Origin of the sequence: Pseudomonas sp. 43mfcvi1.1, assembly GCF_900115935.1 — a bacterium.
Taxonomy (GTDB): domain Bacteria; phylum Pseudomonadota; class Gammaproteobacteria; order Pseudomonadales; family Pseudomonadaceae; genus Aquipseudomonas; species Aquipseudomonas bijieensis.
Genome location: NZ_UETT01000007.1, coordinates 173015 through 230685, shown reverse-complemented (window position 1 = coordinate 230685; position 57671 = coordinate 173015). Strand labels below are relative to the sequence as shown.

Sequence of the window (57671 nt, the reverse complement as noted above, 5' to 3'; positions counted from 1 at the left end):
CTGGAGCTGCCGGCGCCGACTCGACGCGCGGCAGATGATCGGCAACCGCCCAGATCTCCAGCATGGCTTGGTATTCGAAAGCATGCAGGGGATCGGCATCGTGCCACTGCTTGAACGCTTGCCGTTCGGCATCGGTGCAATCGACGGCATGCAAACGCATGCACCAATGGGCAGCGGCATCGGTGATGGCGTCGTATTCGGCTTCCGAGAGGGTATGTTCGGTCATTGACTCTTCCTGGTTTGCCGCATTCTAACCTTCGGCATGAGCTGCCGAGAACAGCCGTCATGGCATTTACGCATCAATGAGCCCGTTTTTTACTCAAACATTCGTCGTAGCCTAGCGTCGCATACATTGCGTGAAAAAAAGATCAACAACTCAAACGCTTCACGGCACGGTAATCTGCCGGGACGGGCTTGGGTCGAGTTGGCGTCCCATTTCACAAATCAAGAGCGTGATCGAGTCGGCGTTACGAAGTATGACGTCGATGCGCTTGTCCGGCAAAATCGGATCGAGAAAATCATCACGAGCGTTATCCATGGTTCTGGCGCCGGTTATCCTGAGGATTTCCCGGGTGGTTTCCTTGTACCCAGGCAACAGTTCCATCTTCTTGTCGGTGTTATCCGTGCTGTCCCATTGCGTAAACAGTTTTGACTTGGGTGTGGTCAATGACAGTCCGTTGAGTTGCAGGTCCTTTTGCTTGTCGTATTGCGACTTTCCTGAATAAGTCGCTGTTGAAATCAAGTCCAGAAAGGGCAGCGAGGCATCCAGGTAGATGAAATCGAACGTATTGAACAACTGGTGGGAAACTTCGTGGATGAAGGTCGCCCCCTGGGCATGGGCATCGACATTAAAGGACGACGGTACGACGGCCTTGTACCAATCCAGGCCCATGTCGAAGAAAAACTGCGTGATGTAGATTCTTCCGACGGCCGCGGGCTCAAGTACGAAGGCGGTCGCTCTATCTTCCAGGTGCTTGAGGTGGCCGACCACGATGCGCTCGGCATTTTGCAACTCCCAGGACGGATCGGCCAATGCCCGGCATATGGGCGAGATCGCCGCCTCTATCTTGCTGATAAGACGGGCGTCGATGCTGTCGACCCCAAAAAACAGTTTGAGGAAACTATCCAGCCGAGAGCCCGTAAGCGGTCGTCGCTTGAATTGCTCAAAGTTGTGAAGGGCATTGAATGAATAGAACCTCGCGGTCTCCAGTGCCTGGACAATCATATTGGCGCGGTAAGGATACTTCCTGCGTATCTCAGACATTCCCCGCGCTTCAATATTCAGTGAGCCCTTGGCTTTGAAGTCGCTGTAGGTGACGGCCATTTTCGACCCTGCTTTGCCGAAGCGTATGGTCTGGCGTTGTGGATCGAGTTCCCATGTCCGGCCGTCAGACGATTTTTTCAGCAGCGGCCCCTCTCCGTGCTCATGCACGATTCGCCAGGTTTGGTTGGCTCTCGCCACCTGGAAGACTTTGCCGGCGAAGGGGACATAACGCCTGCCATTTTCCAGTGCCTTGTAGATTTTCTCGATCGGGTCTATTTGCAAGTTCGCCAGGCTGATACCCATGGCCTCAAAAACGTTCAGGTCGGTCCGAATCTGGGCGGTGGAAGCGATGTTCTTCCAGTCGCGCTCCAGTGTCGCGCCTTGCGAGACCGGTTCTATGGGATCGAGAAGACCGAATGTATCCTCACGATTCAGCATGCCCAGCGACACCATTTCTGCGGCACCGGCGATAAAATCGTGCAAGCCTGTTTTCCAGTCATGCTGCTGCAAGGCTTCGGCTGAGGTCTTGAAGTCCTGATAGCTTTCCCAGAGGGTTTCGATAAAAGTCAGTTTGCCCGCCAATTGCCCGCCCACCAGCTTGACGCCGGAGGTGAACAGGTGCAGGACTGTTCTCCAATCAAGCTGACGGTTTTCAATTGTCTGTGTGGTCAGCATGTCCGATAACAATGCCGCATTGTCGTTGAACAATGTGTCGAGCAGATTGGTCTGGATAGGATTGGAGGCCAGGGTCATTTCCGATCGCTGCCCGAGCGTGGCGGCGAGCAGGTTTCTGAAAATGGCCTGCTGGTTCTCGGGAAGCCGGCGAATCAGCAGGCCCTGAAGCGATCCTGAGGTATTGAGTGCGGCTATAACGCTTTTTTCGTCCTTGAACTCGCTGAAGCAATGACCCTCATGGTAAGGCGAGTACAGGACCTGGGGGCCTGCTGCATCGAGGCTCGATCCGATCAAGTAAAGCCCCAGCGCCTTGACCGGCACCGCGCCGCCGGTCTTGATCAATTCCAGGGGGCGAATAACCGCGCTGGCACCCTCAACCGCTTTGCGGGCGATGGCATCAGGCATGTCCATCACCTGACGGATCAGGTCGAAAGCCAGGGGGGAAAGGTGTTGTTGTAGATGACGAGCGTGAGCGTGTTGCAGCAACTGCCAGGGTAATTGTTGGCGGAAGGCTGTTTTTCTTTGCTGGACATCCGCGGTGGTGCCGGACAGTTTTTGCGCTACATGTTTTTTATAGTCGGTAGAGATATTCAATGAGGACAACATTTGCCGGACAGCGGTTTCGTTCAGGCCGTCCGGCAGCTTCTGCGTGGACGTCGAAGACACTTTGAAGCCTTTGCGGGTCACTTCGATGTGCTGCAAGGCAAAGTCGGTCAGCGAACTGGCCGGCCCGACAATGGCAAGGTTCGGCGTGATCTGGATGGTATCGGGGTCAAGGTTCTTTGCAGCGAAGCGTGCGTCCAACAGCATTTTGAGTTTATTACGTGCATAGGTTCGCAGCGGCTCGATACCGTCCAGGTAGTCCTTGCCGTCGGCCACGCTGTTTTTATATTGCTCAAGCAATTCAATGTGCAGGCGTTGGTCTTCAAGCACCGCTGCGCCGAGCCAGGCGGGAAGTTTCTGTTGCCGTCTGTTGGCCTGGGCGATGTGTGTGGCGCGCTTGAGGTTGGTGGGCGCGCCTTTGTTCAACATTGCCTGAAGGCTTTTTAGTAATGCATTGCCGGTCAGTTGCCAGCTTCCGGCTTTCAACGTGCTCAGATACCCTTGCTCGGCCTCGAAGTGTTTGATGAACGAACTCATTCGATTCACCAGCACGTTATCTTCGATCAGTTCGTACGCCTGGAGCTGATAACGCCCATGTGGCTTGCGTTGGTCGGGCGTGAGGTTGGTGAGCAAACCAAAGCGCTTTCGGGAGTCGAGCAGGTGCCGATTCAGTTGCTGGGTGGCCACTTCGACGGACGAAAAGGCCTGCAAGCCATCGGCGGGTGTCCAGAGGATTGCCATGCCCGAATAGGGTGTATCGAGTCCTCCGCGTTCAGTTAATAGAAAGCAGTTGGCGAGGGGCATATAAGCCGTTCGATCTCCTACGCTGCAGACCAGCGTCAACGAATAGACATCCGGTCGAAACCCCCTGACCCCGATACGTTGTGAGCGGTCCGGATATTCTGAGTCGTAGGCAAAGACTGTTCTGATCAAGTCATTCGCAATCGCCGGCAGGCTCGCGTTGAGTTCCCTGAGTTCGGCTTCGGCGCGTATGCCTAAGGAAAAAACATTGATCAGTTCAGGCAGTAACTGCCTGAGCCCGTTGTGCAGCGAAACGCCATGGGATGCTGGCAACCGAATAAAGAGGCCATTGAAAGCCTTTTCAACATCGGTATAGCTCTTGACCTTTCTTTCCAGTTGATCGGCCATGAAGTTGGACGGGCGCAGACTTCCATGAAAGGCGGGATGAGTCCCCCAATGTCCGGCGGTTGGCTGGCTCAGCAGGCTTTTGTTGATGAAGCTGCGTATATCCAAGGCTTTGTCGATGAGCGGGTGAATGTCGACATCGCCCTGGCGAGACATTTCCAGCGCGTAATGAAGATTATCCTTCTGCTTTTTGATGATTGCGTTCGCCAGGGATTCGGACACGGGCAAGTCCAGTGGTTCGCCCGAGACCTGTGGCTCGTCAAAACGCAGGAAGCGGTTGCGCTCTTCCAGGCCCAGGAGGCTATAGAGTGCTTCCTTTTTTGCGGTGGTTGCGGGGTTACCGAACAACGCTTCCTTGAACCCCAGGTAGTTGTCTATCTTCTGAAAACCATGAATGGGGGTATAGAGGTAGTTTCCTTTGGCGCTGATCATCAGAGAGCCTGCAAGCTCTACATAGTGCGGCTCGTATTCCCAGAGGCGAATCGTTTCGATGAACAACAGCGCCTCGTCCCGGCGGGAAGGCCGGAACAGTCGCAGCAACTCGCGACTTTGTTCATCCGTCAGTTGCCTTTTTTCCCGTTCCACCAGGATCGCAGCCCAGAGCCCATCGTGGATGACTTGGGAAAGCAGTTTGCGCCGAGACATATAGACGCGCGCTGTTGTGTTTTCCCAGAAGGCATCGAGGCAGCCCTGAAGTGTCGGAATCAGTTTCCTGGCCGTGTCCTTTATGATGTTTTCCCATTGCAGCGGGGTGTAGGACGATGGGAGTGTGCCCGGGTGGGTCAGATCGATGTCATGCCCGGGCGGCCAGCCTTGGTTATGGAAGTAGCCCAGGATGGCGTCGCTCAGTGGAATGCTTTCGGTCACCTGGATTGCCTTTGGACCTGCCAGGTGCCCGCCCTTGCTGAATGCCACGCGGATCTGTCGATGATCCAGGTCCGGCAGTGCCTCGCTCAATATCTGGTCAAGCATCGATCGTAACGAGGGCAGTCTGATCAGCTCGTTCACCATGGCCAGGGCATTGAGGCTCTGGGCGTCCTCGATGGATTTGAGTTGAGCCTGGAACACATCCTCTTCGATGAGTTGCCGGGTCTGTCTGATGTTGGTCGTGCTGATCAATTCGCTGCGCTGGGAAATCGACAGGAGGCGAAACAGGTCGTCGCGTTGCACAGCGTCCTGGCGTATCCGATCGATCTTTTGTTCGAGGGATGCCAGGTTGTCGAGTTTTTCGATTCCACCACTGGGTGTGTAGAGGAACGCCGGTTGGGTGCTCGATGCGCTGCGGTCTGTCGAGGTGCTGAGGGCAAGGCAGCCGGCCAGTGCGATGGGCGGTTTGTTCTCGGCTTGCAACAGAATCGTTTCGGCGAACATCGGTGGCGTCTGCGCCGTGCGCCGGATGTGGTTGGGCAGGGCGATATGGTGTAACCAGTCGAGGTCTGCCTGGGTCAGCCCGTGGGTGGCGGTCAATTGGTCCAGGCGATGGGCGTTCAATACCTCGGGAAATAAAAGTGGTGTGGTTTCAGTGAGCATCGTTGCTTCTCGATCAAGGCGCCTCAAGGCGGCGCGAACGTGGAGGAAGCCGCCAGACTAGGCAACGATGAATGGGCAAAGGTGGTACATAGTTACCGCACGCTGGGTTTGAGGCCTCTCAGGCTGGAATATCGATGCAAGCGGACCTACCGCTATCGCGAGCAGGCTCGCCCCCACTGGAGAGCTGTGGCGGCTTTTGCGAGCAGGCTTTGCTCGCACCGCGAAGCGGTGTTTAATCACCCGGCGAGTCCTTTACGCTGTTGCTACCTCCAACAATCATTCTGGAGCTTCAGATGTCTGCGCCATCCGATCATGCCGCTTCTTGCACCTTGTCCTACGATGCTCTGGTGAACCTGCTGGAGAAGATTTTCCTGCGTCATGGCACGTCGACCGACGTTGCGCGGTGCCTGGCTGAAAACTGTGCCGGGGCCGAGCGCGACGGAGCCCATAGCCATGGGGTGTTTCGCATTCCCGGTTATGTCTCGACGCTCAACAGCGGTTGGGTCAACGGTCAGGCTGTGCCGACGGTCGAAGATGTCGCATCAGGGTTTGTCGCAGTGGACGCCGGTAACGGGTTTGCCCAGCCAGCCCTGGCCGCCGCGCGTCCATTGCTGGTGGTGAAGGCTCGCAGCGCCGGTATCGCTGTCCTGGCCATTCGCAACTCCCATCACTTCGCCGCGCTCTGGCCGGATGTCGAGCCGTTTGCCTATGAAGGCCTGGTGGCGTTGAGTGTGGTCAACAGCATGACGTGCGTGGTGCCCCATGGCGCCGACCGTCCATTGTTCGGCACCAATCCCATTGCCTTCGCCGCACCGCGGGCCGACGGCGAGCCGATTGTCTTCGACCTCGCCACCAGCGCCATCGCCCACGGCGACGTACAGATTGCCGCACGCAAGGGCGAGTTGTTGCCGCCGGGCATGGGCGTGGACAGCCTCGGCCAGCCGACCCGCGACCCCAAGGCGATTCTCGAAGGTGGTGCGCTCCTGCCATTTGGCGGGCACAAGGGCTCGGCGTTGTCGATGATGGTCGAGTTGCTGGCCGCCGCCCTGACTGGCGGTAATTTTTCCTTCGAATTCGACTGGCACAACCATCCGGGCGCCAAGACGCCGTGGACCGGCCAGTTGTTGATCGTGATCGACCCGAGCAAGACCGCCGGGCAGGATTTCGCCGAGCGCAGCCAGGAATTGGTCAGGCAGATGCATGGCGTCGGGTTGCGCCGGTTGCCGGGGGATCGTCGCCATCGCGAGCGCAGCAAATCCAATGAACATGGGATTACCTTGGACGAGCAGGCCTTGGCGCAGTTGCGCGAGTTGGCGGGGAGTTGAACAACCTGAGAGCGACCCCATCGACCGGGGCCGGTGCCTTGCCGTGACACGCTGCGCCAAGCCTTTTACTATGACGGCTTCTTTTCTCTGGAATCGCCTGGATGAGTAAGCCCGGCCAAACGGTGCTGGTTGCGCTGCGCAAGATGATCGCCTCGGGCGAGCTGGCCGCTGGTGAGCGCTTGATGGAAGTCCCCACGGCTGAGCTGTTCGGTGTTTCGCGCATGCCGGTGCGCATGGCGTTCCGCACCCTGGAGCAGGAAGGGTTGCTGGTGCGCTTCGGCGGACGAGGTTTCCAGGTACGTTCGGTCAGCGCCGAGCAGATCGCCGGGGCCGTGGAGGTGCGTGGCGTGCTGGAGGGCCTGGCGGCACGGCAGACGGCCGAGCACGGTTTGTCTGAAGAGGCCCGCGCGATACTCGAGCAATGCCTGCTGCAGGGCGATGAACTGTTCGCCAAGGGCTATGTGACCGAGGACGACCTGGAGGTCTATCACGACCTCAACATGCGCTTTCACCAGGTGATCGTCGAAGGCAGCCACAACCCGGCGATTGCCGATGCCCTGGCCCGCAACGATCATCTGCCATTCGCTTCAGTCACGGCCCTGGCGGTGGATCGCCAGAACATGGCCGGCGAGTTTCGCCGCTTCAACTATGCCCATATGCAACACCATTCGGTGTTCGACGCCCTGATCAACCGCCAGAGCGGCCGTGCCGAGGCCATCATGCGCGAGCATGCCAATGCGACCCTGCGCTACGCCGAAGTGTTCGGCTCGACGCTGGCTGACGAGCGGATGAAGGTGATTCTGCGTTCGGAGTGAACAACCCCAATTGTGGATGACTGCTGGATTTGTGACCCACCACAGACCCCCTGTGGGAGCGAGCCTGCTCGCGAAAGCGGTGGGTCAGTCACCCTCGATGCTGCAGAACCGACGCCATCGCGAGCAGGCTCGCTCCCACAATGCCGGTGTTAGAGGTCCAGTACCAAGACTGGTGTCCTGGACCTGGAACAACACGGTGTGAACTGGTCGTTGCCGGCCTGTTCCGCCTCGGTCAGAAACATGTCCCGATGTTCCGGTACACCTTCCAGCACACGCGTCAGGCAGGTGCCGCATACACCTTGCTCGCAGGAAATCGGAATTTCGATGCCATGGCTCTCCAGTACCTGCACCACACTGCGGTCCGCCGGCACCTCGAACACTTGGCCGCTGCGGGCCAGCTTGACCGAAAAGCTGCCATCGGCGCGGGTATCGGTGGGGGCGGCGGCGAAGTATTCGCGGTGCAGGCAGGCTTCTTGCCAGCCCTGGCTCTTGGCTGTGTCGAGGATGTGCTGCATGAAACCACCGGGCCCGCACACGTAGAGGTGCAGGTCATCGCCGGGCGCGGCCAGGACCCTGGCGGCGTCCAGCTGGGTTTGCGGTTCTTCATCGAAATGCAGGAATACCCGGTCGGCGTAAGGGGATTGTCGCAGGCGCTCGACAAAGGCCGCGCGGTCCCGGGCGCGGGCGCAGTAATGCAGCTCGAACGTCGCACCGCTCTGGGCCAGGTGCTCGGCCATGCACAGGATCGGCGTAATACCGATGCCACCAGCGAACAACAAGCTGCGCCGGGCTTGCGGGGCGAGGGCGAACAGGTTGCGCGGTTCGCTGATGTGCAAGCGCATGCCTGGCTGGATCAGCTCATGCAGGCTGCGCGAACCACCGCGGGACGCCGGATCCTTGAGCACGCCGATGAGGTAGCGATGCCGTTCCTCGGGATGATTGCACAGCGAGTACTGGCGAATCAGCCCGCCGGGCAAATGCACGTCGATATGGGCGCCGGCGGTGAAGGCCGGCAACGGCTCGCCATCGACACGCGTCAGCTCGTAGCTGCAGATGTCGAGGGCTTCGTTGTGTCGCGCCGCGACCTGGACTTCGATCATGGCCGCTGCTCCGCCACTTGCGGTTGATGGCTGCTGGCGATCAAACCGGCCTGTGCTTCCCGTTCCCGTGCGATCCAGCGCTCCAGCACCCGACGGGACTGCACACCACCGGCATCGATGTTGAGCTTGAGCAAATTGCGTTGCGGATGATCCAGCAGGTTGCGCTGTTGGCGCTCGAGCATTTCCAGGTCTTCGCTGAAAATCTTGCCTTGGCCTTCGCGAATGGACGCGGTAAGGGCTTCATCCTGCGGTTGGAAATGTCGCGCCATGCCCCAGAAATACCAGATCGAGGTCTCGGTTTCCGGCGTGATGAAATCCACCACGATGCTCGATGCCTTGAATTGCGGCGCGGCGTGATAACCGCCGTTGCCAGCATGGGCGACACCCACTTCGATCAGTACATGGCTGGGCGGGGTGAAGCGGCAGATCTGCCAGCGGTCCACCGGCACATCGTCGGCCAGGTTGTTGCCGCGCAAGGCCATGCGCCAGAACGGCGGGGCCATGATGTTTTCCATGTGCCGGGCGGTAACCACTTCGTCACCTTCGACCGTGGTCACCGGCGGCGCCTCGTCGATTTCCTTCTGGCCGATGCTTGAGGCATGGACGTAGGTTTCGTGGGTCAGGTCCATCAGGTTGTCGATCATCAGGCGATAGTCGCACTGGATGTGGAACAGGCCTCCGCCATAGGCCCATTCATCGCTTTCGGCCCATTCCAGATGATGGATCAGCGCCGGGTCGGCCAGCGCCTGGTCACCAGGCCAGACCCAGATGAACCCATGCCGCTCCTGGACCGCAAAAGTCTTGTTGCAAGGGAACCCTCGTACCCGCTGCCCTGGCATCTCGACGGTCTTGCCGTCGCTGCCCATCACCAGACCGTGATAGCCGCACACCAGGTTGCCGTTGTCGACATAACCCAAGGAGAGCGGGGCGCCGCGATGAGGGCAGAAATCTTCCACGGCCGCGACCTTGCCCTCATGCCCGCGGTAAAAAACCATCTTCTCACCACAGATCTGGCGACCCAGGGGTTTGTCGGCGATTTCATCGGGGGTGCAGGCAACGTACCAGGCATTTTTGGGGTACATGACGGATCTCCAGGCGGATGTTGTTCTTGTCTGTGGATCCATTAACTCTCTTAACTAATTTGCTTGTCAATTGTTTTGCTGGATTTGTGGATGATTGGTTATTTAGTGGATCCATTGATGCTGAATCGACGATTGCATCAAAACCGATAGGGCGCCGGCACCTGCGCTTCGATAAACCGCTGCATGTGCTCCAGAAAACTGGCTTGCAGCCTGGAAACCGGCCCCTGGATGGGCAGGAGCATGCTGAAGTCCATTTCTATCGCCGGTTCGAAGGCCCGGAAGACGATGCCCTGGCCCCGGTACTCGACGGCACTGATGGCATCCACCAGCGCCACGCCGAGGCCTTGTTCGACGAACGCGCACATGGGCAACGAGAGCTGGGTTTCCAGGCGCAGCTCACGGTCTACGCCATGGGCGGCGAAGATGGCGTCGATGTGTTGGCGTGAGGCAATCGACTGCGGGTAGGAAATGAACGGTTCGCCCTGCAGATCCTCTGGACGGATGGTGGCCTGGTCCTGCAAGCGATGGCCGGCCGGTAGGGCGCAGAGCATACGCGTTGCCAGCAATTTTTCGGCGCGGGGGCTGGGGTAAGTGTTGGGCAGCACGATCAGGCCCAGGTCGCAGCGCTGGCCCACCACCAGGTCCACCACTTCCCGGGACGAATGCACCACCAGTGATATCTGTACTTGATCGTGTTCAGCCATGAACGCGGCAATCGCCCGGGGCACGAATGACAAGCCCATGGCCGGTGCGCAGGCAATGTGCAGGGAGCCGCGCTTGAGCGTGCGGATGTCCTGGGCGGTCCGCGCGATGCGTTCCACGCCTAACAACGAGCGCTGCACTTCCTGATACAGGGTCATGGCCTCGGCGGTGGGTTGCAGCCGCCCCTTGACCCGGTCGAACAGGCTGAAACCGATGTCCTCTTCCAGGCTGGCGATCAGCCGGGTCGCCGCGGGTTGCGAGATGTGCAGCATTTCGGCGGCGCGGGTCACGGTCTGGCCCAGGATCACGGCGCGAAAAGCTTCCAGTTGACGGAGGTTCATAGTGCGCTTCCAGTCCATAACAAAAAGACATGAGATTGCCAAAATAAAGCATTTTTCAAGAGATTGTCATCGCTCTAGGATCGTCCACAACCGCTTTAACCAGCCACAGGGCCGGCACTTTACTAAGTGTAAGGCATCAAAAGCAGCGATAAGAAAGCCATGCAAAAAACTGATGTCATTGTCGTGGGGGGCGGCCTGGTGGGGATGTCCATCGCCTATGGGCTGGCCTTGCTCGGGCGCCGGGTGAGTGTGCTCGATGAAGGCGACGATGCCATTCGCGCGGCCCGAGGCAACTTTGGTCTGCTTTGGGTCCAGGGCAAGGGCTACCGCATGAGCCCATATGCGCAGTGGACGCGGGAATCGGTGGCGCTCTGGCCTCGGTTCGCCAAGGCGTTGCAAGCCGATACCGGCATCGACGTCCATTTGCGCCAACAGGGTGGGTTCCAGTTGTGCCTGAGCGATGGAGAAATGGCCGAGGAAAGCCGTCGGCTGGGTTGGCTGCGTGACGCCTTTGCCGGCGACTACCCCTTTGAATTGCTGGACGCTGCGCAACTACGCACCCGCTTGCCCGGTATTGGGCCAGACGTGGTGGGCGGCTGCTTTTCGCCCATGGACGGCCACGTCAACCCGCTCAAGCTGCTGCGCTCGCTCTACGCCGCCTGCCAGGCGCGCGGGGTCAAACTCATTAACGGCCATCACGTCGATGCTATCGACGCGGGTGCCACGGGCTTCGAACTGCGGGCTGGAGACCAGCGCTGGTCTGCTCGCCAGGTGGTGCTGGCCGCCGGCCTCGGCAATCGGGCGTTGGGGGCCAGGGTGGGGCTGGACGTGCCGGTGCAGCCGAACCGGGGGCAGATCCTGGTCACCGAGCGGCTTGAGCCATTTCTACAGTACCCCACCACCTATGTCCGCCAGACCGATGAGGGCACGCTGCAACTGGGCGATTCCCACGAGTCAGCGGGCTTCGATGACGGCACCGGCAGCCAGGTCATGGCCGCTATTGCCCGGCGCGCGGTGCAGTGTTTTCCACGGTTGGGCCAGGTGCGCCTGGTGCGGGCCTGGGGGGCGCTGCGGGTGATGAGTGCCGATGGCTTTCCGATCTACGAAACGCCCCAGGGCTGCCCGGGGTTGTCGATTGTCAGCTGCCACAGCGGCGTGACGCTGGCCGCTGCCCATGCCTTGCGCCTGGCGCCGTGGATCGCCGGCGAATTCGATGACCCGGCGGTGAAGCCATTCGGGCTGCAACGTTTCAACCCGCAAGCAGAGGTGCGCCATGTCGGCTGACAGCCTGTTCCGGCCGCTGATCTTGGGAGATCACAGCGTGCAAATCGAATTCGAAGGCACGCCGCTCACGGTGCCCGCCGAGGTATCCCTGGCTGCGGCCCTGTTCGCCTGCGGCATTCGCCACACCCGCGAGAGCGCCATCAACGGTCGTGCCGGTGCGCCTTATTGCATGATGGGTGTGTGTTTCGAATGCCTGGTGGAGGTGGACGGACAAGCCAATACCCAGGCGTGCCTGGTGCCGGTACGTTGCGGCATGCGCGTGCGTCGCCAACGCGGAGCCGCTTGCCTGGCACCGTGGGAGGAGGGCGGCGATGAATAACGCAGTCATCGACCTGATCATCATCGGTGCTGGCCCGGCGGGAATGAGCGCTGCGCTCGAAGCCAGGGCTCATGGCCTGTCAGTGGTCGTGCTGGATGAACAGGCCAGCCCGGGCGGGCAGATTTATCGCCAGGTGCTCCAGGCTGACGTACGCAGCCGCGCCGTGTTGGGTGACGACTATGTTGCCGGGGCGAAATTGGCCGCCGACTTTTTGCAATGCGGTGCCCGCTATCTGCCTGGCGCGGCCATCTGGCAGGTGACGCCGCAGCGTCAGGTGCACTACTTGGTCGAGGGGCGCGCTGAAGTCTTGCAGGGGCGCCACCTGTTGATAGCCACCGGGGCCTTCGAGCGGCCGATGCCGATTCCCGGCTGGACCCTGCCGGGCGTCATGACCGCCGGAGCCGGGCAGATCTTGCTCAAAAGCGCGGCCATGGTGCCGGCCACGCCAGTGGTGCTGGCCGGCTGTGGTCCATTGCTCTACCTGCTGGCGGTGCAATACCTGCGCGCCGGGATCGCGCCAGAGGCCTTGGTGGATACCAGCCAGCGAAGCGATCTGCTGCGGGCCTGGCGGGCAATTCCCGGTGCGCTGCGCGGTTGGCGCGACCTGCTCAAAGGGCTGAGGCTGCTGGCGGAGCTCAAGCGTGCCGGCGTCCGGCATTTTCGCAGCGCTTGCAACTTGCGGGTTGAAGGCACGGACCGGGCCTGCGCCTTGAGCTTCGACAGCCAAGGCCGCTCACAGCGCATTCACGCCGATTTGATCCTGCTGCATCAGGGGGTGGTGCCGAACACCCAGATCAGTTGGTCGTTGCGTCTGGAACATGACTGGAATGAACAACAATTGTGCTGGATTGTGCGCCGCAATCAATGGGGTGAAAGCAGCGTGCCGGGCATTTTCATCGCCGGTGACGGTGGCGCCATCGGCGGGGCCCGGGTGGCGCAACTGGAGGGGCGCCTGGCCGCGTTGGCAATCGCTGGCCAGTCCGCGCAAGCGTCTTCCCTGCAACGGGCGTTAGGCCGCGCCCGCGCCATACGGCCGCTACTCGACATCCTGTATCGCCCCGGCATGCAAAATCGCATTCCCGCCGACGACGTCACGGTGTGCCGCTGCGAAGAAGTCAGTGCTGGCGACATCCGCCGTCATGTCGACCAGGGTTGCCTGGGCCCCAACCAGACCAAGGCCTTCGGTCGTTGCGGCATGGGCCCGTGCCAGGGGCGCCAGTGCGGTCTGAGCGTCACTGAAATCATCGCCGAACACCGCCAAGTGTCGCCCGCCGAGGTGGGCTATTACCGCATCCGTTCACCCCTCAAACCTATCACGCTCGCCCAATTGGCCGGCGAGCGTCTCTCCGTCGAGGAACCCACATGAGTATTCAACGCATCGAAAGCAACCCACGCCTGAGCCGCAGCGTCGTGCACAACGGCGTGGCCTGGCTCAGCGGCGTCGTCGCCACCGACTGCAGCCAGAACATCCAGGGCCAGACCCGTCAGGTGCTGCAACGGGTCGATGAACTGCTCGCCGCGTCGGGCAGCGACAAGCACAGGCTGCTCAGCGTGCAGATCTGGATGAAAGACATGGGGCGGGATTTCGCCGCCATGAACGCGCAGTGGAGCGAGTGGGTCGATGCCACGCAGACGCCAGCGCGAGCCACGGCCCAAGTAGCCTTCGATGACCCGCAGATTTTGCTGGAGCTGATTGTCACGGCGGCGGTCTGAGGCCGTCGGCCGGATCACCGTTGTGCTGTCACCGGGCAGGCGACCGCCAGAGTCATCGCCCGGGCTTGTTCACATTGCTGCTGCCATAACGGATGACTTCTATGGAGCGTCCGGAATCAATAACATCGCATCTGGAGCAACTGAATGAACGTTAAACGCATCGCCCTGAAACTGGGTCTCGTCTCGCTGCTGGCTTTCGGCGCGAACCTGCAAGCCGCCGAGTCATCGCTGCGCATCGGCATCGAGGCAGCTTACCCACCCTTCGCCTCGAAAACCCCGGACAACACCATCGTCGGCTTCGACTACGACATCGGCCAGGCGTTATGCGCCGAAATGAAGGTCCGTTGCATCTGGCAGGAACAGGAGTTCGACGGCTTGATTCCGGCGCTCAAGGTGAAAAAGGTCGACGCGGTGATTTCCTCCATGTCCATCACCCCCGAGCGGTTGAAGTCGGTGGACTTCAGCGACCGTTACTACCGGATCCCGGCGCGCCTGGTGTTTCGCAAGGGCAGCGGTATCAACGATATCCCGGCCCAGCTCAAAGGCAAGCGGATCGGGGTGCAGCGGGCGACCAACTTCGATCGTTATGTCACTGATCACTTTGCCCCGGCGGGCGCCGAGGTAGTGCGCTATGGTTCGCAGAACGAAATATTCCTCGACCTGTTGGGTGGGCGCCTGGACGCGACCATGGCCAGTTCGGTGGTGATCGACGAGAGCCTGCTCAAGCGTCCGGAGGGCAAGGACTTCGAATTTGTCGGGCCCAATTTCACCGAGGAACAATACTTCGGTACGGGCATCGGCATTGCGGTACGCAAGAACGATGCGTTGGCGAGCCGTTTCAATCAGGCGCTGGCGACCATTCGCGCCAACGGCACGTACGACAGGATTCGCCAGAAGTACTTTGATTTCGATATCTACGGCGAGTAAATCTCGGGGTGTTTTCGGCCCGCAGGCATTGGCTTGCGGGCTGTCTTACCGGCTTGTTGCGGCACAACACGGAGTGATCCATGAAAACCAAAGCGGTACTCACTGAACAGGACGTTGAGCAATTGCTGGTGACGGCCAAGAAACTGGCGCACCAGCGTCAATGGGCGGTGTCGATCTGCGTGGTGGACGACGGTGGTCATCCCCTCGGGCTGTCGCGCCTGGACGATGCCTCGCCGTTATCGGCCTATATCGCCACCGAAAAAGCGCGCACCGCCGCCATGGGCCGGCGCGACAGCAAGGTCTTCGAAGACATGATCAACGGTGGCCGCTACGCTTTCCTCAGCGCCCCGCACCTGCAAGGCATGCTCGAAGGCGGCGTGACCATCCGCCACGACGGCCAGTGCATCGGCGCTATCGGTGTATCCGGCGTCAAGGCCGAGCAGGATGCCGAACTGGCTCGTTTGGCGGTGGAGGCGGTGATTACTCCGGATGCCTGAGGCTTCGGTCGAGTCGCGAAGGCGGCCTGACAGCCGGCCTGGTTCTTGGTGGGACCGCGTTTCTCCTGTGGGAGCGAGCCTGCTCGCGATGGCGGTGGGTCAGTCAACAAATGTATTTACAGCCCCCGAACGCTTTCTCGAGCAAGCCCGTCTCCACCAAGGTTTGCACAAATCTTCCAGACACGCGCCTCATCAGCAGTTAATCTGCCAAGAGCACATTCACTGAACGGGACAGGGCATGACCGCGCGCAACTGGATCGATCTCAAGCAGGACGCCACGTCCGGCATCGAGACCGTGCGCGCGCATTTCGAGGGGCATGCCTACGATCCCCATTGGCATGACGCCTATCTGGTGGGCGTGACCGAACAGGGCGTGCAGCAGTTTCATTGCCGTCGCCAGCAGCACAACAGCACGCCGGGCAAAGTGTTCCTGCTTGAGCCCGGCGAGCTCCACGACGGCAATGCCCCTCACGCTCAAGGGTTTACCTACCGCACGTTGTACCTGGAGCCCCACTGGCTGGAGCGCGAGTTGCGCTCCTTGTTCGATGTGGCGCCGGACAATGCCCAGTTGGGGTTTGCTGCCACCCTGACTGACGATGCGCGGCTGGCGAATGCCACGGCCTTGGCCTTCCAGAGCTTGCATGAGCAGGAGATTCGCATCGTGCGCCAGACGGCCCTCGATACCCTGTTGGCCAACCTGACCCAACACCTGCAATGGCGCGCACGGATCAACCCCGACCCGCGCCTGCCATTGGTGGCGCAACAGGCCCGGGATTATCTGCATAGTCATCTGAGTGAAGACATCGGCCTGGATGACCTGGCGCGGGTCACCGGCGTGGATCGTTTCCGCCTGACCCGGGCGTTCAAGGCGGCTTTCGGCCTGGCGCCCCATGCCTATCTGATCCAGTTGCGCCTGGCCCGCGCCCGACGCCTGCTGGCCTGTGGCGAGAGCGCCGTGGCGGTGGCGGCCATGCTCGGTTTTGCCGACCAGAGCCACTTGGGCCGCTGGTTCCAGCGCGCCTACCGTTTGAGTCCGGCGGACTACCGCAAGCGCTGCTCAATTGTTCCAGACTGACCACGCCTTCGTGGGGATGATCAAGGCATCGATCATCCACCGAGACGTTGCTCCATGGACCAGTTACTGCCGTTTGCCTTGTTCGCCTTTGTCGCCTCCATCACCCCGGGCCCGACCAATATCCTGGTACTGAGCCACAGCTCGCGCTTCGGCCTGGCAACCACCGTGCCGATCATCCTCGGTGCCTGCGCCGCGGCGGCTTTGCTGGTGTTGCTGGTGGGCACGGGATTGGGCGATTTACTGGCGCGCCACGCTACGGTGCAGACCGCGCTTTCATGGGCGGGCATTGCCTGGTTGAGCTGGATGGCCTGGCAGATTTTCAGCGCACCGGCCCAGGCCATCGACCCGGATCGGCCGGTCGAAGGCCCGCGTCTGGGCCTGGCAGGGGCCGCCGGATTGCAGTTGGTGAACCCCAAGACCTGGATGATGGCGTTGGCCGTGGTCAGCGTTTTTGCCGGCGCCGAGGCCGACCGTACGGTGCGGGTACTCTGGCTGTCCCTGGCGTTTTTCGCCATTTCGATTCCATGCATGACCGTCTGGGCTTATCTGGGGCTTGGTGCGGCCCGGTTCTGTCGTTCCGCCGTAGCGATGGGGCGGTTCAACCGGGTCATGGCGGTGATGCTGCTGGTGTCGGCGTGGTTGACGTTGGTGATGTAGCTGCGACGTACCTTTATCACCCCGGGTACCGCAATCCCTTGCAACGGTTGGACGGTATCAAAACACAGTTGATTTGGAGAGCATCGGCCACGCCAGAACTCAAAGTGCGTTAGCGCTCGAACGAACAAACGACCCCAAGGAAGGAGGTCCAGCATGTCCACTCAAGATACCCACATCGATTTTATCCAGGCCAGGTTGCCCGTCTGGTTGAAGCGGGCCACACGGGCCCAGCAGAGACGTTTCAAAGTGCTCAGCCGGCAATTGCAGCGCGACAGTGATGCGCTCAATGCACTGCTCACCGACCTGCCGGGGCCCTATGCGTTCACCCTCGATCGGCTCAAGACCCAGCCGCAAGTACAGGATTGGAACCAGGTGATTGGCACCGGCACTGTGGCGGATGCGGTACGCCGGGCCAAGGTCAGGCGAAGTTCCTTCATCACCGACCCCTCGCTGTCGGTGATCGAGGCGGCCATGCGCAATTACCCTCCCGCCGACGCGGTTGTCGGCAGCGATTTCGATAACAAGGGCGAACTTTTCATCCAGGGCCAGCGAGGGGAGTTCTCTCTAGGGGACGCCTCGTCGGACACCGCGACACTGGCCACGACCCCGGCCAGTTTCGCCAGCCTCTGTCGCCGCATGGATGTGGGCGGAGCCTATCGACAGTTGCTCGAACACAAAATGCCTCGTATTGCCAATGAGGTGCCCGCGATTGCAAAGGCCTACATGGCGTACGCACGCAGCCAGCTCGCCTATGACGCCTACGAAGCCAGGCTGGATGGGCGCCTGGATGAAACCGGTGAACGCTTGCTGGCCCACGTGGGCGTTCATCTTGAAGAGCGGCCCGTCGCTTCCCTTGCCTGCGAGGTCAAGGTGCTGGAGTTGCTCTCGGCGCCCTTGTTCGGTGTGCGGGTGTACTGGGGGCTGAAGGGCGACGTCCATGGCGTTCGCCCGATCGTCTTGCACATGCCCCATGACACCGTGGCGCCGCTCAAGCAGTTCCCAAGCCTGCAGGCGCTGTCGGCGGAGCTCACCGAACGGGTGCGCAAACGCCGCTATCGCCAGGGCCTGATGCATTACCTCCCGTTGCGTCTGCAGACCAGCCTGGGCACGGCGCTGCACGATCAAGTGGAGTGGACGGTGACGGACAACCTCAATCTCTTCCAGGAAATTTATGCGCGCATCACCGGTTGGCGCGAGGGTGAGCGGGGCGAGGATGGCAGCCACCGGCGCATCCGGATACCCACGCCCAAGGTGGCCTGGGGCCTGAAGGACCTGCGTGAGGACCATTGGCACGCCTGCTATCACGAGTGGCGCGGCCACGCCCTGGCCAACGCCTCGGCGCTGATGGTCCCGACGCGGGACCAGGACTGGCGCGCGCTGCTGGCTCGCATCGACTATTGGGAGAGTCTTATCGAGCGTTCGCTGATGGTCGCCGCGACCTTCTTCCCGTTTTGCGCGCCTATCGGCATGACCGCCGCGGCGGTCGGTGGCGTGCGCCTGGTGTACGAAATCTTCGAAGGCATCCAGGCATTCAATGAAGGCCACGCGCAAGAAGGGATCGAGCATATCTTCAACGTGCTGTTCGGGGTCGCTCAAGGCGCTTACCTGGGATTCGTCGGTGGGGCCATTGAACCCATGCCGGTGAGTGACGGCACTACGCGCCTGTGGAATGGCGACATCAGTGCCTTCGAAGCGCAACGCTTGCCCCCCGTGGAGGCCGAGCAGGACGCCTGGGGTGTCTGGCGCACGACAGACGAGGCGTGGGTGCGTATCGAGGACCGCTATTTCGAAGTGCAGGGCAGCAAGGACGCTTTGAACCTGCGCCTGCCGGCCGGGCACCGAGGTGTGAGGCCGCCGCTGGAGTGGAGCCGTGCCCGCGGCTGGCAGTGGGCCCATCGCAATCCGTTGCAGCGAGATAGCCTGGCGTTGTTGCGTGCCTTTGCCGAGACGCCCGCCGAGTTGAACGACAACGCGCTCCTGGCCTTGCAACGGCAGGTTGGCATCAGCGAGGCGCACCTGCGCTACCTGCAAGTCGAGGGCCAACCGATGCCGGCGATATTGGCCGACGCCTTGGATGAGGCACGTAACTGGCAAGGGCTGCGGCAGGCCATTGGACGCCTGCGCCGGGGCGAAGCGCCGGGGGGCACGCATTTTCGCATCGCTCAGACCCTCGTCGATCTACCGGGATGGCCCGAAGGCTTGACGTTGCGCTACCACGATGGCGTGAGGCTCTACCCGGTGGGTGACATCGCCGACACGCGCTTCTTGTTGTTGAGCAAAACGGACCTGGAGCACGACGCCTGGGCGGCCCGCATCCTGGGAAACTTGAGCATGGACGAGCAGAGTGTGCTGCTCGGGCAACGCAGTTTCGGCCTGCTCCCGTTGGAGCGCAGTCGCTTGTTGGCCGGACGCTGGGCCGGGTACCTGGAGCACAATGCCACGCGTGTGAGCGCGGCCATGGCTCGTCACATCGGGCGCGATCCCTTGGCCGTTGCGGTGACCCGGACTTTTCCGAGTCTGACCGAATCCATCGCCAACGAGCTGGTCCATGAGATTTCAGGTCATGATCGGTTGCGTTTGCTCGAAGGCAAGGTGAGCGAGAATCTGGGCAAACAGTGTGCCGAAGCCTTGCGCGAGCTGCGCCTGACTCGTGCCCTGCGCGCCCTGGAACGCGGCGAAAGCACCGTGGATCGTGACCGCATCGTCATCGGCCTGCTGGGCAATGCGTCCCGGTTGCAAGGCCGCGTGCATCTGCGTCTTTGGCTGCGCGAGCTGCACGACCCGATAACGCTGGGGAAGGATGGCCCCTTGAAAACCATTCGCCAGGAAGGCGAAAAATATCGCCCCTTTGACGAAACCGGCGAAGAACTGGCAGGGGCCATGAGCCTGGAGGACGCGCTGCTGAGGGCATTGTCGGACGACGCGCGCCAGGCGCTGGGCCTGAATATCTGGGAGGCGGATAAGCTTCGGACCCAATTACTTGCCCAGGCCCTGGATGATCGGCAAGGCCTGCGCCCCTATCTGTCGATGAGGCGCCAGGGCAGCGTCGGATCTCGGCCGCAATGGTTGAACGGGCACTTGGTGTATCCCCTCAGCGGTCGTGGCAGGCTACCGCTGCAAGTCTGGCGCGGCAGCCTGGAGCAGCGTCTCGAGCGGCTCTATCCCAGCCATGGAGGGCAAAGTCTCGCACAGCTACGGGCGAGCCTGACCGAACAGGCCGAGCGCCAAGGCATCAGCCTGGGCGAGTTGGTCGGCCAGTTGGAAAGCGAATGGACCACGTTGGACGATGGACTGCGCCAGTGGGTGGACCATGAAGGTTTCCACCATCCCAACGAACAGCAGCACGACCGTGAGACCCTGGTTGGGCAACGCCATGCCATCGCCAGGGAACTGCGCCGTGCCTGGCAGCGTACACCTGATCCGGGACAGGAGGGCAGCGAACTGGCACTGCGCCTGAGGTCTTTCGACGTGGGCCGGTTGCCCCCCATCAGCGCGCGTTTCGAGCATATCCGCTCGTTGGTGCTGAGCCATATGGCCCTTAGCGAGGACCCGTCGGACTTCCTGAGGCTGTTCCCCAACATCGACACGTTGCACCTGACGGGCAATCAGCTCACCACGATCCCGGTGGCGGCAGGCGAGTTACGTTTTCTAGTGGAACTGTCAATGGACAGCAATCCGCTCCATCTGAACGAGAATGTCTTCACGCCGTTGACCGGAGTTGAACCCGCTAGCCGTATATGGACCCTGGGTCTGTCAGGGATCAGTAGCGGCCCGGAGACGGGAACCAGTGCGCAGGTGATCGCTGCCATTGACAGCCTGGCCGCGCTGCCGGAACTGCGGGAAGTGGTATGGGCCGATAACCTGCATTTCACGCCCGAGCAGTTGCAGGCGCTGACCCGGTTGCCGGATTTGCGAGCGCTGGAGCTGTCGCGCTGTGGCCTGCGCCTGGATGAGGAGGGCAGTGCGTTTCTGCGTACCGCGACGCGTTTGGAAGACCTGCGCCTGAGCGAAAACAGCTGCAGGGACCTGCCCGACTTGCCGGAGCTTACGAACCTGTCCGAGCTGGAACTGGCCAGGACCGGACTCGATCGGGTGCCCGCATTGGCATTGGCGGTGCTCTCCAGGCATTCGTCCGATGGATTCGTCCTCGATCTTCGAGGCAACCGCATCACCAATATCCAGGATGACTTGCTTCCCTTGCTCAACAGCTTGCCAGATCGGGACTCACCGGACATATGGCTTGATGACAATCCATTATCCAGTGTTCAGATCCAGGCCCTTCGCGCCATATTTCCCGAGTCTTTCCAGTACACCGTCGATGACTGGCTCTATATTTCACCGAACCTGCAGAGAGCGCTGGAAGTCGCCCGCGACGATCCCGGGATGCGGAATTTCATCGACTGGTTCTCCGCCGGCATCCGCAACACCGATGCCCAGACGCCTGTCGGGTTGTCTTTCGGTGATCGCCGGCGGGCGGCCGCCGTCTTGCAACACTACATCGGCTACCAGAACACTCACGACCCACTCCCGATGCTGGTGGGCGATTTCGACCAGCAATTACGGCAACTGCGCACGCGCCTGCAAGCGCGCATCCTGGACCGGCACACGCCAGACCTTGCTGAGTTGGAAATGCACTTTTCGTTGTTCGAATCGGTGATGCGCGCCCGTCTCGCTCGACAAGGCGTGCCTTATGCCAGTTTCATGGCCGAGCATTACGCCTATTGGAACCATACCCTGACGGAGCGCTACCCCGACCTGGTGCAGCGCCAGGCGTACCTGACCCGGGAGGCGTTCATCGACTGGCTCAGCGATGCCCAGGACACCTTCAACAGCAATGACCAAACCCCGCGAGTGGGAGAAATGACCTGGCGACCGTATCTGGGGTTGATGTCCCGGGAGTGGTCCGAAGGACTGGCTTTCTGGGAAAGGCTGGATGACGACCTGGTGGACGCCTTCAGCGCACCGGTGAGTCCGTCCCGTTGGCCGCAAGTGATGCTGGACAATCTGGTGCAGCCGGACGCCCAGCTACCCAGCCCGCTGGAATCCGTCACCCAAGGCGACCGGATCGTCTGGCGCCGCGTGGGGCTCGAGGCCGTGGCGGATGTGGATTGGGCAGCAGGCCGGCCGGTGATGCTCACCGAAGACCAACTGCGGCGGACCATGGCGATCTACCGCTCGGTCAAGAGCCGGGAGGTCGAGTCGCTGGTGCGCAGGATCACCACGAACCTAGTCAGCGCGTGGTGGGCACCGGGATCGCTATAAACCAGGCGCCGTGGCCTTGAAGATCAACGCCTTCAGGCCACACTCGGGGTCGATGTCCGGAAATTCCGGCGGATTGTCCAGGCGCGCCTCGAACACCAGCCCGGGCGCTTCGCGGATCACCCCATCGATAAGGAAATCCGGGCCGGTGGCCGGATCGTTGCTGCAAGCCAGGACCGTGCCGTCGGCGGCCAGCAGTTCCGGCAGGCGGCGCAGGACCCGCTGGTAGTCCTTGGTCAACAGGAAACTGCCTTTCTGGAAGGTTGGCGGGTCGATGATCACCAGGTCGTAGGGCCCGCTGTTGATCACCTTGCCCCAGGATTTGAACAGGTCGTGGCCGAGGAAACTCACCTGGCTCAAGTCATGGCCGTTCAAGCGATGGTTGTCGCGGCCACGACTCAAGGCCGCGCGGGACATGTCCAGGTTCACCACGTGCCGGGCGCCGCCGGCGATGGCCGCCACCGAAAAGCCGCAGGTGTAGGCGAACAGGTTCAACACGCGCTTGCCCTTGGCGTTTACCCGCACCCAGTCGCGGCCGTAGCGCATGTCGAGGAACAGGCCGTTGTTCTGCTTTTTGCCCAGGTCGATCCGGTAGCGCAGGCCACCTTCAGTCAGGGTCCATTCATCGATGGGCTGGCCCACCAGCCATTGGGTGAGGCTTTGTGGCAGGTAGCGGTGCTGCATCGCTAGCGTATGGGCCTTGCTGTGCTGCCAGGCCGGCGACGTGGCGAGCGCCAGCAGCATTGCGTTCAAATCGTCCAGATGCGTGGGGTCCGGTTCCTTGAACAGCGACACCAGCACTATCCCTTGCAACCAGTCGACAGTGACCTGTTCCAGGCCCTGCCAGCAGCGCCCGCGGCCATGGAACAGGCGACGGGTTTCTTCGGGCACTGATTCCAGGGCTGTCAGCAAGTGGTCGTGAAGGGTTTGAAGGGCTACGCAATTCATTCAGGCAACGCCAGGGATTCGAAAGGCCGGCATTTTAACCTGTGGCGAGGGAGCTTGCTCCCGTTCAGTTGCGCAGCAACTGCCTGTTTCAACCTCCACTGGTAGCCAGAATACTCGCCACCTGTTGCGGCTGACAATTGAGATAGGCCGAACGCTTGAGCCAGCCCGGGTCCGGGTACCAGGAAAACATGAACTGGCCGCCCTTGAGCTTGTCGATCACCTGGCGTACCACCTGCGGGCGCACGGCCGGGCAACCCTGGCTGCGTCCGATGCGTCCCTGGCGCGCGCTCCACAACGGGTTCACGTAGTCGGCGGCATGGATCACGATCGCCCGATCACGGGCCAGGTCATTGAAGCCCGGTTCCAGGCCGTCCATGCGCAGCGAATAGCCGTGGGTGCCCTGGTAGCTTTCCTGGGTTCGAAACAGGCCCAGGCTGGATTGGTAACTGCCCAGGCGATTGGAAAACTGCGTGGCGAAGTTTTCCCCGGATTTCTGCCCATGGGCCACCAGGTCACGCAAGACCAGCTTCTTCTGGCGCAGGTCGAAGATCCACAGGCGACGGGCCGTGGAGGGCTGCGAGTAGTCGATGACCGCCAGGTGACGGGCCTGGCTGGCGCCATTGGCGACCGCGCACTGCATGGCGCTCAAGGCACTTTTGAGTGCCAGGGGATTGAGTTCCGGCGCTGCCTGGGCGAGGCTGTGATAAAGCGTTTGCGGCTTTGCCTTTTTTTCCGCCAGCGCCGGGCTGCAAATGACGCCCAGGCCCAGCATGACCAGGCAAAGTCGGCGCAAAAAGCCCTGTACAGGCGAAGCATTTCCAGCGTGGTGTTCGTTCGCGGCATCCCGTCCGGTTTCGTTTGTCTGCATGATGGCGGGTCGTACCTGTCGCAAAATTCACCGTCAACGAGACGGCCATGGATTGGAGTAAAGCAGTTGTTCAAAAAGTCCGCATGTTACCTGAGCCTTTTATTGCTCACTGCGCCATTGGTCGCGACAGCCGAAGACAGCGATCCGGCGCTCGTGCAGACCACACTGGCGCAACTGGCGGTCGCGTGCCCGGACGTCGCGGCGGGTGCCAGCTTTCCGACGGTGCTCGACTTGCAGGCGTTCTATCAGCAAAACGCAGGCCAGGAAGTCTGGTCGGACGACGAACGACGGGGGGCGTTGCAGGTCCAGTTGCAGCAACTGGCCGATGACGGCTTGGATCCGGCCCGCTATAACCTGCCGGTCGCGGGCACAGCCCAAGGTCCTCATTGCGCCGACATCGCCATCAGCCAGCGCTATCTGCAAGCCTTGCATGACCTGCGTTTCGGTTACCTGCCTCAAGACCGGCTGGAGCCGGTGTGGAAGGCCAACCCACCGCCACAGGATCACCCGGCCGTGGTGCTGGCGATCGCCGGGCTGGGCCGGCAGAATCTGGCCGATGCCTTTGAACAGGCACGGCCGAACCTGGACCTCTACCGCAACCTGCGCGGCCTCTATGCCCGACTGCGGCAACAACCTTTAGCCGAATGGCAAGCGGTGCCGGGCGGGCCGTTGCTGCAACCGGACAAACAGGACGCCCGCGTACCTGCCCTCGCTCAACGACTGTTCAACGAGGGTTACCTGAGTACGCCGCCGCAGGTGAGCGACGAGCACTACAGCCCCATACTGGTGGAGGCGATGAAGAGTTTCCAGGCCCAGCATTCGTTGCAGGCCGATGGCGTGGTGGGACCGTGGACCGTCACCGAGCTGAACATCAGCCCGGCCATGCGCCGCGAGCAGTTGCGCATCAACCTGGAGCGCATGCGCTGGCTGGCCCAGGACGTGGAAAACGACAGTGTCCTGGTCAACGTGGCCGCGGCGCAATTGACGGTCTACCAGGGCGGCGCGCCGGTCTGGCAAACCCGCACCCAGGTGGGGCGTGCGCAACGGCAGACGCCGTTGCTCAAATCCCACGTCACCCGCCTGACGCTCAACCCGACCTGGACCATTCCGCCGACCATCATGCGTGAAGACAAACTGCCCGAGATCCGCCGAGATCCGGAGTTTCTCAGCCGCCACAACCTGCGGATCCTCGATGGCGATGGCTTGCCGTTGCTGGCGGAGGACATCGACTGGGAGCACCCGGGCAACCTCATGTTGCGCCAGGACCCTGGTCCGAAGAACCCGTTGGGCAAAATGGCGATCCGTTTTCCCAATCCGTTCTCGGTGTACCTGCATGACACACCGAGCCAAGCGTTGTTCAGCAAGGGCCCGCGAGCTTTCAGTTCAGGCTGCGTGCGGATCGAGCAAGTGATGCACCTGCGCGACCTGCTGGTCAGCCCCGCCGAACGGGCACGCACCGACACGTTGCTGGCCAGCGAGGCGACCCATGAATTCAGGCTGGCCCGGCCCGTGCCGATCCTGCTGGGCTACTGGACGGCACAAGCGGACAGCCAGGGCCAGGCGGTGTACGTCCCGGATATCTACGGGCGTGACGCGACACTGTCTGCCGCCCGTGGTCGCGCGCTCTGAGCTCAGGCGCATGCCGTCGCGGGCGCGTGGGTGGTTTCGTCGAGCGTGGCGAACAAGCGCTGGCCGATAGCGTCGGCGGCCTGCAGATGCTGCTGCGGATCGGCGGTTTCCGAGTCGAACAGAAGCTGGGAACTCACCACCCGGGCGCCGCAATAACCGAAAATGCCATGGTCGATCTGCGTGGTCATCGCCTCACCGTAGCCGTGGCGCTGGAAGCTGTCGGCATCGGCACCACCGACGCCCACCAGATGGACCCGCAAGTGCTGCAGCTTCTGGATAAACGGCTTGTCCAGGCTGAAATCGAACGCCCAGCCGTTGGAAAACACCCGGTCGATCCAGCCCTTGAGCAATGCCGGCATGGACCACCAGTAAATCGGGTAGACCAATACCAGCGCGTCGGCACGGTCGATTCTGGCTTGTTCGGCCAGCACATCCGCGGGCGGCAAGGCCTCGCGGTGGTGGACGGCGTGGTCGGCAAAGCTGAAGCGCGGTTCGAAGCCTTCGGCGGCCAGGTCGGCGATCTCGAACGTATCGACGGGGTTGGCTCGGGTGATGCCTTCGGCGATTTTCCCGGCCAGGCTGTGGGTGAGGGAGCGCGGATCGTGGTGAGCCACAACGATGAGTGCATGCATGGCGAAACTCCTTCTGGTCACGAGGTCTGGAAGACCGGTATGCTTAAGTTACGCTTAGTAAGTTACGGTTGGTAAAGTTATCATGTCAAGTACCGAAGAACATCCGCAGTCTTCACCTCGTCGCCGTTTGTCCCGGCATGACCGCCAGCGACAATTGCTCGATGTCGCCTGGCGACTGGTGCGGGAGGAGGGTAGCGATGCCCTGACATTGGCCCGGCTGGCGGACCAGGCGGGGGTGACCAAGCCCATTGTCTACGACCATTTCATTACCCGGTCCGGGTTGCTGGCGGCGCTTTACCAGGATTTCGACGCCCGTCAGACCGCATTGATGGATGCGGCCCTCGACGCGAGCGAGGCCACCCTGCAAAGCCGCGCGGCGGTAATCGCTTCTTCCTACGTCGAGTGCGTGCTGTTGCAAGGCCGAGAGATTCCCGGGGTGATCGCAGCACTGACCAGTTCGCCGGAACTGGAGCGTATCAAGCGCGAGTACGAGGGCATTTTCCTCGACAAGTGCCGCGCCGTGCTGGAGCCGTTCGCCGGCACGAAAGGCATCACCCAGGCCGGCTTGCGGGCGATGCTCGGGGCGGCGGAAGCACTGTCCAATGCCGCCGCGACTGGGGAAATCAGCGCTGCCGAGGCAAAAGAAGAACTGCTGGCCAGTATCGTGGCGATGGTGGCCAGGACCGCCGATAACCCTTCAAGTTGACCCACCGCTATCGCGAGCAGGCTCGCTCCCACAGAGGATCCCGGATGCATGCGGATCCTGAGGTCACCAAAATTAACGGTGGGAGCGGGCTTGCTCGCGATAGTGCAGCCCGGTCAACACCTCGGTTCAGGATTGGTCGGGGTGTTCGAACGACTGCACTTTTATGAAGCCGCAGGCAGGGTGATCGCACCATCGCAAGGCAGTGGGTGGTGCTTGGGAAAGGGGGGCGGGCGCCGGTCGGCTTGTGGTGTTAGAACTGGCGTCTTCGCGGGCAAGCCCGCTCCCACAGGGGGGACAGCGGTGAACGCGCTGCCATGAGTAGGGGCTGGGCGAAGTTTGGCACGCTCGCTGCAAGAGGCTATCCAGGCCCACCGCGAACCCAGTCGAGTGGGCAGCTCCGTCGGTCAACGAAGATCGAATGCCAGCAGGCCGGAGGAACAACGGTAGGTCAGGGCGCAGTCGCCGGACCGCTACCGCACAGAACAGGCAAAGACGCCTGGAACCGCAAGGTTTCAGGCGTCTTTTTTTTGCTTTCAAAATCGTGATGGGCTTTTGTCGGGTGCTTTTTATGAACTCCAACGTTGCTTCTCTGAACAAGCTGCAAACGCTGATCGTGATCGGCAATGGCATGGTCGGCCATCACTGCGTCGAGCAACTGATCGAGCGCGGTGCCCTTAATCATTACCGCGTGCATGTGTTCAGCGAAGAGCCGATGCGGGCCTACGACCGCGTGCATCTGTCCGAGTATTTCTCGGGGCGCGACGCCGAGTCCCTGGCCCTTGGCGAGGCGTCGTTGTACCAGACGCCTGGCGTCACCCTGCACTTGGGCGTACCCGTACTGGAAATCGACCGTGACGCGCATCAGGTAGTGACCGCCCATGATCGCATTCACTACGACAAGCTGGTGCTCGCCACCGGTTCCTATCCGTTCGTGCCACCGATTGAAGGCGCCGAAGGCGATTCGTGCCTGGTCTATCGCACTCTGGAGGACTTGGACGCGATCCGTGCCGCCGCCAGCAATGCTCGCCGTGGCGTGGTGGTCGGTGGTGGCCTGCTGGGCCTGGAAGCGGCCAACGCCCTCAAGACCCTCGGCCTGGAAGCCCATGTGGTGGAATTCGCCCCACGGCTGATGCCGGTGCAGTTGGACACCCAGGGCGGTCTGGCCCTCAAGGCGCGCATTGAAAGCCTGGGCGTCGGCGTGCACCTGTCCAAGGGCACCCAGTCGATCACTGCCGGTGAGCAGTACCGTTATCGGATGAACTTCGGCGACGACGATTTCCTGGAAACCGACCTCATCGTGTTTTCCGCCGGCATCCGTGCCCAGGATGCCTTGGCCCGCCAGAGCGACTTGCAGATCGGCCCGCGCGGTGGCGTGGTCATCGACGATCATTGCCAAAGCAGCGACCCGCACATCTACGCCATCGGTGAATGCGCGGCCTGGAACGGCAGTATTTTCGGCCTCGTCGCCCCGGGCTACCAGATGGCCCGTAATGTCGCGGCCCGGCTGTGCGGCGAAAGCGCTGAAGCCTTCACTGGCGCCGACATGTCGACCAAGCTCAAGTTGCTTGGCGTGGACGTTGGCTCCATCGGCGATGCCCATGGCAACACGCCGGGTTCGCGCAGCTTCCAGTTCATTGACGAAACCAGCGCCAGCTACCGGCGCCTGGTGGTGGACGCCGCCGGCAAACGAGTGATCGGCGCAGTGTTGGTGGGCGACAACAGCTATTACGACACCTTGCTGCAATACATGCAGAACGGCATCGCCTTGCCCAAGGACGCTGCCAGCCTGATCCTGCCATCGTCCGAAGGCGCCCCGACCCTGGGCCCGGCGGCTTTGCCCGAAACCGCGACCATCTGCTCTTGCCACAACGTCACCAAGGGCTCGATCTGCTCGGCCATCGATGGTGGCTGTACCGATCTGGGCCGGCTCAAATGCGACACCAAGGCCGGTACCGGTTGTGGTGGTTGCGCGGCCTTGGTCAAGCAAGTGTTCGAGCATGAATTGACGGCCCGCGGTGTCAGCGTCGACAAGAGCCTGTGTGAACACTTCGCCTACACCCGCCAGGAGTTGTATGCCCTGGTGCGGGTGGAAGGCATCATCAGTTTCGAAGAGCTGCTGGCCAAGCACGGTCGCGGTCACACCGGTTGCGATCTGTGCAAACCGGCGGTGGGCTCGATCCTGGCGTCGTGCTGGAACCAGCCGATCATGGACCCGTCCCTGGTGCCGTTGCAGGACACCAACGACACGTTCATGGCAAACATGCAGAAAAACGGCACCTATTCGGTGGTACCGCGTATCGCCGGTGGGGAAATCACCGCCGACAAACTGATCGCCATCGGAGTGGTCGCCAAGAAATACGACCTCTACACCAAGATCACCGGCGGCCAGCGCATCGACCTGTTCGGTGCCCAGTTGCACCAGCTGCCGGATATCTGGGCCGAGCTGATCGAAGCCGGTTTCGAAACCGGCCATGCCTACGGCAAATCCACGCGAACGGTGAAATCCTGCGTGGGCAGCACCTGGTGCCGCTACGGCGTACAAGACAGCGTGCAAATGGCCCTGACCATCGAGGATCGCTACAAGGGCCTGCGCTCGCCGCACAAACTCAAGTTCGCGGTGTCCGGTTGCACCCGTGAGTGCGCCGAGGCCCAGAGCAAGGACGTCGGCGTGATCGCCACCGAGAAGGGCTGGAACCTCTACGTGGCCGGCAACGGCGGCATGCGCCCGCGTCACGCCGAGCTGTTCGCCACTGACCTGGATGACGCCACGCTGATCCGCTACATCGACCGCTTCCTGATGTTCTACATCCGCACCGCCGACAAGTTGCAACGCACCTCGGTCTGGCGCGAAAGCCTGGAAGGCGGCCTGGACTACCTCAAGGACGTGATCATCAACGACAGCCTGGGCCTGGGCGCCGAGCTCGAAGCGCAGATGCAATTGGTGGTCGATCGTTATGAATGCGAATGGGCCAATGCCCTCAAGGATCCGGACAAACTCAAGCGTTTCCGCACCTTCGTCAACGACGGGCGTGGTGATCCGGATGTTCATTTTGTCCGGGAGCGCGGCCAGCGCCGGCCAGTCCACGCCGGCGAACTTCACCTGATTCCCGTTACCGAGGAGGTGCTCTGATGAACCAGTCAAACGTTGTTCGTATTCCTGTCCGCGATGTCGCCCAGGAACCGTCGCAATGGCGTGCCCTGTGCAGCCGCGACGACCTGGTACCCAACTCTGGTGTGGTCGCCTGGCATGACGGCAGCCAAGTGGCATTGCTGTACCTGCCCGAGCATCAGGACAAGCCGCTGTACGCTGTCGACAACCGCGATCCCAAGTCGGGTGCGAATGTCATCGGGCGTGGTTTGTTGGGCAGCATCAAGGGTGACCTGGTGATTGCCTCGCCGATGTACAAGCAGCATTTCCGGCTGGAAGACGGCTCTTGCCTGGAGTACCCGGAGCAGCGCCTGCGGGTATGGCCGGTGCGGCTCAATGGCGATGTGGTGGAGATTGGCGAGGACTGATCCGAGCCATTGGATGAGTTGAAAACTGCAGTCAAATGTGGGGATGAACAATGAAAACCGCTGCTCAACTGGTGAGACTCAAGAGTGTGCAGAACCGACAGGTCCACAGCATCGCCCCCGAGCAGACGGTGCTCGAAGCGCTGCAAATCATGGCCGAGAAAAATGTCGGCGCGTTGCCGGTGATCGAGGACGGCCAGGTGGTGGGGGTATTCAGCGAGCGGGACTATGCGCGCAAGATGGTGCTCAAGGGGCGTTCATCGGTGGGTACGCCAGTGCGCACCATCATGAGCACTCCGGTGGTCACCGCCGACAGCCAGCAGAGCATCGACCGTTGCATGGAAGTCATGACCGACAGCCACTTGCGCCACCTGCCGGTACTGGATAACGGGCAGTTGATCGGCCTGTTGTCCATCGGTGACCTGGTGAAAGAGGCGATTGTCGAGCAGGCGGACTTGATCCGACAACTGGAGCACTACATTCGCGGGCATTGATTCCGCAAGCTCGCATTTGTGGCGAGGGGATTTATCCCCGCTGGGGCGCGCAGCGGCCCCAAAACTGTACATAGACGCCCCCCTTGGGTTGAGCTGACTGCTCTGGGGCTGCTGCGCAGCCCAGCGGGGATAAATCCCCTCGCCACAAGATCGCGCACGACGTCAGCGCTCAACCCAACGCCAACAATTGCCGGATCAGATTCGGCGTGCTGCCGGTCCAGCGCTTGAACGAGCGACGAAAGTTCGCTGTATCGTTGAAGCGCAGGTACTGCGCCACTTCCTCGTTGCTGAAGCCCTTGACCTGATACAAATACAACGCCACATGGGTGTGTACCCGGTCCACCTGTTGCTGGAAACCGGTGTGATGCTTGTGCAGCTTGCGCTTGAGGGTTGCCGGGCTCATGGCGAAGGCCTGGGCGGTCTGTTCCAGGCTTGGCGTCTGCTGTACATGGACGTGTAGGTAGTCGTAGAGGCAATCCAGAAAGCTGGAAACAAAGCCCAGTTGATCGAGTTGGTCGCGGGCTTCGATCCGCGCCACCTGGCCGGCGGTGGCCGAAACGTTGGGCCAGGGCTGGGCGAGGCAGTGGCGGGGCAGGCGCATCAAGTCCAGGGGGCGGTCGAATTGGGTGTGCTCACCCAGGTGCACCCAGTATTGCTCGACGTAACGCGGCTCGCTGTGGCGAAAGCTGCACTGCCAGGGCAAGCGTTCGCCGCTGAGCCAGGCACTCATCGCCACCATCGAGGTCATGCTCGCCTCCAGCACGAAGCGCCATTGCTCATCGGCGCCACAACTGTCCAGCCAATGGACATAGGCATAGTGCTCGTCCACCAGCAGCCGTGGGGCGGCCAATGGACTGAGCAGCGCCTGCTGGTCGATCAGGGTTTGCAGGGCCTGATGCAGATTCTGCGCGTGGCGTAACGCGTGGCTCGCGGGCCCGTAATGTCCCGGCAACAGCCGCTGGCCGAACAGGAAGCTGCTGTCGCTGGCATCCAGCAGGCGCCGGCTGTTGTCGATCAGGCCGAGGAATTGCTGCGGGCTGATGCGGCTTTGTCCGGCAAGGATATCGTCGTGGAACAGTCCGGTACCGCGCAGCAGGCGATGGCTGTCGATGTCCCGCGACAGTGCCAGGTCGATCAGCGCGGCAGGTTGATAGTGCCCCGGAATGAAGCGACTGTCGGTTTCGTACCAGCACGTCTTGAGTGTCATGGCACGGCCTCAGGCGCTTTTCGCCAACGTGGTGCGGGACTGTGCCAGCGCCAGGTTCAGGCGTTTGAGCAAGGCGTCGGCGGATTCGTCGAACGCCATCACCACCGCCGTGCTGGCGACCAGTTGCAAGCGTTCTCCGTGTTGCCGGGTCTTGTGGGCCAGGCTGCGCACCGATATTTCCAGCTCCAGGGCCAGGCGTCGGGCCTGGCTCTCGCCGGTATCAGGCAGCAGCACTACGAAACGATCGCCGGCCAGGCGGCACAGCAAGTCCTGGCGCCGCAGGTTCAATACCAGCAATTGGCTGACGGCCTGGAGCACCGCATCGCCTTCGCCGTGGCCGAAACGCTGGTTGATGGCGGTGAAGTTGTCCAGGTCCAGTGCCAGCAGCGACAGCGGTTGCTGACGGCGGCGTGTGTCTTCCAGGCTGGCGGACAGTTCGTGCTTGAGAAAGTCGGCGCCACCCAACGGCGTGAGTTTGTCGAACAAACGGTGCTCACGGAACAGACGCTCGCGCTTCTCCATCTGCCCATTGATCGCCAATTGTTCACGGTGCCAGTGATAGATACCGAGGGTCAGCAGGATCATGCCCACCGGCATGGGCCCGGATTCGAGCCAGTGATCCCAGGTGATGCTGGCGGGCAGGCGGATGAATTCATCGAGGCTGTCGATCCACCAGGAAAAGAAGATGCAGCCCAGGCCCAGGACCAGGTAATTGGTGACCCGCCCGGCCGGCCGGCTTTTGAGCACCAGCCCCAGCCAGACCAGCGCCAGCAGCGCCGAGCCACCTTCACCGAGGATGTCCAGCCAGACCCATTCGGCGATGGGTTTGAGTTCGCCGCTGGCCAAATGCAGGATCAACCCGAGGTTGGCCGCCAGCAGGAACAGGGCGAGTTTGAGGCGGTGCGGGCGGAGCACGGAGAACATGGCCGGAGTCCTTTGCCAGAAGCGGAATGCGGCCCAGCACAGCAGATGAATGTGACAGCGCGGTGACGGTGGATGAATGGATGGGGGAGGTCGAATCAGCTCATCGGTTGTCTGAACTTTTCATTCATAACATCGCCACCTATCTCATTGTGGCGAGCGGATTTTGTGGGAGCAAAGCTTGCTCGCGACGAAGACGAGGCGGTTTTTCAGGGAGTCGAGGCGCCTGCATCGCGAGCAAGCTTTGCTCCCGCAGCGGTGCGACGTTTCGCCAAATTCCTTCGCCCTTCAGATTCTCTGAGTCTGTAAAACAGGTCATTTCAGCTCATTCCGACTCGCCAGCCCGCCTAAATCAGCCTATTCCAGCCTCCACGGCCAAGCCCTGTCACAGAACCGTCATTCCCCACCCCTAGCGTGCCCTCCCAGTTGCCGGGTCATTGCCTGGCGGAAGTTCGGATTCCTGGGGGAGGACCACCATGCACCACCGCACCAGCACTGCCGGGTTCGTCGGTTTCACGTTCACCGCATTGGCGATGGCCATTGCCAGTGAGCGTTTGAGCGCCGCCGAGCAGGCGGCCACGGAACACGTCGAAGTGGTTGGCCAGGCCGCCAGCATCGACCAGGCCCTCAAGGAGCAGCGCAGCGCCGACAGCATCAAGAGCGTCGTGCATGCCGACGGCGTGGCGCAATTGCCGGATGAAAACGTCGCCGAAGCCGTGCAGCGCCTGCCCGGGGTCAGCGTCGAGCGCGACCAGGGCGAAGGTCGGTTTGTCAGCGTGCGCGGCCTGGGGCCGGACCTCAACAGCGTGACCATCAACGGTACGCTGGTGCCGGCCCCGGAAAGCGAGCGGCGGGCCGTTGCCCTGGATGTACTGCCCTCGGAGCTGGTGCAATCCTTGTCGGTGATCAAGACCCTGACACCGGACATGGACGCCAATTCCCTGGGCGGTACGGTGGACGTCAAAAGTCTCTCGGCCTTCGACCACAAGGGTCTGTTCTATACCGGCAGCAGCGAAGCCAGCTATGACAAGAACACCGGCCAGACCAGCCCGAAATTCTCCGGTGCCATCAGCGATCGCTTCAGCCTCGGCGACGGCATCGATAACTTCGGCGTGGCCGCGGCGCTGAGCTGGCAGAAGCGTGACTTCGGCTCGGACAACGTCGAAACCGGCGGTGCCTGGGATTTCGAGCAAGGCTCACGCCTCGAAGAGTTCGAACAGCGCGACTACGACATTCGTCGCGAGCGGGCCGGTGGCGGGCTGAACTTCGACTACAAGCCCGATGACTCCAGCAGCTATTACCTGCGCACGTTGTACAGCCGCTACAAGGACAGCGAAATCCGCAACTCCACCAGCATCGCCTTTGAAGACCCGCAGGCTGCCGGTGAACTGGGTGATGCCGAGGGCCAGCGCAAACTCAAGCAACGTGAAGAAACCCAGGAGATCCAATCCTACGTACTCGGCGGTGAGCGCCTGTTCGGTCTCTGGACCTTGAGTGGCCAGGGCGGCTACAGCCAATCGAGCGAAGACAGCCCCGGCCACATTGCCGGCGCCACCTTCGAAGGCATCGATGGTTTCAATGGCGGTTTCTACGACAACGACAAGCCCCGGCCGATTATCGGCTCAGGGTTCTACGATCCGGCCAACTTCAGCCTCGACAAGGTGGACTGGGAACAGCAGAAGACCACCGACACCGAGAAAAACCTGCGTCTGGACCTGGCCCGGGACTACGACTTGCGCGGCTATGCGTCCCAAGTCAAATTCGGCGGCAAAGTCAGTCGACGGAACAAGGACAACGACCTGGACGCCTGGGTCTACGAGGATTTCGACGACCTGGGTTTCACCGACGAGCAGTTGAACCTGGGGCAGTTCCAGAAAGGCAATGTGGACTACCGCCTCGGTCGCTTCGGCCCGGGCATCAGCGCCGATGCCATCAAGCAGTTGATCGGCGGCCTCAATCGCGATGACTTTTTCGACGAGCAGGAGTCGCGCGTCAACGACTTCAAGATGAGCGAGGACATCAACGCCGCGTACCTGATGAATACCGTCGACATCGATGACTGGCGTTTCATCGCCGGCATGCGCTACGAAGGCACCGAGTTCGAGGCCAAGGGCACCGGCGCCACCGACGGCGTATTCACCGATACCGAGACCCGTCGCAAGTATCACCACTGGTTGCCGGGCCTGCATGCACGCTACCAATTGGACAAGAACACCCAGGTGCGTGCGGCGTGGACCAAATCCGTGGTGCGTCCGACCTTCGGGCAATTGGCGCCGGGTTTTGTCATCGACGATGACGAGGCGACATTCGGCAACCCGGACCTCAAGCCGCTGGAATCGAGCAACCTGGACCTGGGCATCGAGCACTTCATGGGCCACGCCGGCACGGTCTCGGCCTTCGTGTTCTACAAGGACATCAAGAACTTCGTCTACAACACCGACCTGGCCGGCACGGGCGCCTGGACCGATTTCGCCGAAGCCCACAGCTACGCCAACGGCGACAGCGCCAAACTCTATGGCCTGGAGCTGGCCTACTCGCAAAAATTCGACTGGCTGCCGGCGCCTTGGAACGGCTTGCTGTTGGGGGCCAACACCACCTTCAGCCGTTCGGATGCCGAAATCGAAGGCTTCGACCAGGCCAGTGGTACCCAGCGCAAGCGCAGCATCGACCTGCCGAACCAGTCGGACACGGTCGGCAACCTGATGTTGGGTTGGGAAAACGACAAGCTGAGCCTGCGGCTGTCGGCCAACTACAAGTCAGCGTACCTGTTCGAGCTGGCGTCCATCAGCGACCGCGACCATGACCTGCACGTCGACGCCCAGACCTTCGTCGATTTCAGCGCGCGCTATTCGCTGACCAAGAACCTGCAAGTCAGCCTGGAAGCCCAGAACCTTACCGACGAGCCGTATTTCGTCTACACCGGCCATCGCTCCTACAACGGCCAGTACGAAGAGTACGGCCCGACCTACAAGCTGGGGCTGACCTTTACCCATTTCTGAATCGCGAGCCTGATCACTTGTGGCAATAGGATTTGGCTGTGGGAGCAAAGCTTGCTCGCGACGAAGACGACACGGGTCTCCCGGAAACCGAGGCGCCTGCATCGCGAGCAAGCTTTGCTCCCACAGATGAACTCCCTGGCAATAGAAGTGAGCAACAAGCCCGTTTGAGTCTGACTGAATGACAAGGATTTTCCCGTTGAAGACGATGTTTTTCTTACCCAAGCGCTACCTACTGGCGACGGCGATCAGCCTGGCATCCGCCGCCGCCCTGGCGGCCGCCCCAGCGCCCAGGCTAAAACTGCAATCCTGGTCTCAAGCCGAGCAACTGTCGATCAACGCTCTGGCATTCCTGCCCGGCCCTTCGACGACCGAGCGACTGGCCAGTGCCCGCGAGGGCTTGTTCTTGCTTGATGCCCAGGGTCGCGAACTGACGCGCCTGAAGGGCAGCTTCGAAGGTGTCGATAGCCGTGCCCAGGGCGCGAACGTGTTGGTCGCCAGCCTCGACAGCATGCGCCAGCAAGCCCTGATCGTTAGCCTCGATCCACAAAACCGTCAGTGGGATACGCCGTTGTACCTGCCCGTGCGAGATTTCCCGGTCAACGGCCTGTGCCTTTATCGCGACGGGGCGAGCAACCTGTTTGTGTTCCTGGTCGGCGAGGAGGGCAAGGGCGAGCAATGGCTGGTGGGCAATGGCGAGCGCCTGAGCGACAGCGCGCAACGGGTGCGCGGCCTGCCATTGCCGCCGGATGCCAAGACCTGCCAGGTGCAGGACAGCGTCAATCAATTGTTCGTCAACGAGGAACGGGTGGGTTGGTGGGCCTATCCGGCATCCTCTGAGGCCGAGACCGTGCGGGTGCCCGTGGCGATGCGCGCACCGTTCGGCGACCTCAGGCAAAGCGCCGGGGCCATGGCCGTGTTGCCGGGAGGCCTGTTGGGGCTGGACCCGGAAGCGGCGCAACTGCATGTGTATCAGCAGCAGGGAGAGGGTTGGAGCGCCAAAGCCAATCTGCCGTTGGCGGGCTTGAAGGAGCCGGAAAACCTCGCGGCGCGGTTGACGAAAAGTGGCATTGAAGTGCTGCTGCGCGACGATGACAACGGTCACCTATACCAAGGCGAAATCAGTTGGAAACCCACGCCAGTGCCTTTGCCGCCGGTCCTGCCGAGTGTCGCCGCCATCGTCCAGAGCGAGCCAGTGGCCCGCCAGGGCGATGCAGCCGATGACCCGGCGATCTGGGTTCATCCGACGACGCCCGGGCTGAGCCGAGTGCTGGGCACCAACAAGAAGCAAGGCCTGCTGGCCTACGATCTGCGCGGCAAGTTGTTGCAGGAGCTGCCGGTCGGACGCCTGAATAACGTCGATGTGCGGGCGAACTTCAAGCTGGGCACGCAAACCGTCGACCTGGCCGTGGCCAGCAATCGTGATCGCAACAGCTTGAGCCTGTTCAGCATCGACCGCACCAGTGGCGAGTTGCGCGAAGCGGGCGAGATTACGACGTCACTGAAGGAAATCTACGGTATCTGCCTGTTCCAACCAGCCGAAGGTGAGCTGTATGCCTTTGCCAACGGCAAGGACGGGCGCTTCGTGCAGTACCGCCTGAGCGCGCCGGATGGCGTGGTGAAAGGCCAGTTGGTGCGCCAGTTCAGCGTCGACAGCCAGCCTGAAGGTTGCGTGGCCGATGAGCAGCGCCAGCGTCTGTTTCTCGGTGAAGAGGATGTGGGCGTCTGGGCGGTGGATGCCCGGGCCGAGCAACCCGCCACGTTGAGCCGTGTGATCGAGGTCGGCCAGACGTTGCACGCCGACGTCGAGGGCATGGCCTTGTACCAGGCCGGGGGCCGCGACTACCTGGTGATCTCCAGCCAGGGCAACGACAGCTACCTAGTGCTCGATGCCCAGCCGCCTTATGCCGTGCGGGGTGCGTTCCGGGTCGGCCTGAACGCCGCCGCAGGCATCGACGGGGCATCGGAAACCGATGGCCTGGAGGTGACCTCGGTGAACCTCGGCGGGCCTTGGAGCCAGGGAATGCTGGTAGTCCAGGACGGCCGCAAGCGCATGCCCGAGCAGGCCCAGAACTTCAAGTTCGTGCCCTGGGCCGACGTGGCGAAAGCGCTACGCCTGCCTTGAGCGGCGTTGTCATCAACCGGTCACGAACATTTCATCGAATAACCGCCAGACAGGAGTTTCAACCATGCAAGCCACTTTGGAACACATGACGATCTGGGGCCTGATCAGCGACGCGAGTCTGCTGGTCAAGGCAGTCATGCTCACGTTGCTGCTGGCCTCGCTATTGAGCTGGTACCTGATCATCCAGCGCAGCGCCGTGTTGCAACGCAACGAGCGCCAGTTCAACGGTTTCATGCAGCGTTTTCGCAGCACCCAGGATCTGTTGCCCCTGTATAGGGAGCACGCACAAGTGCGCGAAGAAGACGGCGGCGTCACACCGATTTTCCAGGCGGGGCTGTTGGCTTTCACTCAGCTCAACCAGCCTTCGAGCACGCCCGAGGTGGTGCTCGAAGGCGTCGAGCGTTCGCTGCAGGTGGCGATCAGCGAACAGGAAGTGCAGTTGGAGAAAGGTTTGCAGTTTCTCGCCACCGTTGGTTCGGTCAGCCCTTACATCGGTTTGTTTGGCACCGTCTGGGGGATCATGAATGCCTTTCTTGGCCTGTCCCAGGTGCAGCAGGCCAGCCTTTCCACCGTGGCGCCGGGCATTGCCGAAGCCTTGATCGCCACGGCCATCGGCTTGTTCGCAGCGATTCCGGCGGTGATTGCCTATAACCGTTTTGCGGCCCGCGGCCAGACGTTGCTGACCCGTTACTACGCTTTCGGCAACGAGCTGCAGGCGCGTCTGCACCGCAAGCTGCACGGTGCCCCGGTGAACCTGGCCTCGGCCGCTTGAAAGGAGAGGGCAGATGCTCGTCAAGCCACAACGCAAGCACGGTCCCAAGGCCGAAATGAACGTGGTGCCGTACATCGACGTGATGTTGGTGCTGCTGGTGATTTTCATGGTCACCGCGCCGATGCTGACCCAGGGGGTGAAGATCGAACTGCCCAAGGTCGCCAGCGAGGCACTGGCCAACGATAGCCGCCAGCAAATTCTCACCCTGTCGGTAAAGGCCGAGGGCGGTTACTACTGGAACCTGGGCGGTGAGCTGGACACACGCCACCAGACCGACAGCGCCGTGGACCTGGAGCAGATGCGCGCCAAGGTGGCGCAGGTCGTGGCCGAGCGCAGCGATACCCAGGTGTACATCCGCGCCGACGAGCATGCCGATTATGGCCGGGTCGTCGCGGCCATGGCTGCGTTGCAGCAGGGTGGCGTGAGCAATCTCGGGCTGGTGACCGAGGCGCCGCAATGACGACGATGATCATGCACAGTGCCTCCTTGAGTACGCCGACGCTGAACCGCCACGGCGTTTGGAAAAACAGCCTGGCGGCCGGGCTCGCCGTGGCCCTGCACGCTGGCGTGGCGCTGTTATTGGTGTTGGGCTGGAACGTGGAGAAGCCGACCGTCGAGACGCCCCGGGTGTTGCGCACGCAACTGGTGATGTTGCCGCCGGCTCCGGTGCCCGAAGCGCCGGCCCCGGCCCCTGTCATCCCTGTCGCCGCGCCATTGGTCGAATCCACACCGCCACCCATTGATGCGCCTCGTCCCGTTCCTGCCAAGCCGGTCGTGGACCCGCGAATCCAGGCGCAGAAACTGGAACAGGCGGCCCTGGCCCGTAAACGGGTCGAGGAGCAGAAGCGCGAGCAACAGGCCCAACAGCAGCGCGAGCGCCAGGCAAACGAACGACGCCGGCAAGACGCCGAACAGCAGGTCGCCGAGCAACAGCGTCAGGCCCGGCAGGCACAAGAGCTTGCCCAGCAACGCCTTGCCGAGCAGGCACGCCAGGCTGCCGCCGACAGCCGCAGTTATCAACCCCTGAGCAAGCAAGCCCCGGATTATCCGCAACGCGCCCTGGACAAGGGACTGGAAGGCGATTGCACCGTGGAATACAGCGTGATGCCGGATGGGAGGATCGATAACCCCAAGGTCATCGAGGGTTGCCACCCCCTGTTCATCCGGCCATCCCTGGCCGCCGCCCAGACGTTTCGTTATCAACCGCGAATCATTGATGGCAAGGCGGTGACGGTGCCGGCGGTGCGCAATACCTTTCACTACCGGATCAAATGAAATGCATGCTTGGTAGAAAGTACCTGTGCGGCCGTTCGATCGTTCCCGACACCGCCAGAACCTCACTATGGCGCCATCAGGCCTTTACTTGCGGTAATGACTCGGCGCCACGCCCACTTCGCGGCGGAAGATCTGGGAGAAGTGGCTGGCGCTGCCATACCCGACCTCCAGGCCGATATCGATGACGCTGCGCTCGGTTTCCATCAGCAGTTGCCGGGCCCGGGCCATTCTCAGCTGGATGAAGTACTGCGAGGGCGAACGCCCGGTGGCGCGCTTGAACAGGCGGCTGAAGTGGTATTCGCTCAGGCCGATGGCCTGGGCCAGGTCACCGAGGCAGAAGGGTTCGGCCAGGCGCTGTTCCATCAGTTCGATAACCCGCTTGAGCTTGAAGGCGGGCAGGGCGTTACGTCCGGACATGTCGTCGGCATCGGCATCCAGGTAATGCCGTGCCAAGTGCACCGCTACGCATTGCGCCATGCCCTGGATCAGCAAGGCACTGGTTTCACCGCGCCGGGTCAACTCTGCCCGAATCGGTTCGAGCAAGGCTGAAAGTGCTTCATCCCGTCCGCCAGAGACTTCTCGCAACTGGACCGCACCGCTGCCGCCGGCTTCGGCAATGGCGCGCTCCAGCAATGCCAACCCCAGGTACACATGCATGACCACGAACGGTTCGTGGCTGGTGACTTGCCAGCGCATCTCGTAAGGCACCGGGGATGTGGTCAGGAAGAAATCCGCGCTGCGCACGCTATTCGCTTCCCAGTCCTGGTTGGCGATGCGCTCCTCGACGATGGCTTCCCCGGACAACACCCAGACGAGCAACGGCTCGGCCACCGCCGGCACGACGATGTGTGCTTCGCTGCGCTCACGGACAAAGATCTCGACCAGGATGTCTTTGGCCGATACGCCATCGGACGTCGCCAGACGCTCGCCGCGTATGTGTGCCTGCAGGCCGGTTGCCGATGTTCGTTCGGTGACTTCCATGCTTCGATGGCCTCGTGAGAGCCCCCGGGTCAAGCCGGGTCGGCGGTAGGACGGTGTTGGCGCAACAGTTCGATGGATTGAGACGGAATCAACTCGCGCAACGCCTTATAGAGCGCCCGGGTTTCCAGCAGGTTCCAGATGCGCAGCATGGTTTCCAGTGCGTCCAGGGGTTTGCTGATGAAATCCCGCGCACCGAGGGCCAGGGCCCGCAGGCGGGTGTCACGGGTCGCGTCGGCGGTCAGCACCAGGATGGGCAGGTAGTCGTTGGCCGGAATGCGCCGGTTGAGTTGCTCCAGCACGGCAAAGCCGTCGAACGCCGGCATGTGCAGGTCGAGGATGACCAGGTCCGGCTCGAAGCTGTTGAACAGGTCGAGCGTACGCAAAGGTTCGGTGCTGCTCAGCACATTGTGCAGCCCTTCGCGGGCCAGCAGTTGTTCCATCAGGTCCAGGTTGGGGCGTTGATCGTCGACGATCAGAATGCGCAAGTCGCGATTCATGCGGGCTCCGGTAGATAGTGCTCAAGATGGCCCAGGAAGGCCTGGATATGAATAGGTTTGGTCAGGATCGCCGTGGCACCGGCCTCGTGAAGGGCGCGGTGGGTCAGGTCGCTGGCATCGGCGGTGATCATCAGCACGGGTATGGTCGCCGTGGTCGGGGATTGGCGCAGGCGTCGCAAGACTTCCAGGCCTTCGAGGTCCGGCAGGCTGACATCCAGCAGGATCAGTTGCGGAGTGTGCTGGCGGGCGAGGTCCAGGCCCATCTGGCCTTGCATGCTCGACAATAGTTGAATGCCGGGACGGCGCTGCATGAGGGTTTCGATCAGCGCAAGGCTCGACAGGTTGTCTTCGATGCACAGGACTTTGCCGTGATAGTCCACGGGGGCACGCGTCACCGCCAGCGCGGCAATGGGCGGCAGATGCGCGCCAACCACCTCGGTACCCGGCAGTTGCAGGGTGAAACAACAGCCGTGTCCGGGCTCGCTGTGGACCTGCAGGTTGCCCTGCATCATTTCCAGCAGGCTCTTGCTCAAGGACAACCCCAGGCCGGTGCCTTCGACCTGGGGATCGGCGCCCAGGCGTTCGAAGGGCTTGAACAGTTGGTCCAGCTGTTCCGGGGCAATGCCATGGCCGGTGTCGTTGACGGCAATGCTCACCTGATGGGCCTGGACGCTGACTTCGATGCGCACCTCGCCGCCGGGCCGGTTGTACTTGATGGCGTTGGACAGCAGGTTGAGCAACACCTGCACCAGGCGCTGACGGTCAGCGAGCACGCCGCAGCCATCCGCCAGCGGTGGCAGCTCGGCCAAGTGGATCCCGGCGTCGGCGGCCATCGGTGAAACCAAGGTCAGGGCTTCGTGCAGCACCGTCGACAGGGCGATCGGCTCGATGTTCAGCGGCAGGCGACCGGCCTCGATCCGGGCAATGTCCAGCACCTCGTTGATCAACGCCAGCAAATGCTGGCCAGCCCGCAGGATATGGCTGACCTGGGGGCGTTGGCCGGCCGTGGAGTCCATGTCCAGCAATTGAGCGAAACCCAGGATAGCGTTCAATGGCGTGCGCAATTCGTGGCTCATGCGAGAAAGAAACTCGCTCTTGGCCCGGCTGGCGCTCTCGGCTTCTTCGCGGGCGGTGCTCAGGGCGATCTCGGCAGCGCGGCGGTCGGTGATGTCGCGGGTGATCTTGGAAAAGCCGCGCAGGGCGCCAGTGCCATCGTATTGGGCAGTGATGACCACGCTGGCCCAGAAGCGGCTGCCGTCCTTGCGGCAACGCCAGCCTTCTTCCATGTAATGACCGTCGCGGGTGGCTTCGCGCAGGGCCATGTCCGGGTGCGCCGGGCATTCCTCGGCCAAATAGAACAGGGAAAAGTGCCGACCGATGATCTCCTGCTCGGTGTAGCCCTTGATCCGTTCGGCGCCAGCGTTCCAGGTGGTGACATAGCCTTGGGCATCGAGTGCGAAGATCCCGTAGTCCTTCACGCCATCGATGATCAGCCGCAAGCGCTCCTCGTTGTCGCGCAGGGCCCGCTCGCGTTCGGCAAGCAATTGTCCGGCTTCTACGAGACGGGTACCGAGTTGGCCGATTTCGTCCTGCTCTGGCGGTTGCGGCAACAAGGGTTGGCCCAAGGCCAGGCGCTGGGCGTTGCCTTGGACCTGCTGGACCCGGGCGACAATGCCCTTGGACAGGAACAGCACCGCGACAATGGCCCCCAGCAGTCCACACACCGCCGCCAGCAACGTGGCGAACAACAGGCGCATGCGCGTGGCCGAGGCGGCGGCGCTGCGGTCGGCGAGCAGGGCATCTTCGCGAATGCGCATGGCGCTGATCTGCTCGCGTAGCACGTCCAGCACCTGCTTGTTTTCGATCAGGATCGCGGTGATGGCCTCGGGGTCGTCGCGCTTGCCGTTGCGCAAGGCGAGCAAGCCGTCGAGTTTGTCGGCGATCAGCGGGGTGATGGTCTGGAGGTGTTCACGCATCCTGGCATCGCGAATGTTGTGGTCCAGGCGCTGCAACGCGGCATGGATCAGCGGGGTGGCCTGTTCGTAGCTGGGCAGGAAATCTTCGCGCCGGGTCAGCAGGTAACCCCGCACGCTGGCCGCAGCCTCGGCCAGCAGGGTATGGACTGTCTGGATATCACCCTGGACCAGCAGCACCCGGCGCACATCCTCTTCGGCCCGGGCAGTCTGGCGTTCGGTGATGTAGATCAGCACCAGCGACAGCAGCAGGACCACCAGGGGCAAGGAAATCACCACCAGGGCCTTGCCTCGCAACGGCAAGTCGGCCCAGCGGCGGGCGGCGAGAAACCTCATGGCCATTGCCCGGCGGGTTGCGCCACCAGGCCCAGGGCAACGCCGCGCACGGCGGCCTGGGTGCGATCGGCGGCGCCCAGCTTGCCAATGACCCGCTCTACGTGGGCTTTGGCCGTGCCGGGCGCGATGCCCAGTTTTTCGCCGATTTCACGGTTGCTGAAACCGCCGGCCACCAGCCCCAATACCTGGCGCTCCCGGGCGGTCAGGGCCTGGACTTGAGTGGCGCCGTTCGCACCACGCTCGGCCATACGGCGCAATAGGCGCGCGCTGACCGAACTGTTCAGCGCCTCTTCGCCCTGGGCAACCCGTTTGAGGGCGTCGAGCACTTCATCGCGGCTGGCGTCCTTGAGGAGATAGCCGACCGCGCCTGCACCGATGGCGGCTTCGAGGTGGTCGGGACTGTCATCCATGGTGAAGATAATCACTTTGACCTCCGGCTGGCGCTGCTGCAGGATCCGCGCCGCGCCCAGGCCGTTGAGGACGGGCATGCGGATGTCGAGAATCGCGATGTCCGGTTTCAGCCGATCGCACAGGTCGAGGGCTTCCTGGCCGTCGCGGGCCTGGCCGACAACCTCGAATCCCGGGCTGCCGGCGAGCATGCTGATAAAACCGGTGCGAGTGACTTCGTGGTCGTCGGCCAGCAGCAGGCGCAAAGGTTGGTTCATGGGTGTCCTCCGTGAGCCGGTAGTGGCACGCTGGCCAGTAGTCGGGTGCCGTCGCCGGGCTGGCTGCAACAGCTCAGGTGGCCGTCCAGCAAATGGGCGCGCTCCTGCATGGCGGCCAGCCCCAAATGGCAGCTGCCGTTAGTCTCGATGGGTTGCTCGAGGGCAAAGCCGCGGCCATCGTCCTCCACGCGCAGGCGAGCGTGCCCGTCTTCCACCGCCAAGCCCAAGCGCACGTGGCGGGCCTGGGCGTGCTTGAGAATGTTGTTGATGCCTTCCTGTGCAATGCGAAACAGGGCGATCTCGGTGTTGCCCGGCAGGCGTGCGGTGCTGTGCTCGGCCCAGGTCACCGTCAGGCCCGCGTCACGCAGGCGATCGGCCTCCTTGTCGACGGCTTTGTACAGGCCGAAATCATCCAATACGTGGGGGCGCAGGCCGCCGATCAACTGCCGGCCTTCGCCGACGCAGCCCTGGGCCAGCTCGAGGATGCTTTGCAACTCGCTCGCCAGGGCCGGCGGTAGCGACGGGCAGCGACCGGCGAAGCCCTGCAAGCGCTGGTGCAAACCGGCGAGGTTCTGCGCCAGGCCATCGTGCAGGTCGTAGGCCACACGCTTGCGTTCGTCTTCCTGGGCGCTGAACAAGCGGTGGACCAGCTCGGACATGGTGCGCTCGCGGGCCTGGAGCGCTTCGAGCAAGCGGCTGTTCTCCAGGTGCGCCGCCAACAGCGTCGCGAGCAATTGCAGCGATTCGATGTCTTCGTTGTCCGGCGCGCCGAGAGCCACGCTGTTGCCCAGCAGCAAAGCCCCGAACGCCACGCCGTCAGAGGCACGCAACGGCACCCGCAAGACCTGGGGCAGGGCGCTGCCGGGCAATTCGAGCCATTGTGGACCGGGCGTTTGCGGCTGGGCCAGGTTAGCGAGCAGCTCAAGTCGTTCCGCGCTGCCGTGGCTGGCGAGGGTGCGCAGCGGGTGGCCCGGCGCCCACTCCAACAACAGGCCATGATCCATGGCCATGAACGCGCACGCCCGTTGCAGCGCACGTTGACGCATGGCCGACAAGGGCAACTGCGTCAGTTCATGGCCGGCGCCCAGCAGCAGGCCCAGGCGTGCTGCACGGCTTTGCGACTGGCGATACTGGCTGCGAATGGCCAGGGCACTGCCGGGGTCATGGGGTGGGCTTTGCATGAGTAGCTCCAGCGTTGAAGAGGACCGGTCCGGTTCGCGGTGGCGTCATTAGAACGTGTCACCGGCACCGGGCCTATCTGCCGAACGGCATAGGCGATTGGCACCGGTTGGCCGATGGCGAAGGCCGGGAAGGCCGGCAAAGTGGGCTCATTGAAACCCAAAGGAACGCTTTGATGAAAATGAAAACCTGCGCCATCGCTGCTTTATTCCTGCTGGCTTCGCCGCTGGTCCAGGCTCTCGAGGCTACGCCCTACGTGTATCGCACGGTGGCCGAGCAGCCCAAGAATGTGAATGACCGGGAGATCGCGGCACTGTTCGATCGCTGGAACGCCGCGCTGCAAACCGGTAGCGCCAGCGCCGTGACCGGCCTCTACGCCCCGGATGCGATTTTGCAACCGACTGTTTCCAACAAGGTGCGCAACACGCCGGCGCAGATCCAGGATTACTTCGAGCATTTCCTGGCAGGCAAACCGGTCGGGCAAATCAACTACCGGGAAATCCGCCATCTGGGACCCGATGCGGCGATGGACAGTGGCGTCTATACCTTCACGCTCACCCAGGCCGACGGTTCCAAGCGCGAGGTCCAGGCGCGCTACACCTTCCTCTATGAGCGTCTCGACGGCCAGTGGAAGATCATCAACCATCACTCATCGGCCATGCCTGAGGTGCCGAAGACCCTGCACGCCAGTCACTGATAACGCTGCCTGCAAAAGACCTGCCTGTGTGAGCGAGCTTGCTCGCTCACACAGGCAGGGTTTTTCCGAACGGTTATTAGACACACTTTGTATAAAGAGCTTGGATTAACGCGCGAACATTAATTAGAATGAGTCTCATTTAAGACTTTGCGCAGGCTTCTGGACATGTGTGATGCAGCTACGCCGACGGAGCATTCCCTCCATGCTTTATACCGTGACCACGGTAGTTGGCTGGAAGGCTGGTTGCGCCGGCGCATGGGCAATGCCTGGGATGCGGCGGACCTGCGCCAGGATACGTTCCTGAGGGTTCTTGCCAGTTCCCGGCCATTGGCTGACCTGCAAGAGCCCCGGGCATATCTGCTGACCGTTGGCAAACGCCTGCTGAGCAACTTCTACACCCGGCGAAACCTGGAACAGGCGTATCTCGACGCCCTGGCAAGCCTGCCTGAAGCCTGCGCACCGTCACCGGAACAACGTTGGCTGCTGCTGGAAACCCTGCAAGCCCTGGACGAATTGCTTGATGGCCTGGCGCCCTTGGTACGGCGGGCTTTTCTCTGGAGCCAGCTTGAAGGCCTGGGTTATCGCGAGATCGCCGAACGCCTGCAAGTGTCCGAACGCACCGTAAAACGCTACATGGCCCAGGCCTATGAGCACTGCCTGCTGGTGGATTTCTGATGCGCTCGGCACCTTCGCCCGAAGCCCGTGAAGCGGCGCGGGCGGCCGCTCGCTGGTTGACCCTGATGGAGTCTGACGGCACCGCGTTCGATTCGGCGGCCCTGCAACGCTGGCGCGACAGCAGCGCTCATCACGAAGCGGCCTGGCAGAAGGCCCAGCGATTGCGCCAGCGTTTCGCCGGGGTGCCCGCGTCCCTGGGCATGGCAACCCTGGACCGTCCGGCGCTGGCCCGACGCGAAGTGCTCAAGCGTGCATTGGGCGTCGCTGCATTGGTCCCGACCGCTTGGCTGCTGGGGCGAGAGCTGCCGCTGGAGGCCTGGCGCGCTGACTTGCACACCGCCACGGGTGAGCAACGGCGCTGGTCGCTGGTCGATGGCAGTGTGCTGCAACTGAACACCGACAGCGCCGTTGACCTGGACCTCAAGGCGCGCCGCCTGGTGCTGGTACGTGGCGAGATGGCCCTCAAGCTCGCCGGGAGCACGCCGCTGTCCGTTCAGTCCCCCTATGGGCTCGTCACGATCAGTGGTGGCGAAGTCTGCGTGTACCTGGGCGAGCGCGATTGCCGGGTGTCGGTGGTCAGCGGCTCGGCGCAACTGCACCCACTGCGCGGGCCATTGCTTGGACTGGAAGCGGGCCAGCAGGTCAACTTCCAGGCCTCGGGTGCGGGGCCAGTGAGAGCGTTCGACGTGGCACAGCTGGGTTGGCGTGACGGCGTATTGGTTGCCCAGGATCAGCCGCTGGGGCATTTCCTGCGAGAACTGGACCGCTACCGTCCCGGCGTGTTGCGTTGGGACGAAAGCCTCGAATCCCTGCGAGTCACGGGCAGTTTCCGCCTGGACAACACCGATCGAATCCTCGCGCTGCTTGCCGCCAGCCTGCCGCTGGATGTGCACATGCGCACGCGCTACTGGGTCACGTTGACGCTTCGCAAAAATATCGCCTGACGCCTGTCCCCTTTTTTTGTCTCGCTTGTCATTCAAGGCAACTGAACAAAAATGAGAGCGCTTTCCAATGTCCGCAGTTGCACTTTTGCGTTTTCGCCCGGCCCTTGCCGGCTGGCGTCCGCTGTTGAACCTGAGCCTCATGCTGAGCCTGAGCACCAGCCCGTTCTTTATCTCATCGAGCCTGGCCGACGAGGCTGCCCGGCGCAGCTATCAAGTGCCGGCCGGCAGCCTCGGCGCGGCGTTGACCCGGTTCGCCGGATTGGCCGGGGTCAACCTTTCGGTGGATCCGGCCTTGGTGAGTGGTCGGGACAGCGCCGGGCTTTCGGGTGAGTTTGGGGTAGAGGAGGGGTTTGCCCGACTGTTGCGGGGTTCGGGCCTGCAACTGCAAGCGGTGGGTGAGCAGGCCTATATCCTGACCCCGGTGCCGGAAGGCGGCAGCCTGCAACTGGCACCTACCTCGATTCTCGGCGCCACGGCTTCGGAGGACAGCCCGGCGTATGCCGGCGGTCAGGTTGCTCGTCGTGGTTCGCAAGGCTTGCTGGGCTCGCGGGACTTCATGGAAACGCCGTTCAGCATGACCACCTACACCAGCGCGGCGGTCAAGAACCAGCAAGCGCGTACCTTGGGTGACCTGATCGCCAGCGACCCCTCGGTCCGCGCTACCAACCCGGCGGGCGGGCGCTATGAGCAATTCACCATTCGCGGTTTCAGCCTGTTCAACAGTGACGTCGCGTACAACGGTCTCTACGGCGTCCTGCCGACATACACGATCGACATGGAGATGGCCGAGCGCGTCGATATCCTCAAGGGCCCGAGTCAGCTCATCAACGGCATTTCGCCACGGGGCAGCGTGGGTGGTGGGATCAACGTGGTGCCCAAGCGCGCGACCGATAAACCCATCACCTCGTTCACCGGCAACTATGCCTCCAACAACCAACTTGGTGGTGCCGTGGATGTCGGGCGGCGCTTTGGTGAAGACAACAAGTTCGGTATTCGTTTCAATGGCGTGAAGCAGGCGGGCGACACCGAATGGGACCACCAGAGCGTGGACCGCGAGATGGCGGTGCTGGGCCTGGATTTTCGCGGTGAGCGCCTGCGCCTCTCGACGGACATCGGTCACACCGAACGCGATACCGACGCACCCCAGGAGCGCGTGCAGGTCGGCGCCAACGCCCAGGTTCCCCATGCCAGCGATGTTCGCCGCAACTATGCGCAAGCCTGGAGCAAGGCACGGACCGTGGACACCTTCGGTACAGTGAACGCCGAGTACGATGTCAACGATTCGGTCATGCTGTACGGCGGTGTGGGGGCGCGCAAAAGCAATCATGATTTCCTCCGGCATGCCGTTTCGGTCACCAATGATGCGGGTGACTTCACCGTTTCTCCCCGGGACTTTACCCGGGATGAAAACGTCCAGACGGCCAATGCGGGCGTACGCAACTGGTTCCATACCGGTCCGGTGAGCCATGAGGTCAACCTGGCGGCGAGCTATTTCTACATGGATTTCACAAACGGCGGTGCGCGCTATGCCAACGGCCGCAGTAACCTGTATGACCCGGTTGAAACATCGACGCCAGGCAACCCAACGCGACAGGATCCCAAGGTCTACACCGAAAACCACTTCAGCGGCTTGGCGTTGTCCGACACCTTGGGCTTGTTCGATGATCGACTGCTGCTGACCCTTGGCACCCGCTGGCAGCGAGTAGAGGTTGACGACTGGTCGGACGGTGTCAAAGGTCCCACTGCCTACGATGAGGAAAAGGTCTCGCCGTCGGGTGGCATCCTGTTCAAGGCCACCGATAGATTGTCCCTGTATGCCAACTACATGGAAGGCCTGAGCCAAGGCAAGATCGCGCCGTCGACGTCGGTGAACGAAGATGAGATCTTCCCGCCGTTCGTCAGTCGCCAGGTCGAAGTGGGCGCCAAGTATGACGCTGGAGCGCTCGCCGTCACCGCTGCCGTGTTCCGGATCAAGCAGCCTGCCTACGCCACCGACGCCACGACGCGTGTTTTCGGCCCGAATGGCAAGCGTGAAAACACTGGCGTGGAACTCAATGTGTTTGGTGAACCTGTCAAGGGCACCCGGTTGCTCGGCGGGGTCATGTACATCGACAGTAAGTTGACCAACACCACCGGTGGGACCTTCGATGGTAATCGGGCGCCTGCGACACCGGAGTACAACGTCAACCTGGGCGCCGAGTGGGATGTGCCGACCGTCCAGGGTCTGACCCTGACCACCCGCGGCATCTACTCCAGTTCACAATACCTGGACCAGTCCAACACCAAGCAAATCGATTCCTGGGAACGCTTCGACGTGGGCGCCCGCTACGGGTTCAAGGTCGATGAAAAGAACATCACCTTGCGGGCCAACATCGAAAACGTGGCAGACAAGCGCTATTGGAGTTCGGCCGGCGCGTCGGATGACAGTGAGCCCGGCTTGACGCTGTCGACGCCGCGCACCTACCTGCTGTCCGCGACGGTTGATTTCTAAACTGATGGGGCGCTCCAGGGACGGAGCTGGCTGGGTTCAGATATCGCGAAACAGATCGTGGGCATCCAGCAGTCGCCAGGCAATCTCGGGACGTTTTTCCAGCCCTCGGCGGATGGCGGCGGGAATCGATTGACGAATCTTGCGACACAGCCCTGGCTGGTCCTGGAATTCGATGGCGATACCGCGCATGGTCCGTACTTCGTTGTAGCCGGGCTCGACGCTCAGGCGGATCCCCAGGTTTTCGTACAAGCGTTGTTGCAGGCGCTGGAGTTCGTCGAGGCTCTGGATGTTCTCCAGGCGCTCAAGCAGGCGTTTTTCTTCCTGGCGATTCAGGCAAAGGATGCGCAGGTCGCTGCCCGGCGCTTGTAGCAACGCATCACGGCCGCAATCACAGACACCAGGCGGGCAGGGGGGACGGATCGGGATCGACGCGGTCATGGGCTCCACAAAATCTGCTGCACGATGAAACAGCCAGCTTATCGCCGGCCCAGGCAATGTGATGCCTGGCGGCAGGCGGGTCAAGCCTGTTGGAGGGGCCGCTTGTCTGGCGCTGCTGTGTACCCCACCGCTTTATTGTGGGAGCTTGCTCGCGATAGCGGTGCAACAGTCAGCCTCGATGTTGAATGTCAGTCCGTCATCGCGAGCAGGCTCGCTCCCACTGGGAATCCAAGTCGGACACAACAGGTGTGTTCGCTGGAATCCAAATGTGGGAGCGAGCCTGCTCGCGATAGCGATGGGTCAGTCGAGGCAATTACAACCCCAACTCGGACAGCCCCGGATGATCGTCCGGCCGGCGGCCCAGCGGCCAGTGGAACTTGCGCTCGCTTTCCTTGATCGGCATGTCGTTGATGCAGGCGTAGCGGTTGTACATCAGGCCTTGCTCGTCGAACTCCCAGTTCTCGTTGCCGTAGGAGCGGAACCAGTTGCCCGAGTCGTCGTGCCATTCGTAGGCATAGCGCACGGCGATGCGGTTATCGGTGAAGGCCCAGAGTTCCTTGATCAGCCGGTAATCCAGCTCCTTGGCCCACTTGCGGGTCAGGAACGCCTTGGCTTCCTCGCGGCTATGGGCGAACTCGGCGCGGTTACGCCACTGGGTATCCAGCGTGTAGGCCAGGGATACTTTTTGTGGGTCCCGAGAGTTCCAGCCGTCTTCGGCCAGGCGAACTTTCTCGATCGCCGATTCACGGGTAAACGGTGGTAAAGGCGGACGAACTTCAGAAGCAGCAGACATGGCAGATCTCCAGTGGGTCATTGACGAATAGCACGGTGGTTCAATGGATCAAACGTGGGGTATCTCAACAGGCAGCAACATTTTCAGCATGTCCTGGGCGTGGTCAGCCGCGCTATGGTCGCCCATGACCAGGGCCACGGTAATGGCACCGTCAATCAGAATCAGCAGCTGGCGGGCCAGCGCATCCGGGTTCTCGACACCTTGTTCGACGCACAGCCGGGTCACGTAATCGAGCAATTTCTGTTTGTGCATCTTCGCCACTTGGCGGACCGGATCCAGCGGATCGCCGGTTTCGCCGCTGGTATTGATGAACGCGCAGCCGCGAAAACCTTCGCTGTCGAACCAGCCCTTGAGCACGGTGAACAGGTTGAGCAGCCGTGCAGCCGGGGTCGGCGCCTTGTCCACCTCGGAGCTGAACCAATGCATCCAGCGTTCGTCCCGTCGCTTGAGGGCGGCCACGATCAGGTCGTCCTTGTTGGCGAAGTAGCGATAGACACTTTTCCTGGAGACGCCGGCGGTTTTCACCAGAAGGTCCATGCCGGTGGCGGCGATGCCACTTTTATAGATCAACTTTTCGGCGACATCGAGAATGATGTCTCGTGTTTCATTTCCAGTAATTTCATTCATGGAACAAAAGTAGAATGATCATTCTCCTTGGTCAAGTCTTTTTTTCTTGAGGACAGGAAGACCCAAACCCATCCATGGTGTAAGCTCATCCGTTCTTCGGAATCGACCTTTTGCGAGCCCTATGCCGTCGCTTTTCAAACGCTCCCTGCTGCCCAAGCTGCGCAGCTTTGCACTGACCGCCGACGCGGTGACCATCCTCGATGGCGCCGCCCAATTCCGCCGTTGCCTGCTGGAGAAAATCGCCCAGGCCACCCAACGCATCTACATCGTCGCCTTGTACCTGCAAGAGGACGAGGCCGGCCAGGAAGTCCTCGATGCCCTGCATGCCGCCAAAGCGGCGCGTCCGGAACTGGACGTGGTCGTGGTGGTGGACTGGCTGCGGGCCCAGCGTGGACTGATCGGTGCCAAGAAGCAGCCGGGCAACTCGGCGTGGTACCAGGAGCAGACCCGTACCCATGCCAGCGAAGTGCCGATCTACGGCGTGCCGGTGCAAACCCGCGAGCTGTTCGGCGTGCTGCACTTGAAAGGCTTCGTGATTGACGACTGTGTGCTCTACAGCGGCGCCAGCCTGAATAACGTCTACCTGCACAAGTTCGACAAATACCGCTATGACCGCTATCACCTGCTGCAGAACACCGCACTGGCCGATTCGATGCACCACCTGGTGCAGCACGGCCTGATCACCTCCAGGGCCGTGCATCGCCTGGACCTGCCGAACCTGCCCAGCACCCGCAGTTTGCGCAAGGACATCGGCGACCTGCGCAGTCGCCTCAAGTACGCGACGTATGACACCAGCGTTGGCAGTCTCGACAAGAGCGGCCTGTCGGTAAGCCCGTTGTTGGGGGTAGGCAAGAACAATCCACTGAGCCGGGTGATCGGTGAACTGATCGCCAGCAGCCGCCAGCAACTGACCATCTGCACCCCGTATTTCAACCTGCCCCTGGCGGTGACCCGGGAGCTCAACCGCGCCCTGGCCCGCGGGGTCAGGATCGACATCATCGTCGGCGACAAGACTGCCAACGACTTCTACATTCCGCCAAGCGAGCCGTTCAAGATCATCGCGGCGTTGCCCTACCTCTACGAAATCAGCCTGCGGCGCTTCGCCAAGCGGCATCAGCGCGCGATCGACAGCGGCCAGTTGAACCTGCACCTATGGCGTGACGGGGATAACACCTATCACCTCAAGGGCATGTGGATCGACGAGCGCTACACCTTGCTGACTGGCAATAACCTCAACCCACGGGCGTTTCGCCTGGACCTGGAAAACGCGCTGTTGCTGGACGACCCCAAGGGCGAGTTGCTTGCGCCGCGCCAGGCCGAGCTGGAGCGGATCTACCGCCACACCCAGCGGATCGGACGTTACCTGGACCTGGAAACCTTGCCGGATTACCCCGAGGCTGTGGCCAGGTTCTTGAAACGGGTCAGCCGGGTGCGGATAGAACGGCTGCTTTACCGGATCCTGTGAACGCTCGCGCCATGTCGAAAAAAGACACCATCTCCATCCAGTTGGTGCGTGAGGCGCTGTTGCAAAGCTGCGCTCCCGGAGCGGCCACCGATGAAGTCCTGAGCAAGGTCGGCATAGACCCTGCGTTGCTCGACGACGCGCAGGCACGGGTTCCGGCCCATGCTTATGCGCGGCTCTGGCGTTTGCTCGCCCGACGCCTGGATGACGAGTTTTTTGGCATGGACCCGCGCAAGCTCAAGTCTGGCAGCCTGGCGTTCCTCTGCCAGTGCGCCATGGCCCAGCCCTCGCTGGCGAGCGGCTTGACGGCGGGGCTGGGGTTTCTGTCGCTGATGCTCGAAAACCTGCCGGCCCAGTGGATGCGCCAGCAAAGCCTGGCGGAGATCGTGCTGCTGGAAGACGATCAGGAACCGCGCCGGGCTTTTACCTACTTCACCTACTGGATGATCGTCCATGGCGTGGCCTGTTGGCTGGCCGGGCGGCGCATTCCCATCCTCTCCGTCGAATTGCGCTGCTCGGCACCGGATTTCTGCGACGACTATCGGGTGATGTTCTCCCAGAACCTGCGCTTCGACCGGCCCCGAACCCGGATGATTTTCGCGGCCGAATGCCTCGACCTGCCGATCAGGCGCAACGCTGACGAGCTCAAGCGCTTCCTGGCCCAGGCGCCGGCCAACATCCTGGTCAAATACCGTAACCCGCAAAGCCTGGCCAGCCGGATCAGGCACGACCTGCGGCAGTTGCCTGCCGAACGGTGGCCGGAAACCGAGGCCCTGGCCCAGCAGTTGTGCGTGTCCGCGTCTACCCTGCGTCGACGCCTGGCGGAGGAGGGCCAGACTTACCAAGGCCTCAAGGACAGCGTGCGCAAGGACCTGGCGATCACCTGGCTGGCCGAACCCTCCATCAGTTTCGTCGAAATCGCCTCGCGCCTGGGGTTTGCCGATGCCAGCTCCTTCTACAAGGCGTTTCGCAAGTGGTCCGGGTCCAACCCGGGGCATTATCGCAGCCTGATTCTCAACGACTCCGATTGATCCCGCTGAATCTGACACCAAGAGTTTTCCCTGTGGCAGCGAGCTTGCTCGCGATAGCCATTTAACAATCGACATGTGTGTTAACTGACCCATCGCCATCGCGAGCAGGCTCGCTCCCACAGAGGGTGCTTGGCAGGTTGGGCCGCTCATAAAACTGTCATTTTTTTTTGATAAAAGCCTGTGCAGGGTGCCGGAAAGCCGGGCCATTGATCAGGGGAATGTATGCAAGTGACCGTTTTGGGCCGCGTATGAGAGTACTGGTCACCGGCGTCGCAGGGTTCATCGGGTTTCATACCGCCAGGCGGCTGTGCAGCGAGGGCCATCAGGTCATCGGTATCGACAACCTCAACAGCTACTACAGCGTCGAGCTGAAACAGGCCCGACTGGCGCTGTTGGCCGAATGCCGCAATTTCCGCTTCCAGAAGCTGGATGTGGCCGACAAACAGGCGCTGCTGGATGTGTTTGCACACAATGCATTCGAGCAAGTCATCCACCTGGCAGCCCAAGCCGGCGTTCGCTACTCCATCGATAATCCCGATCTGTATGCGCAAAGCAATCTGGTGGGTTTCCTCAACGTGCTGGAGGCCTGCCGTGCCCATCGACCGGCTCACCTGGTTTTCGCCTCGAGCAGCTCGGTGTATGGCTTGAACGACCGTCTGCCGTATGCCACGACCGACCCGGTCGATCAGCCGGTGTCTTTCTATGCGGCAACCAAGCGTGCCAATGAGCTGATGGCCCACGCCTACTCGCATCTCTACGGTATACCCACCACCGGCCTGCGTTTCTTTACCGTGTATGGACCTTGGGGACGGCCCGACATGGCGCCGTTCAAATTCACCGACGCCATCCTCAACGGCCGCGCCATTGATCTCTACAACGAGGGCGCGATGTCGCGGGACTTCACCTATATCGACGACATCGTCGAAGCGCTGGTGCGGCTGTTAGCGCTTCCGCCTGCCAATGAGACCGGCGTGTGCAACAAGGTCTACAACATCGGCTTCGGCGGGCCAGTGAAGCTCTTGCAGTTTGTCGAGTGTCTGGAAGAGGCACTGGGGATCGCTGCGATAAAAAATTTCTTGCCATTGCAACCGGGCGACGTGGTCGACACGTGGGCGGACACCCGCGAGCTGGAAGAGCGCGTGGGGTTTCGCCCGCAGGTCGCGGTGCCCGTCGGTGTGCAGTCGTTTGTCGATTGGTACCGCGAGTATTACCGCGTTTAACCCCTCACTCCTCAGCTTTTGACTGGAGCGTCATGCACCAAACTCCTTATGTGTCGGTCCTGATTCCGGCAAAGAACGAAGCAGGCAATCTCATTCCATTGTTGGAAGAAGTCCGTGTGGCGCTGGTCGACGAGACTTTTGAAGTCATCGTGGTCGACGACGGCAGCACTGATGCCACCGCCGTTGAACTGCGGATGCTGCAAGGCAGCGGCTATCACCAATTGCGGGTGCTCAGTCACGCCCGTTCCCTCGGGCAGAGCACCTCGATCTACCATGCCGCTGAAGTGGCCCGTGGGCACTGGTTGGCGACCCTCGATGGCGATGGTCAGAACGACCCGGCCGACCTGCCGAAAATGCTCGACCTGGTGCGCGGTTCGGAGGGCACGCCTACGGGCGTCAAGTTGGTGGCCGGGCATCGGGTCAACCGTCGGGACACGGCGAGCAAGCGTTGGGCCTCGCGATTTGCCAACAAACTGCGCGCCAGCCTGCTCAAGGACCAGACGCCCGATACCGGCTGCGGCATCAAATTGATAGAGCGCGAAGCGTTCCTGCGCTTGCCGTATTTCGACCACATGCACCGATTTATTCCGGCACTGATCCGTCGTCACAACGGCCGGATGCTGGTTCACCCGGTGAATCATCGTGAACGCGGGGCCGGGGTGTCCAACTACGGCACCTGGACCGGGCACTGGTGGGCATTGCCGATCTGTTCGGGGTGTGGTGGCTGATAAAACGCACCCGCCTGGATATCAACGCACAAGAGACCGAGGTTTGACATGGGCAGAGAAACGTTGTGGCTGGCCGTTGGCTTCGGAGGACAATTGGCATTCACCGGGCGTTTTGCCCTGCAATGGCTGTACAGCGAATACAAGAAGCGCAGCATGATTCCCGTTGGTTTCTGGTACCTGAGCATCATCGGTAGCGCGCTGTTGCTGGCCTATGCCATCTACCGTGAAGATCCGGTGTTCATTGTCGGTCAGTCCTTCGGCTTTATCGTTTACCTGCGCAATTTGCAGTTGATCGCCAAGCATCATCAGCAGGAAAACCGCGAACTGGCCGAGAAGGGCTGAGACGGTGCGGATACGGTTATCCTCCTCGCGGCTGGAGCTTCTGGCGTTCGTAGTGTTGGCCTTGATCATGGTGGGGGCCGGCCTGGGCTGGCGCCAACCGATGAACGTCGATGAAGAGCGTTTCCTCGGCGTGGCCCTGGAGATGCTGCAGAACGGTTCATGGTTCATTCCCCATCGCGCCGGTGAAATCTA

General features: G+C 61.9%; 48 protein-coding genes and 1 pseudogene (2 of these 49 running past the window's edge). 31 read left to right on the top strand and 18 right to left on the bottom strand.

The genetic code is table 11. From position 1 onward, the window contains the following. Together DTP52_RS15730 and DTP52_RS15725 are read right to left on the bottom strand one after the other, a co-directional pair. A protein-coding gene (locus DTP52_RS15730; protein ID WP_109754178.1) for a FecR family protein crosses the window boundary here: on the bottom strand, positions 1–226 show its start. The gene continues 776 nt to the left of window position 1, outside the view; the window shows 226 of its 1002 coding nt (coding positions 1–226); it begins with the start codon at positions 224–226; its stop codon lies beyond the left edge, outside the window. Positions 227–385: 159 nt separating this feature from the next. After that, complete coding sequence (locus DTP52_RS15725; RefSeq protein WP_109754177.1) at positions 386–5218, bottom strand: dermonecrotic toxin domain-containing protein; 4833 nt, start codon at positions 5216–5218, stop codon at positions 386–388. Positions 5219–5511: 293 nt separating this feature from the next. Here DTP52_RS15725 and DTP52_RS15720 point away from each other — a divergent pair, with 293 nt between their 5' ends. Continuing rightward, positions 5512–6543: an Ldh family oxidoreductase gene (locus DTP52_RS15720; protein ID WP_109754176.1), complete on the top strand. Its 1032-nt coding sequence runs from the start codon at positions 5512–5514 to the stop codon at positions 6541–6543. Positions 6544–6644: 101 nt separating this feature from the next. Next, positions 6645–7358, top strand: coding sequence for a GntR family transcriptional regulator (locus DTP52_RS15715; RefSeq protein ID WP_109754175.1), 714 nt, complete (start codon positions 6645–6647; stop codon positions 7356–7358). A 149-nt stretch (positions 7359–7507) separates the two neighbouring features. Here DTP52_RS15715 and DTP52_RS15710 read toward each other — a convergent pair whose 3' ends face one another. The 3 genes from DTP52_RS15710 to DTP52_RS15700 form a co-directional block, all read right to left on the bottom strand. Further along, on the bottom strand, positions 7508–8458 hold the full coding sequence (locus tag DTP52_RS15710; RefSeq protein WP_109754174.1) for a PDR/VanB family oxidoreductase: 951 nt from the start codon (positions 8456–8458) through the stop codon (positions 7508–7510). Next, positions 8455–9540 (bottom strand): aromatic ring-hydroxylating dioxygenase subunit alpha, encoded by a 1086-nt coding sequence (locus DTP52_RS15705; RefSeq protein WP_109754173.1) that lies wholly within the window; start codon positions 9538–9540, stop codon positions 8455–8457. Before DTP52_RS15705 ends, DTP52_RS15710 begins: the two co-directional genes overlap by 4 nt. Before the next feature lie 137 nt (positions 9541–9677). Beyond that, entirely contained in the window at positions 9678–10583 is a 906-nt protein-coding gene (locus DTP52_RS15700) for a LysR substrate-binding domain-containing protein (protein WP_109754172.1), read from the bottom strand. Between the two features lie 159 nt (positions 10584–10742). Here DTP52_RS15700 and DTP52_RS15695 point away from each other — a divergent pair, with 159 nt between their 5' ends. The 9 genes from DTP52_RS15695 (at position 10743) to DTP52_RS15655 (ending at position 22317) form a co-directional block, all read left to right on the top strand. Beyond that, on the top strand, positions 10743–11867 hold the full coding sequence (locus DTP52_RS15695; RefSeq protein ID WP_109754171.1) for an FAD-binding oxidoreductase: 1125 nt from the start codon (positions 10743–10745) through the stop codon (positions 11865–11867). Beyond that, complete coding sequence (locus DTP52_RS15690; RefSeq protein ID WP_109754170.1) at positions 11857–12186, top strand: (2Fe-2S)-binding protein; 330 nt, start codon at positions 11857–11859, stop codon at positions 12184–12186. The genes DTP52_RS15695 and DTP52_RS15690 overlap by 11 nt, the downstream gene beginning before the upstream one ends. Next, positions 12179–13552 carry an NAD(P)/FAD-dependent oxidoreductase gene (locus tag DTP52_RS15685; protein ID WP_109754169.1) on the top strand — a complete coding sequence of 458 codons (1374 nt, stop codon included), beginning with the start codon at positions 12179–12181 and terminating at the stop codon, positions 13550–13552. The genes DTP52_RS15690 and DTP52_RS15685 overlap by 8 nt, the downstream gene beginning before the upstream one ends. Beyond that, the gene (locus DTP52_RS15680; RefSeq protein WP_109754168.1) at positions 13549–13899 is read left to right on the top strand and encodes a RidA family protein; all 351 of its coding nucleotides are present in this window, start codon (positions 13549–13551) and stop codon (positions 13897–13899) included. The genes DTP52_RS15685 and DTP52_RS15680 overlap by 4 nt, the downstream gene beginning before the upstream one ends. Before the next feature lie 144 nt (positions 13900–14043). Beyond that, positions 14044–14826 carry an ABC transporter substrate-binding protein gene (locus DTP52_RS15675; protein ID WP_109754167.1) on the top strand — a complete coding sequence of 261 codons (783 nt, stop codon included), beginning with the start codon at positions 14044–14046 and terminating at the stop codon, positions 14824–14826. A gap of 80 nt (positions 14827–14906) precedes the next feature. After that, on the top strand, positions 14907–15323 hold the full coding sequence (locus DTP52_RS15670) for a heme-binding protein (RefSeq protein WP_109754166.1): 417 nt from the start codon (positions 14907–14909) through the stop codon (positions 15321–15323). Between the two features lie 238 nt (positions 15324–15561). After that, positions 15562–16398: an AraC family transcriptional regulator gene (locus DTP52_RS15665; protein WP_109754165.1), complete on the top strand. Its 837-nt coding sequence runs from the start codon at positions 15562–15564 to the stop codon at positions 16396–16398. 54 nt (positions 16399–16452) lie between these two features. After that, entirely contained in the window at positions 16453–17055 is a 603-nt protein-coding gene (locus tag DTP52_RS15660; RefSeq protein WP_109754164.1) for a LysE family translocator, read from the top strand. Positions 17056–17208: 153 nt separating this feature from the next. Then, positions 17209–22317 carry a dermonecrotic toxin domain-containing protein gene (locus DTP52_RS15655; protein ID WP_109754163.1) on the top strand — a complete coding sequence of 1703 codons (5109 nt, stop codon included), beginning with the start codon at positions 17209–17211 and terminating at the stop codon, positions 22315–22317. Here DTP52_RS15655 and DTP52_RS15650 read toward each other — a convergent pair. Together DTP52_RS15650 and DTP52_RS15645 are read right to left on the bottom strand one after the other, a co-directional pair. Next, positions 22312–23262 (bottom strand): class I SAM-dependent methyltransferase, encoded by a 951-nt coding sequence (locus tag DTP52_RS15650; RefSeq protein WP_109754162.1) that lies wholly within the window; start codon positions 23260–23262, stop codon positions 22312–22314. The two genes, DTP52_RS15655 and DTP52_RS15650, sit on opposite strands and share 6 nt — an antisense overlap. Positions 23263–23350: 88 nt before the next feature. Next, a complete protein-coding gene (locus DTP52_RS15645; protein ID WP_109754280.1) occupies positions 23351–24034 on the bottom strand; it encodes a murein L,D-transpeptidase catalytic domain family protein in 684 nt (227 codons plus the stop codon). 162 nt (positions 24035–24196) lie between these two features. Here DTP52_RS15645 and DTP52_RS15640 point away from each other — a divergent pair, with 162 nt between their 5' ends. Then, the gene (locus tag DTP52_RS15640; RefSeq protein WP_109754161.1) at positions 24197–25759 is read left to right on the top strand and encodes a murein L,D-transpeptidase; all 1563 of its coding nucleotides are present in this window, start codon (positions 24197–24199) and stop codon (positions 25757–25759) included. A 2-nt stretch (positions 25760–25761) separates the two neighbouring features. Here DTP52_RS15640 and DTP52_RS15635 read toward each other — a convergent pair whose 3' ends face one another. Then, entirely contained in the window at positions 25762–26391 is a 630-nt protein-coding gene (locus DTP52_RS15635; RefSeq protein WP_109754160.1) for an NAD(P)H-dependent oxidoreductase, read from the bottom strand. Positions 26392–26473: 82 nt separating this feature from the next. Here DTP52_RS15635 and DTP52_RS15630 point away from each other — a divergent pair, with 82 nt between their 5' ends. The 4 genes from DTP52_RS15630 (at position 26474) to DTP52_RS15615 (ending at position 31104) form a co-directional block, all read left to right on the top strand. After that, positions 26474–27097, top strand: a complete 624-nt coding sequence (locus DTP52_RS15630) for a TetR/AcrR family transcriptional regulator (protein WP_109754159.1) — start codon at positions 26474–26476, stop codon at positions 27095–27097. Positions 27098–27665: 568 nt separating this feature from the next. Further along, positions 27666–30227, top strand: coding sequence for a nitrite reductase large subunit NirB (gene nirB, locus DTP52_RS15625; RefSeq protein WP_109754158.1), 2562 nt, complete (start codon positions 27666–27668; stop codon positions 30225–30227). After that, positions 30227–30613, top strand: a complete 387-nt coding sequence (gene nirD / locus DTP52_RS15620; protein WP_109754157.1) for a nitrite reductase small subunit NirD — start codon at positions 30227–30229, stop codon at positions 30611–30613. Before nirB ends, nirD begins: the two co-directional genes overlap by 1 nt. Before the next feature lie 50 nt (positions 30614–30663). Continuing rightward, complete coding sequence (locus DTP52_RS15615; protein WP_109754156.1) at positions 30664–31104, top strand: CBS domain-containing protein; 441 nt, start codon at positions 30664–30666, stop codon at positions 31102–31104. 169 nt (positions 31105–31273) lie between these two features. On the opposite strand, the gene DTP52_RS15610 is transcribed toward DTP52_RS15615, so the two are convergent. Together DTP52_RS15610 and DTP52_RS15605 are read right to left on the bottom strand one after the other, a co-directional pair. Then, the gene (locus tag DTP52_RS15610; protein WP_109754155.1) at positions 31274–32311 is read right to left on the bottom strand and encodes an AraC family transcriptional regulator; all 1038 of its coding nucleotides are present in this window, start codon (positions 32309–32311) and stop codon (positions 31274–31276) included. Between the two features lie 9 nt (positions 32312–32320). After that, a complete protein-coding gene (locus tag DTP52_RS15605) occupies positions 32321–33235 on the bottom strand; it encodes a GGDEF domain-containing protein (protein WP_109754154.1) in 915 nt (304 codons plus the stop codon). A 473-nt stretch (positions 33236–33708) separates the two neighbouring features. On the opposite strand from DTP52_RS15605, the gene DTP52_RS15600 reads away from it, so the two are divergent. The 5 genes from DTP52_RS15600 to DTP52_RS15580 all read left to right on the top strand — a co-directional run bounded on the left by DTP52_RS15600 (position 33709) and on the right by DTP52_RS15580 (position 40400). Beyond that, positions 33709–36231, top strand: a complete 2523-nt coding sequence (locus DTP52_RS15600) for a TonB-dependent receptor (RefSeq protein ID WP_109754153.1) — start codon at positions 33709–33711, stop codon at positions 36229–36231. 205 nt (positions 36232–36436) lie between these two features. After that, positions 36437–38353 (top strand): phytase, encoded by a 1917-nt coding sequence (locus DTP52_RS15595; protein WP_371925594.1) that lies wholly within the window; start codon positions 36437–36439, stop codon positions 38351–38353. A 64-nt stretch (positions 38354–38417) separates the two neighbouring features. After that, a complete protein-coding gene (gene tolQ, locus DTP52_RS15590) occupies positions 38418–39125 on the top strand; it encodes a protein TolQ (RefSeq protein WP_109754151.1) in 708 nt (235 codons plus the stop codon). 13 nt (positions 39126–39138) lie between these two features. Beyond that, positions 39139–39585: a protein TolR gene (tolR, locus tag DTP52_RS15585; RefSeq protein WP_109754150.1), complete on the top strand. Its 447-nt coding sequence runs from the start codon at positions 39139–39141 to the stop codon at positions 39583–39585. Further along, the gene (locus tag DTP52_RS15580; protein ID WP_109754149.1) at positions 39582–40400 is read left to right on the top strand and encodes an energy transducer TonB; all 819 of its coding nucleotides are present in this window, start codon (positions 39582–39584) and stop codon (positions 40398–40400) included. The genes tolR and DTP52_RS15580 overlap by 4 nt, the downstream gene beginning before the upstream one ends. A gap of 84 nt (positions 40401–40484) precedes the next feature. Here DTP52_RS15580 and DTP52_RS15575 read toward each other — a convergent pair whose 3' ends face one another. Genes DTP52_RS15575 through DTP52_RS15555 form a run of 5 tightly spaced genes read right to left on the bottom strand, consistent with a single transcriptional unit; the run spans position 40485 to position 46033 of the window. Continuing rightward, a complete protein-coding gene (locus DTP52_RS15575) occupies positions 40485–41381 on the bottom strand; it encodes a helix-turn-helix domain-containing protein (RefSeq protein ID WP_109754148.1) in 897 nt (298 codons plus the stop codon). A 29-nt stretch (positions 41382–41410) separates the two neighbouring features. After that, a complete protein-coding gene (locus tag DTP52_RS15570; protein WP_109754147.1) occupies positions 41411–41878 on the bottom strand; it encodes a response regulator in 468 nt (155 codons plus the stop codon). Then, a complete protein-coding gene (locus DTP52_RS15565; protein ID WP_109754279.1) occupies positions 41875–44187 on the bottom strand; it encodes an ATP-binding protein in 2313 nt (770 codons plus the stop codon). Before DTP52_RS15565 ends, DTP52_RS15570 begins: the two co-directional genes overlap by 4 nt. Continuing rightward, on the bottom strand, positions 44184–44852 hold the full coding sequence (locus DTP52_RS15560) for a response regulator transcription factor (protein WP_109754146.1): 669 nt from the start codon (positions 44850–44852) through the stop codon (positions 44184–44186). The genes DTP52_RS15565 and DTP52_RS15560 overlap by 4 nt, the downstream gene beginning before the upstream one ends. Further along, the gene (locus tag DTP52_RS15555; RefSeq protein WP_109754145.1) at positions 44849–46033 is read right to left on the bottom strand and encodes a sensor histidine kinase; all 1185 of its coding nucleotides are present in this window, start codon (positions 46031–46033) and stop codon (positions 44849–44851) included. Before DTP52_RS15555 ends, DTP52_RS15560 begins: the two co-directional genes overlap by 4 nt. Before the next feature lie 173 nt (positions 46034–46206). Between DTP52_RS15555 and DTP52_RS15550 the strand changes: the two genes are divergently transcribed. The 4 genes from DTP52_RS15550 to DTP52_RS15535 all read left to right on the top strand — a co-directional run bounded on the left by DTP52_RS15550 (position 46207) and on the right by DTP52_RS15535 (position 50838). After that, on the top strand, positions 46207–46728 hold the full coding sequence (locus DTP52_RS15550; RefSeq protein ID WP_109754144.1) for an SgcJ/EcaC family oxidoreductase: 522 nt from the start codon (positions 46207–46209) through the stop codon (positions 46726–46728). A 165-nt stretch (positions 46729–46893) separates the two neighbouring features. Continuing rightward, on the top strand, positions 46894–47403 hold the full coding sequence (locus DTP52_RS15545) for a sigma-70 family RNA polymerase sigma factor (RefSeq protein ID WP_109754143.1): 510 nt from the start codon (positions 46894–46896) through the stop codon (positions 47401–47403). After that, positions 47403–48347 (top strand): FecR domain-containing protein, encoded by a 945-nt coding sequence (locus DTP52_RS15540; protein WP_109754142.1) that lies wholly within the window; start codon positions 47403–47405, stop codon positions 48345–48347. Before DTP52_RS15545 ends, DTP52_RS15540 begins: the two co-directional genes overlap by 1 nt. A gap of 67 nt (positions 48348–48414) precedes the next feature. Beyond that, positions 48415–50838: a TonB-dependent receptor gene (locus DTP52_RS15535; protein WP_109754141.1), complete on the top strand. Its 2424-nt coding sequence runs from the start codon at positions 48415–48417 to the stop codon at positions 50836–50838. 36 nt (positions 50839–50874) lie between these two features. On the opposite strand, the gene DTP52_RS15530 is transcribed toward DTP52_RS15535, so the two are convergent. The 3 genes from DTP52_RS15530 to DTP52_RS15515 form a co-directional block, all read right to left on the bottom strand. Further along, on the bottom strand, positions 50875–51276 hold the full coding sequence (locus DTP52_RS15530; RefSeq protein WP_003202036.1) for a hypothetical protein: 402 nt from the start codon (positions 51274–51276) through the stop codon (positions 50875–50877). A gap of 313 nt (positions 51277–51589) precedes the next feature. Next, positions 51590–52069: a nuclear transport factor 2 family protein gene (locus DTP52_RS15520; RefSeq protein ID WP_109754140.1), complete on the bottom strand. Its 480-nt coding sequence runs from the start codon at positions 52067–52069 to the stop codon at positions 51590–51592. A gap of 48 nt (positions 52070–52117) precedes the next feature. Further along, positions 52118–52696, bottom strand: coding sequence for a TetR/AcrR family transcriptional regulator (locus tag DTP52_RS15515; RefSeq protein ID WP_109754139.1), 579 nt, complete (start codon positions 52694–52696; stop codon positions 52118–52120). Between the two features lie 121 nt (positions 52697–52817). Here DTP52_RS15515 and pssA point away from each other — a divergent pair, with 121 nt between their 5' ends. The 6 genes and pseudogenes from pssA to DTP52_RS15485 all read left to right on the top strand — a co-directional run. Then, a complete protein-coding gene (gene pssA, locus DTP52_RS15510; RefSeq protein ID WP_109754138.1) occupies positions 52818–54161 on the top strand; it encodes a CDP-diacylglycerol--serine O-phosphatidyltransferase in 1344 nt (447 codons plus the stop codon). 11 nt (positions 54162–54172) lie between these two features. Beyond that, positions 54173–55189, top strand: coding sequence for an AraC family transcriptional regulator (locus tag DTP52_RS15505; protein ID WP_109754137.1), 1017 nt, complete (start codon positions 54173–54175; stop codon positions 55187–55189). Positions 55190–55437: 248 nt separating this feature from the next. Further along, entirely contained in the window at positions 55438–56409 is a 972-nt protein-coding gene (locus DTP52_RS15500; protein ID WP_109754278.1) for an NAD-dependent epimerase, read from the top strand. A gap of 32 nt (positions 56410–56441) precedes the next feature. After that, a pseudogene (locus DTP52_RS15495) lies at positions 56442–57184 on the top strand (glycosyltransferase family 2 protein). A 1-nt stretch (position 57185) separates the two neighbouring features. Then, positions 57186–57479: a lipid-A-disaccharide synthase N-terminal domain-containing protein gene (locus tag DTP52_RS15490; RefSeq protein WP_109754136.1), complete on the top strand. Its 294-nt coding sequence runs from the start codon at positions 57186–57188 to the stop codon at positions 57477–57479. 67 nt (positions 57480–57546) lie between these two features. Further along, positions 57547–57671: the 5' portion of a glycosyltransferase family 39 protein gene (locus DTP52_RS15485; protein ID WP_218278357.1), read on the top strand. The gene runs 1333 nt beyond the window's last position; 125 of the gene's 1458 nt are visible here — the first part of the coding sequence; it begins with the start codon at positions 57547–57549; the stop codon falls past the right edge of the window.

What these genes read in the sequence shown, in the direction of transcription:
- DTP52_RS15725 (WP_109754177.1), bottom strand. Translation starts at nt 5,218, where the DNA reads ATGCTCACTGAAACCACACCACTTTTATTTCCCGAGGTATTGAACGCC.
- DTP52_RS15720 (WP_109754176.1), top strand. Translation starts at nt 5,512, where the DNA reads ATGTCTGCGCCATCCGATCATGCCGCTTCTTGCACCTTGTCCTACGAT.
- DTP52_RS15715 (WP_109754175.1), top strand. Translation starts at nt 6,645, where the DNA reads ATGAGTAAGCCCGGCCAAACGGTGCTGGTTGCGCTGCGCAAGATGATC.
- DTP52_RS15710 (WP_109754174.1), bottom strand. Translation starts at nt 8,458, where the DNA reads ATGATCGAAGTCCAGGTCGCGGCGCGACACAACGAAGCCCTCGACATC.
- DTP52_RS15705 (WP_109754173.1), bottom strand. Translation starts at nt 9,540, where the DNA reads ATGTACCCCAAAAATGCCTGGTACGTTGCCTGCACCCCCGATGAAATC.
- DTP52_RS15700 (WP_109754172.1), bottom strand. Translation starts at nt 10,583, where the DNA reads ATGAACCTCCGTCAACTGGAAGCTTTTCGCGCCGTGATCCTGGGCCAG.
- DTP52_RS15695 (WP_109754171.1), top strand. Translation starts at nt 10,743, where the DNA reads ATGCAAAAAACTGATGTCATTGTCGTGGGGGGCGGCCTGGTGGGGATG.
- DTP52_RS15690 (WP_109754170.1), top strand. Translation starts at nt 11,857, where the DNA reads ATGTCGGCTGACAGCCTGTTCCGGCCGCTGATCTTGGGAGATCACAGC.
- DTP52_RS15685 (WP_109754169.1), top strand. Translation starts at nt 12,179, where the DNA reads ATGAATAACGCAGTCATCGACCTGATCATCATCGGTGCTGGCCCGGCG.
- DTP52_RS15680 (WP_109754168.1), top strand. Translation starts at nt 13,549, where the DNA reads ATGAGTATTCAACGCATCGAAAGCAACCCACGCCTGAGCCGCAGCGTC.
- DTP52_RS15675 (WP_109754167.1), top strand. Translation starts at nt 14,044, where the DNA reads ATGAACGTTAAACGCATCGCCCTGAAACTGGGTCTCGTCTCGCTGCTG.
- DTP52_RS15670 (WP_109754166.1), top strand. Translation starts at nt 14,907, where the DNA reads ATGAAAACCAAAGCGGTACTCACTGAACAGGACGTTGAGCAATTGCTG.
- DTP52_RS15665 (WP_109754165.1), top strand. Translation starts at nt 15,562, where the DNA reads ATGACCGCGCGCAACTGGATCGATCTCAAGCAGGACGCCACGTCCGGC.
- DTP52_RS15660 (WP_109754164.1), top strand. Translation starts at nt 16,453, where the DNA reads ATGGACCAGTTACTGCCGTTTGCCTTGTTCGCCTTTGTCGCCTCCATC.
- DTP52_RS15655 (WP_109754163.1), top strand. Translation starts at nt 17,209, where the DNA reads ATGTCCACTCAAGATACCCACATCGATTTTATCCAGGCCAGGTTGCCC.
- DTP52_RS15650 (WP_109754162.1), bottom strand. Translation starts at nt 23,262, where the DNA reads ATGAATTGCGTAGCCCTTCAAACCCTTCACGACCACTTGCTGACAGCC.
- DTP52_RS15645 (WP_109754280.1), bottom strand. Translation starts at nt 24,034, where the DNA reads ATGCTGGGCCTGGGCGTCATTTGCAGCCCGGCGCTGGCGGAAAAAAAG.
- DTP52_RS15635 (WP_109754160.1), bottom strand. Translation starts at nt 26,391, where the DNA reads ATGCATGCACTCATCGTTGTGGCTCACCACGATCCGCGCTCCCTCACC.
- DTP52_RS15630 (WP_109754159.1), top strand. Translation starts at nt 26,474, where the DNA reads ATGTCAAGTACCGAAGAACATCCGCAGTCTTCACCTCGTCGCCGTTTG.
- nirB (WP_109754158.1), top strand. Translation starts at nt 27,666, where the DNA reads ATGAACTCCAACGTTGCTTCTCTGAACAAGCTGCAAACGCTGATCGTG.
- nirD (WP_109754157.1), top strand. Translation starts at nt 30,227, where the DNA reads ATGAACCAGTCAAACGTTGTTCGTATTCCTGTCCGCGATGTCGCCCAG.
- DTP52_RS15615 (WP_109754156.1), top strand. Translation starts at nt 30,664, where the DNA reads ATGAAAACCGCTGCTCAACTGGTGAGACTCAAGAGTGTGCAGAACCGA.
- DTP52_RS15610 (WP_109754155.1), bottom strand. Translation starts at nt 32,311, where the DNA reads ATGACACTCAAGACGTGCTGGTACGAAACCGACAGTCGCTTCATTCCG.
- DTP52_RS15605 (WP_109754154.1), bottom strand. Translation starts at nt 33,235, where the DNA reads ATGTTCTCCGTGCTCCGCCCGCACCGCCTCAAACTCGCCCTGTTCCTG.
- DTP52_RS15600 (WP_109754153.1), top strand. Translation starts at nt 33,709, where the DNA reads ATGCACCACCGCACCAGCACTGCCGGGTTCGTCGGTTTCACGTTCACC.
- DTP52_RS15595 (WP_371925594.1), top strand. Translation starts at nt 36,437, where the DNA reads ATGTTTTTCTTACCCAAGCGCTACCTACTGGCGACGGCGATCAGCCTG.
- tolQ (WP_109754151.1), top strand. Translation starts at nt 38,418, where the DNA reads ATGCAAGCCACTTTGGAACACATGACGATCTGGGGCCTGATCAGCGAC.
- tolR (WP_109754150.1), top strand. Translation starts at nt 39,139, where the DNA reads ATGCTCGTCAAGCCACAACGCAAGCACGGTCCCAAGGCCGAAATGAAC.
- DTP52_RS15580 (WP_109754149.1), top strand. Translation starts at nt 39,582, where the DNA reads ATGACGACGATGATCATGCACAGTGCCTCCTTGAGTACGCCGACGCTG.
- DTP52_RS15575 (WP_109754148.1), bottom strand. Translation starts at nt 41,381, where the DNA reads ATGGAAGTCACCGAACGAACATCGGCAACCGGCCTGCAGGCACACATA.
- DTP52_RS15570 (WP_109754147.1), bottom strand. Translation starts at nt 41,878, where the DNA reads ATGAATCGCGACTTGCGCATTCTGATCGTCGACGATCAACGCCCCAAC.
- DTP52_RS15565 (WP_109754279.1), bottom strand. Translation starts at nt 44,187, where the DNA reads ATGAGGTTTCTCGCCGCCCGCCGCTGGGCCGACTTGCCGTTGCGAGGC.
- DTP52_RS15560 (WP_109754146.1), bottom strand. Translation starts at nt 44,852, where the DNA reads ATGAACCAACCTTTGCGCCTGCTGCTGGCCGACGACCACGAAGTCACT.
- DTP52_RS15555 (WP_109754145.1), bottom strand. Translation starts at nt 46,033, where the DNA reads ATGCAAAGCCCACCCCATGACCCCGGCAGTGCCCTGGCCATTCGCAGC.
- DTP52_RS15550 (WP_109754144.1), top strand. Translation starts at nt 46,207, where the DNA reads ATGAAAATGAAAACCTGCGCCATCGCTGCTTTATTCCTGCTGGCTTCG.
- DTP52_RS15545 (WP_109754143.1), top strand. Translation starts at nt 46,894, where the DNA reads ATGTGTGATGCAGCTACGCCGACGGAGCATTCCCTCCATGCTTTATAC.
- DTP52_RS15540 (WP_109754142.1), top strand. Translation starts at nt 47,403, where the DNA reads ATGCGCTCGGCACCTTCGCCCGAAGCCCGTGAAGCGGCGCGGGCGGCC.
- DTP52_RS15535 (WP_109754141.1), top strand. Translation starts at nt 48,415, where the DNA reads ATGTCCGCAGTTGCACTTTTGCGTTTTCGCCCGGCCCTTGCCGGCTGG.
- DTP52_RS15530 (WP_003202036.1), bottom strand. Translation starts at nt 51,276, where the DNA reads ATGACCGCGTCGATCCCGATCCGTCCCCCCTGCCCGCCTGGTGTCTGT.
- DTP52_RS15520 (WP_109754140.1), bottom strand. Translation starts at nt 52,069, where the DNA reads ATGTCTGCTGCTTCTGAAGTTCGTCCGCCTTTACCACCGTTTACCCGT.
- DTP52_RS15515 (WP_109754139.1), bottom strand. Translation starts at nt 52,696, where the DNA reads ATGAATGAAATTACTGGAAATGAAACACGAGACATCATTCTCGATGTC.
- pssA (WP_109754138.1), top strand. Translation starts at nt 52,818, where the DNA reads ATGCCGTCGCTTTTCAAACGCTCCCTGCTGCCCAAGCTGCGCAGCTTT.
- DTP52_RS15505 (WP_109754137.1), top strand. Translation starts at nt 54,173, where the DNA reads ATGTCGAAAAAAGACACCATCTCCATCCAGTTGGTGCGTGAGGCGCTG.
- DTP52_RS15500 (WP_109754278.1), top strand. Translation starts at nt 55,438, where the DNA reads ATGAGAGTACTGGTCACCGGCGTCGCAGGGTTCATCGGGTTTCATACC.
- DTP52_RS15490 (WP_109754136.1), top strand. Translation starts at nt 57,186, where the DNA reads ATGGGCAGAGAAACGTTGTGGCTGGCCGTTGGCTTCGGAGGACAATTG.